Here is a 57,671-nt window from a genome sequence, read left to right as displayed (position 1 = left end):
GTCGGTGCGCAGTACAACCGTATCGCCGGTCCTAACTGCCTGTACTTTGAAACAGGACAGGGCTCCGCACTGTCAGCGGGTGCTCACTACGGTGCTGACCAGGTGACTATGGAAGCCCGTAACTACGGCCTGGCACGTCACTATGATCCGTTCATGGTGAACACCGTTGTCGGCTTTATCGGACCGGAATATCTCTATAACGACCGCCAGATCATCCGCGCCGGTCTTGAAGATCACTTCATGGGCAAACTGAGCGGTATCTCCATGGGCTGTGACTGCTGTTACACCAACCATGCGGATGCGGATCAGAACCTCAACGAAAACCTGATGATCCTGCTGGCCTCTGCGGGCTGTAACTTCATCATCGGTATGCCGCTGGGTGATGACATCATGCTCAACTACCAGACCACTGCGTTCCATGACATCGCAACTATCCGTCAGTTACTCGGCCTGCGCCCTGCGCCGGAATTCGAAGCCTGGCTGGAAAAAATGGGTCTGATGGAAAACGGGCGTCTTACCAATCGTGCCGGCGATCCGTCACTGTTCTTCTGATTTTCGGGGTAAATCACCATGGATCAAAAACAAATTAATGACATCGTACGCAGCGTGATGGCTCAGATGGGACACACGGGCGAAAACGTACAGGCGGTTGCTGCGGCAACGCAGGCTGTGCTGAATCAGGGTAATACGTCTGTTGAATCCGTTGAGTGGGATCTCGGTTCACCGGAAGCAAAACAGTGGATTGGCGTGCAGAACCCGCACCGTGCGGAAGTGTTACAGGAACTGCGTAACAGCACCGGTTCCCGTGTCTGCTCCGGCCGTGCCGGTGTGCGTCCGCGCACCCAGAGCCTGCTGCGCTTCCTGGCTGACCACTCGCGCTCCAAAGATACCGTACTGAAAGAAGTCCCGGCGGAATGGGTGAAAAAACAGAACCTGCTGGAGTTACAGTCTGAAATCACAGACAAAAACCAGTATCTGACCCGTCCGGATATGGGCCGTATTCTGAATAAAGAATCCATCGAACTGCTGAAAACCAAGTGTGTACAGGCGCCGGATGTGCAGGTCATTATCTCTGATGGTCTGTCCACCGATGCGATTACTGCAAACTACGACGAAATTCTGCCGCCGCTGATGAAAGGTCTGGAGCAGTCCGGTCTGAAAGTGGGCACACCGTTCTTCGTCCGTTACGGCCGCGTGAAAATTGAAGACCAGGCCGGTGAAGTGCTCGGCGCGAAAGTGGTTATCCTGCTGGTGGGCGAACGTCCGGGGCTGGGTCAGTCCGAAAGCCTCTCCTGCTACGCGGTGTACTCACCGACAGTGGCGGGTACAGTGGAAGCAGACCGTACCTGTATCTCGAACATTCACCGCGCAGGGACACCGCCGGTGGAAGCCGCCGCTGTTATCGTCGATTTAGCCAAACGCATGCTGGAGCAGAAAGCGTCCGGTATCAACATGAACCGTTAACGGGGAACTGAATATGCCTGCATTAGATCTTATCCGGCCGAACGTGACAGCGATGCGTCTTATCGCCAATGCACACGAAGATTTCTGCCGTGAACTGAAATTACCGAAACACATCCGCAGCCTCGGCCTTATCACCGCAGACTCCGATGATGTTGCTTACATTGCCGCTGACGAAGCCACCAAACAAGCGCTGGTGGAAGTGGTTTACGGACGTTCCCTGTATGCAGGGGCGTCAAACTCACCATCACCGACCTCCGGTGAAGTGATGATTATCCTCGGTGGCCCGAACCCGGCAGAAGTCCGCGCGGGTCTGGATTCCATGATGGCAACGATTGAGTCAGGCCCTGCTTTTCAGTGGGCGAACGACAAAGAAGATACCGCATTCCTGGCGCATCTGATCTCCCGTACCGGCTCTTACCTGTCTGATGGTGACAAAGTTAAACACGGTGATCCGATTGCCTATCTGGTGGCACCGCCGCTGGAAGCGACCTTCGGGATTGATGCCGCACTGAAAGCCGCTGACGTGCAGCTGGCCACTTATGTGCCGCCTCCGTCAGAAACCAACTACTCAGCAGCTTTCCTGACCGGCAGCCAGGCAGCATGTAAAGCAGCATGTGATGCCTTTACCGAAGCCGTTCTGGATATCGCGCGCAATCCGGTTCAGCGCGCCTGAGCAGTGCAGTCAGTCGTCAGTTCAGTCATTAACACAGGAGAAAGGTCATGATCGATTCACTGGGATTACTTGAGGTATACGGCCTGGTGTCCGGCATTGATGCGGCGGATGCGATGCTGAAATCGGCCAATGTCCGCATCCTTAACTATGAAATGGTGATCCCGGGGATGGTGACGCTTGTTGTTGAGGGCGATCTGGCGGCGTGCCGTGCGGCGGTGGATGCGGGCATTGCAGCCGCAAACCGTACCGGTAAAGTGATCGGCCATAAGGTCATCGGTCGTCCGGATGGTGATACCGAGTGGCTGGTCACCGGTTTCAGCGGTGTGCCGGTGAAGGTAAAACCGCAGTCTCCGGCACCGGCTCCGGTATCTGAACCGGCTCCGGCAGCGACGGCAGCGTCTGCCGCCGCCCCGGATGCGGATGCCATGATGATCTTTGCCGCTGAAGCCAGACACCGCCACGGCGTGACCGCCGGAGAAGCGGCCATGCATTTCAGCTGCCTGATAGAGGACAGCCGCGATGTGCTGGAAAACCTGTTTAAACAGGGCAAACTGCGCAAACGCGGCAGCCGCTACAGGGTAAAACAGGAGGGAAACCGCGATGAGTAATCTGATGCCGGGTCTGCATGAGTGCGGGCCCGAAATCATTCGTCAGCGCGTGCAGGATGCAGGGGTTGTCGGTGCGGGCGGGGCGGGTTTCCCGACCCACGTCAAACTGGCGGCACAGGCGGAAATCTATCTGGTGAATGCGGCTGAATGTGAGCCGCTTTTGCAGGTGGATCAGCAACTGGCTGTCCGTGAGGCGGATGCGATGATCCGCGGTTTGCTGTATGCGATGCGGGCCACCGGCGCGAAAGAGGGCATTATCGCCATCAAAGGCAAGCATCAGGCTGCCATTGATATCCTGAATGCCCGCGTGCCGGATTCTGTCCGTCTGCATATCCTGCCGGATGTTTATCCGGCCGGTGATGAAGTGATCACCATCTGGCTGGCGACCGGCCGCCGGGTCCCGCCTGCGGCACTGCCGCTGTCTGTCGGCGTGGTGGTCAGCAATGTGCAGACCCTGATCAATGTCGCGTATGCCGTTGAACAGGAACAGGCCGTGATACACCGTGTCCTGACGGTGAACGGCGCGGTTCATCATCCTGTTACCGTTTCCGTCCCGGTCGGCACCACACTGCGTGAAGTGCTGGCGCTGGCAGGCGGATCCACCATCAGCAACCCGGCGTATATCAACGGCGGGCCGATGATGGGCAAATTACAGACATCCCTTGATGATGCTGTGACCAAAACCACCGGCGGCTTATTAGTCCTGCCGGATGACCATATTTTAATTCAGCGCCGGACCCGTTCGGAGCGCACGGTGATCAACCAGGCGCGTACCGTATGTGAACAGTGCGGCATGTGTACCGAGCTCTGCCCGCGTCACATGATCGGCCACGAACTGCCGCCGCACCTGATTGTCCGCGCGGTGGGTTATGAGCAGATCTCCGCGCCGTCAGCCGTCGTTGCGGCACTGACCTGCTCGGAATGTGCGATTTGTGAAGCCTGGTCCTGCCCGGTGGAAATCTCACCGATGCGCCTGAATCAGATGCTGAAAGTGAAACTGCGCGAAGAAGGGATCCGCTACGAAGGTGAACTGCGCCCGGAAGATCCGATGGCTCAGCACCGCATGCTGCCGGTCAAACGCCTTGTCCGTCGTCTGGAACTGACGGAATACATGCACAAAGCGCCGATGACCGATGAGATTTATGCACCGCAGCAGGTGATTATCCCGTTACGCCAGCATATCGGTGCCCCGGCGGTACCGGTTGTCAGTGAAGGGGATAACGTCACGGCGGGCATGCTGATCGCCGCTGTCCCGGAAAAAGCACTGGGTGCGCCGGTTCACGCCAGTATCAGCGGTGTGGTTCGTCATATTGACAGCACGGCTGTCACGATAGAGAAGGAATAACTATGCACAGTGCAATTGCGATGGTGGAACTGTCCAGTATTGCCAAAGGGATGGAAGTCACCGACTTTATGCTCAAAAGTGCGGAAGTCACCCTGCTGATGGGCAAAACTGTGTGTCCCGGCAAATATGTGGTGATGGTCGGCGGTGATGTTGCCGCCGCACAGCAGGCAATGCGCTGCGGTGTGGAAAAAGGCGGCGCTCAGGTGGTGGATGAGTTTCTGCTCAGTAATATCCACCCGGATGTACTCCCGGCTATCGGCGGTGTCACCGATGTGAATGCCCGTGAAGCCGTCGGGGTAGTGGAAACCTTTAGTGTCGCGACCTGCATTGAGGCGGCGGATTTTGCCGTTAAAGCCGCCGGCGTCACGTTAATACGGCTTCATATGGCGTATGGTATCGGGGGTAAATGTTACTTTGTGATGAGCGGCGATGTCGCAGATGTCGAAACCGCCAAAAAAGCCGCATCACAAGTCGCCGCAGATAAAGGTGCGCTGGTTTACAGCATGGTCGTACCGAATCCTCATCCCGATTTCTGGCAGCAATTGGTCGCTGGTTAACATTTATGGCGGCCGTTCATTTTGGGGAAAAAATAATGATGAAAAAAATCACACCAGATTTACATCACCTTAATGATGAAGTGCCGCATGACCGCGATCTCAGCCCTATCGTGATCGAGCAGAATTTTACACAGCGTTATACGCATGATGCTTATGATCAGGCCTGTGCTATTACCGCCTGGCAGCAGCTTTATGATCAGCTGACGCCGGGCCGGTTTGAAGGGGAACTGACCGAAACCCTGTTTGACGGGCTTCAGGTGTTCCACGAATACACTAATCTGTCTCTGCGCCAGTCCTGCATGGTCTGGCCGAATGCTTTTTGGTTCGGCATTCCCGGGGAGCAGCAGAATACCGGCTATATCGGTAATCAGATGCTGTGCCGGCAGAAAATCGCAGTGCGTCCGGGTGGCAAAGAGTTTGAACTGAGTACGCCGGATGACTATCACATTCAGGGGCTGGTGATTTCTCACGATATCCTGAAAAAACACTCAGTGGTGCTGCAAAACCCGGAGCGGCTGATGAATCTGCTCAGCGAAAATCCGGCTGTGGGTGTGAACCCCTTCAAAAAAGAGGCGATCTGGCAGTATATCCGCCACGCCCTCTGGCACTCCAAAATTGAGCAGGAACGCAACCGTACCGTCAGCCGTGTCCTGAGCCACAACCTGCTGACGGCATTCCTCGGGTTACTGGAAGATGCCAGCACAGTGGCCGATGAGCACTACACTAACCGCGTGAACTACCTGAAACTGGTCTCCAAAGCCCGTGAATACCTGTTTGAGAACGCCACCGAACCGGTGACCGTGCTGGAATTGTGTAATGAGCTGTATGTCAGCCGCCGAACGCTGCAGAATGCCTTCCAGCAGGTGCTGGGGATCGGCCCGAATGCTTATCTGAAAACCATCCGCCTGAACGCGGTGCGCCGTGAACTGGTCAGCCCGTATTCAAAACAGACCACGGTCAAAGACGCAGCAATGCAGTGGGGGTTCTGGCACCTCGGGCAGTTTGCTACTGACTATCAGCGCCTGTTTAATGAGAAACCGTCGGAGACGCTGAGCCGCCGTCTGATGTGATTGTTTTTCTGCTTCCGCTTTCTGGCCTGCATCGTGTTTTCTTTCCGGCAGGTCAGAACGGCTTCTTCTGAGTTACCGTTTTAAAATTCCGCTTCTGATCTCATTTTCAGCATCTTGCTGTGAATATTCTCTGTAAGGAGAATTTAAATATCTAATTGGTTCTATATTTATTAATTGGCTATTTATAATTCTACTGAGCAACGGAGTATTCAGGTATGAAAAACCGCAACAAGATTCTGCTGTCCGCGTTGATATCTCTCTTCATGACCCCGGCGTTTGCACTTCCTTCCGTGACAGTTCTGGCTACCGGCGGCACCATTGCCGGCGGCGGTGAATCGTCGGTTTCGTCCGGTTATCAGGCCGGAAAGGTGGGCGTCGATGCGCTGATTGATGCCGTGCCGGAAGTCAAAGCACTGGCTGATATCAATGGTGAGCAGATTGTGAATATCGGCTCACAGGATATGAATGACAAGGTGTGGCTGACGCTGGCAAAAGAGATCAACCGGACCTGTGATAAAACGGACGGATTTGTCATCACGCACGGCACCGATACGCTGGAGGAAACCGCGTATTTTCTTGACCTGACAGTATCGTGCCATAAACCGGTTGTGCTGGTGGGGGCAATGCGTCCGTCCACGGCGCTGGGTGCGGACGGTCCGCTGAATCTCTATAATGCAGTAGTGCTGGCAACGGATAAATCGGCGGCCGATCGCGGCGTTCTGATGGTGATGAATGACAAGGTGATCAGCGGACGGGATGTGGTCAAAATGAATACCACGGAAGTGCAGGCGTTTGAAGCGGTGAATGCCGGCGATACCGGATTTATCCATAACGGCAAAGTGACCTATTATCAGGCTGCGCCGCCGCGTCAGGCCGGTGCGGTGTTTGATATCAGTAAACTCAGTGAACTGCCGAAAGTCGGTATTGTTTATAATTATGCCAATGCTTCAGATGCGCCGGTAAAAGCCCTGCGGGAAGAGGGAAGCGCCGGGATTGTCAGCGCCGGAGTGGGCAACGGCAATATGTATAAAGGGATTTTTGATGCGTTAGCGGCGGCATCCAAAGACGGAGTGGTGGTTGTCCGTGCCAGCCGGGTACCGACAGGTTATACAACCCGTAACGCAGAAGTGGATGATGATGCTTACGGCTTTGTGGCTTCCGGCAGGCTGAATCCGCAAAAAGCCAGGGTGTTACTGCAACTGGCGCTGACACAAACCACTGATCCGCAGAAAATTCAGTCATTCTTCGAAAAATATTAATTAAATCGTTTTCAGACCGCAGTCGCTCTTATAAGGGGCTGCGGTTTTTTATTATCGGATCGGTTTTCATGCTTTTATTGTTATGTTATAACATAACAATAAATGGATTTAAGGTAATAGTTGTCATTAATGATAATTAACAAATGAAACAAAAAAGACACAGGCGACTACAGGAATTTAAAGAAAAAGAGGCCCGGATCTGTTCGTATTCACAAAGCGGGAAAAAGAATTTTTCTCATATTTACCCATTGAATTTGTTCAGTATATTGTCTGTTTCTGAGTCAGGGTGACTCTGTCTTCACGGCATGTATTACAACAAAATAATAAAAGAGAAAGGTATGAAATCAGTTAAGTTTGCATTGGCGCCATTGTCCGCCATGGTGCTGTTATCGTTCTGTGCGCAGGCCGGAACTCAGGGGAATAATGATGACACAATTGTTGTTAAATCCTCGACCATAGAATCCACCACTGTTAATGAACTGGCAAATTACGGGAACAAATTACAGGTTATTACCCGCGAGGAAATCCAGCGTTCCGGGCCGTCATCCGATTTAAACCAGGTATTACAGCAATATGTGCCGGGGTTATATGTTTCGATGGGACAAGGGGCTTACGGCTACGGGAAATATTCCTTTATGGGAGGCCGCCCGGATGACACCTTAATTCTGATTGACGGTGTTCGTCTGAATAACCGCCTGTTCGGCGGGATCTATCTCGATACTCTGCCGCTGATTGCGATTGACCGCATCGAAGTGTTACAGGGGGCGCAGAGCCTCTCTTTCGGTACTCAGGCGATCAGCGGTGTGATTAACATTGTCACCAAAAAACCGACCTCAGAAGTGTTGTCCGGTGAATTCAGTGTCGGCGCAGATACAGATAAAGGCCGTTACGGTGAAGGGTATATCGAGAAAGCGTTTGATAACGATATCGGTAAAACCGGCCTGATGGCGTGGGTAACCCGCAGCAAATCAGACGGTTACCAGCCGTACCGCGACAGTGATTATAACGGCACGATCGGTCAGAAAAAACGTGGCTATGACGTGACATCTGTTGGTGTCCAGGTCACACAAACTATTGCGGATGCCGCACAATTACAGGGATTCTACCAGTATACGCAAGCCGATCTGGATATGGTGTCCCCGAACCATCACCGCCGGGCGATGAACAAACGTGATCACCATCTGGCGACGGTTTCCTTTGAGCATTTTCTGACTCAGGACACCAGTTACTCCATCCGTGCACATCTTAATGACTGGAATACCCGTTATGACCGCAGCCGCTATCTGGCGGACGGCTCCGTGGATATCCAGAATGACGATTCTTACTGGGGATTCCAGGACTACGGCGTTCAGGCACAGATCAAATCTTACCTGTTCGGGGATAACGAGTTTGTCGTCGGGACAGATAACCAGTGGTACAAAGGTAAAGATGAGGTCATGAAGATCGAAACGGATACCGCGAAAGCCAATGCCCTGTATTTACAGGTGCGGCCGGATATCCCTGTCTTACCGGAGCTGAAACCGAGCCTCGGCGTGCGTTATGAACGCTTTGAAGGCGGTCAGGATGCGACGGTCTGGATGGCAAGCACCAAATATGAAGTGAATGAAAAGCTCAATTTACGCGGTCAGGTGGGAACGGCATTTAAACTGCCGAACGCCGAGCAGTTATATGTCAAAGATGAAAGTAAGCAAACTATCGGTGATGCCAACCTGAAAGCGGAAACCAGTAAAAACATCGAAGCTGGTTTTGATTATCTGACGAAGTGGGAAAACGGTGGTGCATGGCAGTTCGGTGCAACGGCTTACGCCCGTGAAATCAATGATCTGATCACCACAGTGAAAGTCGGTAAATACGACAAATGGGTGAACGGTGACGGTGAAATCCGTACCAAAGGCGTGGTACTGGCGACAAAACTGAACTTTGATGAATCCTGGTATGTCTCCGGGGATATCACCCGTAACTGGCTGGATACCAAAAACGGCGCGACACTCAACGATATCCCGGAACTCTTTACCCGTGGCCGCATCGGTTATGACGCTCCGGCGAAACAGTGGGGTGCGGAACTGGCTGCCCGCTATGTGGGTGAACTGAAATCCGGCGGTGATACCTACGGCCATTACACCGTGTTTGATGCCAGCGCGTATCTGTATGTGGATCATGCGCAGCAGCATAAGCTCACGCTGCTGGTGGAAAACCTGCTTGACCGCGATTATCCGGCGGGACTGACCAGCAACGGCCCGGAAAAAGTGGACAATCTCGGTCGTCCGTTAACCGCTGAACTGCGTTACACCTACCGTTTCTGAGGACACTGAGCTATGGGAAAGAATGTCACACTGTATCTGAACACGTTGCAGAATGAGGCGTGCTTATCTGCGGATTTCTGGCTGTCACTCAGTGAGAAGGGCTTTCCCGGTGATACCGCCTGCTGTGCTGACAGCGGGGCGGTATTGCATCAGCTGAAGGAAACGGTTACACCGGATACCCGCTGTATCCTGCTGATGGTGCTGACCGATCCTGCACAACCCGCTGAAAAACTGATGTCTCTGACCTCAGCGCTGGAGCAGGAAATAGCAGCGCATTATCCGCGATTACGGGTGTTCCGGAGTTTGTGTGTACTTACCGGGGCAGATTCTGCGGCAGATGCCAAACAGGCCGGTGACGTAATAACGGAACTGGAAAAGCAGTCAAACAGCCGTGAGCCGAAAGCAGAATCGAATCCGAACTGGGAAAAAACACCGCCGTACCGTTACCACCTTTTCTTTTGTATGGGGCCGCGCTGTGTTTGTCGCGGTGCCAAATCCCTGCTGATGCAGCTGCGCCATCAGCTTGCGGTACGTAACCTGTTTGAAAATGAAAACGGTGTGCTGCTGACCCGTTCTCACTGTCAGTATCCCTGCAATCAGGGGCCGCTGGTAACGGTCTATCCGGATAATTTATGGTACCGGCTGACCACACCGGAAGAGATCCACCTGTTTGTGTCTGAACAGATAGAACAGGGAAGAGTGGTGCCGTCATTGCTGGCGGAGCATAAATAAAATGAAGATTGCCCGGTATGCTGTCAGTGTGGTCCTTTTGCTTCTGTCTGCAGGGGCTGCGGCGGGAAATAAATGCGATCCGCTGTGGGATAAACCCGCGCCGCCGCAGCATATCATTGCCATGAATCAGCACGCTGCGGATATGGTGCTGGCGCTGGATGCCGGGCCGCAGATGCTGGGCGTGAGCTATATTGATGATTCAGCCGAGGCACTGAAATCAGGGCGCTATCATGGCATTCCGGTTTTTTCAGCCAAATACCCCGCCACCGAGAAACTGATCGCCTCCGGGGCGGATTTTGTCGTGGCCGGGTTTTCCTCTGCTTTTATGGCTTCAATGGGCGGGCAGGATGATCTGCAACGTGCCGGTATCGGCAGCTATCTGATGGCATTTGCCTGTGAACGTCAGGCATACAGCGGATTTGACAGTATTAAAATGGATTTGCAGCGCCTGGGGCGGGTTCTCGGGCGGAAAAAAGAGGCGGATGCCGCTGTTGCCCGTATCGATGCCACACTGGCACAGGTAAAAGCCCTGCCGCCGCTGCCCCGGAAACCGGTGATTTTTTATCTCGACAGCCAGAGCGACACCCTGATGTCACAGGGAAAGAAAGGGTTTATGACCGAAGTCATCACCCTGGCCGGGGGCGAAAATGTGTTTATCAACATGCCGATGGCAGGCATTCATGTCTCCCCGGAAACCCTGCTGGATAAACAGCCGGACTATATCATCCTCGCCGATGCAGTCTGGTCACCGGCAGAAAAGAAAAAAGTCTGGCTGGCAAATCATCCGGCACTGTCTCACCTCGAAGCGGTTAAAAACAGGCGCTATATTGTTATCCCGTTCAGCGGCGTTTATCCCAATGTGAAAAGCCCGGATGTGCTGCTGACGATTGCGGAAGCGGTCAGAAAGTAATACGGACAGAACCCGGTGTTATTCTTCGTCCGTCTCCAGATTACGGATAAAACGATAATCAGCCGACGCCGGTTTCAGGCGGTACAGTGCCGCCGGACGGCCGCGTTCAGCCCGTTTTTCACCGGTATCAATCAGCAGATCGGCCTGCTCGAGACGGCGGCGGAATGATTTTTTCTGAATCGGCTGACCAATCAGAATTTCATGAACATGCTGCAATTCCGGCAGGGTAAAGGTGTCCGGCAGCGCAAATCCCGGCACAACGGAATAGAGGGATTTCTGGCGCAGCCGCGCTCTGGCCTGACGGATAAGGAACTGGTGATCAAATGCCAGTGTCATATTCTCTGCGTCATCCAGCGGTATCCATCTGACTGAATTAACGGTATTAATCTGTTTTTCACACGCCTGCATGGCAATCAGCGCGGTATAACAGACGGTGACTGACCAGCCGCGTTTATCGCGCTGATCATTGCCGACCGTACATAACTGCTCAATGTACGGCGGTGTCACACCGGTTTTTTCCCGCAGTTTCCGCAGTACGGTATCTTCCAGAGTCTTATCCTGTGCCTCATCCACAAAACCGCCGGGTAATCCCCATTTGCCTTTTTCCGGATGTTCCGCGCGTTCGGCCAGCAGTATATGCAGCGTTTCATTGTGATAAGTGAAAAGTACGGCATCAACGGTCACCAGGGGCGACAGAAAATCACGGCGCTGATAACCGGCGAGGTAAGTTTGTTCATCCATTTGCGTCACATCCTGAAATCGGGATAAGTCATTCTATTGTAAGGAGAGAAATCCGGATTGCAAATTAAATGTCATTCAGACACTAATTAAGCTTGACATCATTAGTGTCTGTAGGTCACTATATCGTTATTGTCATAACGACACTAATGAGGTGATGCCATGTTTAATTTAAAATTCTTTAAAGCTGACCCGTCCACATTTGTTATCCGTTCCGTGAACGGTCATGTCAAAAGCCAGGGGCAGGGCCTGAGTTTCTGGTACAACAGCGCGACCACATCGATAGCCGCCATGCCGTTAAGTGCGCAGGAAACCCCGTTTATTTTCAATTTTCAGACGGCGGATTTCCAGAGTCTCCGCGTTCAGGGACAACTCTCCTTTCAGGTCAGTGCGCCGGAAAAAACGGCCGGGGTGCTTAACTTTGTGCTCAACCGGGACGGAAAAACCTACGCGACCGACGACCCGATGAAACTGAATGACCGCATTGTCCGCGCGGCACAAACCATTATCCAGGCGGAGATCCAGTCCACGCCGCTGCGTCAGGCCTTGTTGCTCAGTCAGTCGCTGGTGGCACTGGTGCAGTCACGTCTGTCACAACAGACCGTGGTTGAAGCGCTGGGGATCACCATTCTGGATTTTTCTGTCACCGCCATTACCCCGACACCGGAAACGGCCCGCGCACTTGAGGCGGAAGCCCGGGAATCCCTGCTGAAAGAAGCCGATGATGCGATTTATGCGCGGCGCAAATCGTCTGTTGAGCAGGAACGCACGATCAAAGAGGCCGAGCTGGAGACCGATCTCTCTGTGCAGAAAAAAGAACAGCAGATAGAGGAATCCCGGCTGGAAAATGAACGTACACTGCTGCGTGAGCAGGCCGTCATGGAGCAGGAACGGCTGGCGGCAGAAATCAGCGGCGAGCAGCAGCGTCAGACGCTGGTTGCGCTCAGTGCCGATAACCAGCGGGTTCAGTCCGACGCCGATGCGTATGCGATTGAAACCAAAATGAAAGCGTACCGCGAACTGCCGGTGGAAAATCTCAAAGCGCTGGCACTGAGCCGGATGGCACCGGAACAACTGATGGCGATGGCGTTTGAGTCACTGGCTCAGAATGCCGGAAAAATTGGTGAGCTGAATATTGCGCCGGATATGTTCAGCCAGATGATGAAAAAAGGGAGCAAAGCATGAGCCGCCGGGATGAGGTACGGTTTGTTCTGGTCACACAGAAAACCCGGTTGCAGGAGTTAATCGCCCGTTTCAATACCTGGCCGCAGGCGAAGTTTTACCTGGAGCATAACGGCATCGCCGTGAGTGACTATCTTGCGGAGCATGACCGCTACCAGGCGCAGCTGACAGAGGCGAAACGCATCCTGCTGCAGGCGGGTCAGGTACAGGTTCCGGATCGCATGCTGCTGCCGGGCTATCAGTTTTCTGACCGCGATATTGTGGTGATTATCGGCCGCGACGGGCTGGTGGCGAATACTCTGAAATACCTGAACGGCCAGCCGGTGATTGCGGTTAACCCGGACCCGGAACGCTGGGACGGCATATTGCTGCCTTTTGAGCTGCCGCAGCTGGAATCAGTGGTGACGCGGACACTGAACCGGGATATGCCGTCGAAAGCCCTGAGTTTCGCACAGGCGGTCACCAATGACGGACAGAAAATGCTGGCGGTCAATGATCTGTTTATCGGGCCGAAAAGTCACACATCGGCCCGCTATATTCTCAGTCACGGCGGGCAGGCGGAAGCGCAGTCTTCCTCCGGGGTGATTGTCTCAACAGGTCTGGGTTCCACTGGCTGGCTGCAATCGGTTCTGGCCGGTGCGCTGGGGGTGACCGGCGGCAGTTCACATCCGCTGCGTGCCGGGATCGGCTGGGATGAAAAGCGGCTGCAGTTCAGTGTGCGGGAGCCTTTCCCGGGACGGACATCCGGAACCTCACTGGTTTTCGGGGCGGTCGATAATACGATGACATTACAGCTTGAATCACAGATGCCGGAAAACGGGGTTATTTTTTCTGACGGGATAGAGTCCGATTTTCTGCATTTCAATGCAGGATGTATTGTCACAATCGGTATTGCGGATATACAGGGAAGGCTGATGTATGAATAACAAACTCATGCACCACCGGGCGGCGGATAACAGAACGGGGCACACAGCGTGCCCCGTAAGGAATAAAACCACGTTTGTTTATTGATCAGATAGCCCAGCCGCCCGCATAGAAGGCGACTAACACGATGGCAATAATTACAGTGCCGGTGTTGAGTTTGCGCCACTCTTTTGCCACCAGACGACCAATCACCAGAGTGACATAGCCCAGCATAATCCCGGTGACGATATTACAGGTCAGTACGATAAAGACCGCACACACCAGCCCGGACATGGCGTCGACGGAGTCGTCGAAATCCAGTTTTGCCACATTACTCAGCATCAGCAGACCGACATACATCAGTGCCGGGGCGGTTGCATAGCCCGGGATCAGGTAAGAGAGCGGAGAGAAGAACAGGATCAGCAGGAACAGCACGCCGACGGTCACGGCAGTCAGCCCGGTTTTACCGCCTGCGGCAGTCCCCGCAGCGGATTCAATATATACCGCTGCCGGAGAGGCACCCACCGCACCGGAGATAATGGAGCTGACGGAGTCCACGGTCAGGGCTTTGCCGCCGTTGATAATCTGATTGTCTTTATCCAGCAGATTGGCTTGTCCGGCCACGGCACGGATGGTACCGGTGGCATCAAACACCGCCGTCATCACCAGTGCCAGCACACTCGGCAGAACCGCTGTTTGCAGCGCACCCATAATATCCATGCTGAATATCAGGGATTTACCGTCCGCGCCACTCAGTGACGGCATGGCGATCAGCCCCTGATAGGTGACGTTCGGGTCAACAATCAGGCCGATAACCGAAATCCCGATAATCACCAGCAGGATCCCGCCCGGCACGTGCATTTTTTCCAGGCTGACAATCACCGCCAGCCCGATCAGTGACATGGCGACTGGGAAGGAGGTAAATGCCCCCATTGCCACCGGCAGACCTTCCAGCGGGTTTTTGATCACCAGGCCGACGCCGTTGGCGGCAATCAGCAGTAAGAACAGACCGATACCAATCCCGGTGCCGTGGGCTATCCCCATCGGCAGATTTCTCAGTATCCAGTTTCGCACCCCGGTAACGGATATCAGGGTAAAAATCACACCCATCAGGAAGACCGCACCGAGTGCAACCGGAATACTGATTTGCTGCCCGAGCACCAGGCTGAATGCGGTAAAGGCGGTGAGTGAAATCGCACAGCCGATAGCCATCGGCAGGTTTGCCCACAGTCCCATCATCAGAGAACCGATACTGGCGACGAGACAGGTGGCGACAAAAATAGCCCCCGGCGGGAACCCGGCTTTGCCGAGCATGGAAGGGACGACGATGACAGAATAGACCATGGCGAGGAAAGTGGTGACCCCGGCCAGGATCTCCCGTTTGACGCTGCTGCCGCGGGCGGAGATTTGAAAGTACGCGTCCAGTGCGCCTTTTGCTGCCGCCCCGGAGTTATCCGGTGTTGTATTATCAGACATAATTGCAGACCCCGAGAATGAAATGAAAATGTGTTTTAATCACTGCATTGGTGTGCGTCAGGTCCGTTCATAGACCAGGCGTCCATCGATGTAAGTCCGGTAAATCGTGCGGTCATCACCAAGCGCAATCATCACAAACAGTTTCTCCGCCAGCGTGCGTGAGTTGTCATAACGCAACTGCTGGAGCGGGGTCGCGGTCGGTTCAAGTACCACAAAATCCGCTTCTTTGCCGGCGGCAAAGTTACCGATACAGTTATCCAGCCCTAATGAATGCGCGCCGCCGAGGGTGGCGAGATAAAACGCTTCAAAGGCGGTTAAACAGGTTTTCTGCAGCTGCATCACTTTGTAAGCTTCACTCAGTGTCTGCAGCATGTTGAAGGTCGTTCCGGCACCGACATCCGTACCAATCCCGACTTTCACTTTTTTCGCCAGCGCCTTTTTCAGGTTAAACAGGCCGCTGCCGAGATAAAGGTTTGATGTCGGACAAAATGCCACCGCCGAGCCGGTATCGTGCAGGCAGTCCCACTCTTCTTCCTCAAGGTGGATACAGTGCGCAAACACACTGCGTTCACCGGTCAGTCCATAGTGGTGATAGACATCCAGGTAGTTTTTACTGTCCGGATAGAGTTCTTTTACCCACTCAATTTCTGCTTTGTTTTCATCAAGGTGAGTGTGAACCCAGGTGTCCGGATATTCCTCGCGCAGCCGCTGACACACGGCCAGCTGTTCCGGGCTGGAGGTCGGCGCAAAACGCGGGGTGATGGCATAGAGCAGACGCCCTTTTTTATGCCAGCGTTCGATCAGCGCCTTACACTCTTCGTAGCTGCTTTCCGGCGTGTCGGTGAGGTAGTCCGGCGCGTTTCTGTCCATCATCACTTTACCGGTGATGAGGCGCATATTGAGCTGGCTTGCCGCATCAAACAGGGCATTGACCGATTCCGGGTGAACAGTACTGAAGACCAGTGCGGTTGTGGTGCCGTTACGCAGCAGTTGTTTGATAAAAAACGCCGACATTTCACGGGCGTAATCAATATCCTGATACAGTTTTTCGGTCGGGAACACATGACGGTTCAGCCATTCGAGTAACTGCTCGCCGTGAGCGCCGATCATCTCACTCTGCGGATAGTGAACGTGGGTATCAATAAAGCCCGGCACCACCAGTTTCCCGGTGTAATCGCGGACACGGACGGTTTCCGGGATCAGATGCTTCCCGTCTTCCCATTGTCCGAACCACTCTATTTTTCCGTGCCGGATTAGCATCAGGCCGTCATCAATCAGGCGGACTGCATCGGGCAGATCGTCCATCGAGGTCACTACGCGGGTGATATCCAGGAACTTCCCGCGTACCGCTTTGACGGTATGTTCAGACGACATAGCTGACTCCTCTGCTTACAAAAAGCCCTCACCGGAACCGGCGAGGGCAGGGTTGATTTAATTATATTTTGCTCAGGCCGCGCAGGATTTTTTCCGGCGTGAAGTGCCATTCACGCAGCCAGACACCGCAGGCATCATGAATTGCAGTGGCGATAGCCGGTGCTGCGCCGTTAACCGCGATTTCCGAGATGGATTTCGCGCCGTACGGGCCGACATGGTCATCACTCGGCACCAGGAACGCGCGGAAGTCACGCGGGATATCGCCGATCTTCGGTGCGCCGTAGGTTTTCAGATCGCGGGTCAGTGGTACACCTTTGGCGTCGTAGCGGATCTCTTCTGACATACTGTGGCCGATGGCACGCATGGAGGCTCCGTAAATCTGACCCAGGGCCAGATCCGGGTTCACCGGCGTACCGCAGTCGAGCAGCGCGTAGAATTTATCCAGACGGATCTCACCGGTACGGGTGTTCACCGCCACTTCGGCAAAGTTTGCCCCGTACGGGAAGGCAAAGTCCGGTGTGATATAACTGGCGTTTGCCACCAGCACACCAAACCCGGTACCGCCCTCGGCAGCATGCGCCAGATCCCCGAAGCTGATTTCACCTTTCTTACCGCGTACCACACCGGGAGCCGCAAGGGTGACATCCTCCACCGGCTCACCGATTTGCGCGGCACCGTGGAACAGGATTTTCTTGCGCAGGTTTTCAGCCGCCATTTTCGCCGCATTACCGGAGAAACAGGTGCCGGAGGAGGCATACGCCCCTTTATCGAACAGCGCGTGGTCAGTATCCCCGGAGATAACATGGATATCATCCGGGCAGCAGCACAGCACTTCGGCGGTCAGTTTTTTGACCACGGTATCCAGACCGGTACCGATATCCGCCCCGCCGGAGTGGACGATAAAGGTGCCGTCAGATTCCAGTTTGACCATACAGTTTGCCTGGTCGATATCCGGAATCCCGGATTTCTGCATGATGATGGCCACGCCGCGCCCGGTTTTCCAGTCGCCGTCCTGCTTACGCGGGGAATCCCAGTTGATAAGCTCGCGGCCTTTTTTCAGGATCGGGCCGAGGGCGCAGCTGGCAGCAGTCGGTACCGAGGTCGGCATTTTCCCTTCCCCGATAGCGCCGAGGATCTTCAGTTCCTGACCTTCATGCACGCGGTTGGTTTCAATCAGATCCAGCAGGTCGATATTCAGTTCTTTTGCCAGTTCAGCCAGGATCATGGTCAGGGCGAAGTTACCTTTCGGTGCCCCGTAACCCTGATATGCCCCGGTCGGACAGATGTTGGAGTAGTAAGTGGTTACCTGAAAATCGACGTTATCACACGGATAGAGCGGCAGTGACAGCGCCGGGCCGTTACTCGGTACCGTCAGTGAGTGGTTACCGTAAGGGCCGGTGTTCGCCAGGAATTCCATATTGATGGCGGTGATTTTCCCGTCTTTTTTCGCGCCCAGTTTGATTTTCACTTTCGCCACATGACGGCTGGTGTTCGCGATAAACTCTTCTTCACGGGTGTAGCGGAATGACACCGGACGGCCGGTAACATACGTTGCCCATGCGCAGACCTCTTCCAGCAGGATATCCTGTTTGGAGCCGAAGCCGCCGCCGACACGCTCTTTGATCACATGCACTTTGTTCTGTTTCAGGCCGAGAATACGCGCCACCTGGCGGCGTAAGTGCCACGGTACCTGAGTGGAGGCGTGGATCACCAGACGGTCGCCGTTCATGTAGGTGTAGCAGATATGCGGTTCGGTCGGGCACTGCTGAACCTGTCGGGATTCATAGGTGCGCTCGATAACGGTATCCGCTTCCGCAAAGCCTTTATCCAGATCCCCGATATGGCCGTGAACACCCGCAGCAATGTTTTTGCACGGTTTTGCACCGATCGGGAAGTTAATCTGTAAATGCTCGCCGCGATCTGCCGCGTTCTTATTCTGCTCTGCCAGGTCAGCCGGAGCACCGTTAACATAAATCACCGGCTCATCATGCACCAGCGGTGCGCCGTCAGCTTTGGCTTCATCGATAGACAGAACCGGTTTCAGCACTTCATATTCGACTTCGATTAACGACAATGCTTTCAGTGCGATAGCTTCGTTTTCTGCCACCACAGCGGCCACGCGGTCACCGACGTGACGGAGTTTTTTACCGAACATGCGGCGGTCAAGCGGAGACGGCTCCGGCGCACTCTGTCCGCCCGGGGTGTAATACACATCCGGACAGTTTTTGTGGGTGATCACATGCACCACGCCCGGCAGGGCTTCCGCTTTGCTGACATCCAGGCGGGTGATCAGCGCGTGAGCGTGCGGGCTGCGCAGCATCTTGATAACACAGGTATTGGCCGGAATGCGGTCTTCCACATAGCACGGTTTTGCCTGCACCATCACGGCAGCATCGGTTTTCGGCGTGACTTTCCCGACAACGGTCAGGTCATCGCGGAAGGCCGGAGCATTATCGGCTTTGTAGTGCGGATCTTTACGGCGTTTTACCAGCAGATCAATGACTTCATAGAATTGCTGATAACCGGCATCACGGCTGAACAGACCGGAAAGCGCATCATCAGTCTGGTCGCGATCCGGCTCCGGAATGCGTTTGATAAGATCTGTCAGGATCAGGGCAGCCGCCGGGTCGTTATAACCGGATTGGATCACACCCACATCCACCATCGCCTGCTGAACATCACTCAGTTCATTCCACTTGCCGAGTGATTCGGCGGTTTCAATCACTGCGCCTTCCAGTTGTGCGGCTATCAGCAATGATGCGTTGACAATACGGCCGTTGAATAAAATGGCATCAGAGCCTGCGAAACCATAGCCGTCATCGCTGTTACGTACAGAGTGCATACCCAGGCTGAACAGAATGTTGCGGACGTTTTCGCCCGGAATGCAATCGGGTGAATGCGGGGTGCCGTTAAGTATAAAATGGACGTTCATTTCTTATTCCTCCCCCATTTGCCGGCAATCTGTCAGCAGATCTGAAACTAAAATTCCGGTGATATAGCGTTTATATTCTTCACTGCCCAGTAAATCCGCTTTCGGCTTCACCGCCTGACTGACGGCTTTCTCCAGCGCTTCCCCGCTGAGATTTTTCGCCTCAACCTGCGGCAGACGGCTGATACCGCAACCGACACCGTCAACGGCGATCCGCTGCTCATTATTGCCGGTCAGTGCGACAGCGGCAGTGACCACAGCCCAGCCGTCAGCGGTTTCGCGGACAGTTCGGGTGGCACAGCGGCGGAACGGATCCTGTAAAATCAGATGGGTGATCAGGCGGTCATCCGGTGCGGCGAGATAGCTTTCCAGCGGGATCACATCATTACTGGCCAGCTGAACCTGAGCATCCAGCACCAGCAGCACCGGCAGCAGCGCATGCTCGCGCTGACAGGCGGCGATCTCCCCGCCGATGGTGGCCTGGTTACGGATGTGGCGTGAATAGATAAAACCGAGCGCGTCATACAGCGCACGCGGGATCAGCGGGCTTTCACGCAGCGCTTCCAGCGTGACAACCGCGCCGATGCGCAGAATACCATCCTGCCATTCGATAGACTTCAGCGGCAGCAGTGACAGTGAAATAGCGACGGTGCGGTCAGTTTTGGTCGGTACCGCATTCAGTTTACTGCCGCCTGCAAACCAGACGGCGCTTTCCTGAAAGCGTTGTTTCAGCTCAGTTGCCTGCGTTAAGGTGGCAGGGCGGAAAAATTGTTCGATCATGGGTTACCCCTACATTGCTCTTCAGACCTGCGGCAGTGCCGCAGGCCATGGTTTTTTTATTACAGTGCGTCCATCCGGGCCCACATCTTTTTCGCGGCTTTGCGTGCTTCTGCAAAGAGCGGTTCGATATCGAACGGGAACTGACGGTTTTCATACACCATCACACCATCCACCATCACGCTGTTCACACTGTTGGATCCTAAACCGAAGGCCAGATGGCCCGGCAGATTATCCCCGGTGAACGGTGTCGGTGGGGTGTAATCACAGATGGTCAGGTCAGCCTGATAGCCGGTTTCCACGCGGCCGAACTGTTTGCCGAAGTTACGCGCCAGCAAGCGGTTACCGTTCCACAGGAAGCGGGTGAAGCTGTCCGGCCACATAGAACCGCCTGCATCGCGGTGTTTAAAGAAGGCAAACTTCATTTCTTCTAACATATCGGAGCCGATACCGTCTGTGCCGAGCACCACGTTGTTGTAGTCACCCAGACGGTGGTTGTAACCGACATGGTTGTTCATATTGGAGCGGGCGTTGTGAACCAGGAAGCCATCTTTTTTATTCAGCAGCTCAATATCTGCGGAAGAAAGATACAGGCCGTGGGCGATCAGGGTTTTTTCATCAATCAGGTCAAACTCACCCAGGCGGATCAGCAGGTCCTTGCCGTATTTGTCGTGGCTGAAAGAGACGTCATAACTGTCTTCCGCCGCATGAATATGCAGGCCGCGTCCGGTTTTCTTAATCGCCTCGCGCAGCATTTTCAGACCTTCATCTGCCACGGTAAACGGTGCGTGTGCCCCGATGTGCGCTTCCACCAGATAGCGGGATTTACCGCTTTTGCGTTCGCTGTCGATAAGTTCCGCAAAGGCGATATTCTCTTCCACTCCGGCTTCCAGCTCTTTCAGGCCGCCGTTACGGTCGGTGGTTTCGTAGCAGGTCATGCCGCGCAGACCGGCTTTCAGGAAGCCGTCACGCAGGGTTTTCAGGGAACCGGCGATATAGTTTGGTGAGGCGTGATGGTCAATCACCGAGGTACAGCCGCTCTTAATCGCTTCGAGAGAGCAGATAAGGCCGCTGTAATAAAGGGATTCTTCATCCAGCGCGCGGTCGAGCCGCCACCACAGGTTTTTCAGGGTGGAGATAAAATCCGGGCTCGGCGCAATATTCGCCATGATGCCGCGTGACAGGCCGGAATAGAAATGGTTATGGGAGCAGACGATCCCCGGCATCACCAGTTTGCCGTTCATCTCTTTGACTTCCGCGCCCGGGTAACGGGAATGAAGCCCGTTACCCACAGCCGCAATTTTGTCACCCTCAATGGCGATATCGGTACCTTCGCGGATCCCCGCCGGTTCGAACTCAACAATGGTGGCATTTTTCAGAATCAGCATAATTATTTCTCCACCCGGCCTAACAGATAACGATAGTGTTTATGGACATGGCTCATGATGCGGCACATCTCTTCCAGCTCCTGAGGAACCTGACTGAATTCCCCGTCAGCACCCAGCTGTAATTTGCTGACTTTGCCATCGAGGCGGACAGTAAAGGTGCTGCCGTCAGCCAGGAAGCCCGGGTTGGTGCTGTTTTCGAAGTCTTCCGGCAGGCTGAAGATAGTGACTTTGTCTTTGTACGGCTTGCCCTGCCACGGACAGAACTGGGCACAGTTGCCGCACTCGTTACACATCGCATCCAGGTGCAGGGTCTGATAACGGTTACGGAAGCCCGGAATCGCCACTGAAATGTTGGCGCGGTTCGGGCACACATCGACACACTTCGCACAGATGTAGTTACATTCCAGGCAGCGCTCTGCTTCCTGTTTCACGAACGCCTCGCGGTCGTCGCTGTCCACCATCTGCACGGCGATAGCGCCTTTGCGGTCCGTAATATCCTGTGGATCGACATTGAGCCAGTATTTACCGTTGTAGTGAGAGAGGATATTTTCGCGCTCCAGAATGGCATCCGTCGCACGACCCGCATCACCGATAGCTGCAACGATAGAAGACGGGCCGTTCTGCACGTCACCAATCAGGAACACATTGGCGCGGGTGGTTTCACCGCTGTTGCGGTACACCGCCGGCCAGCCGTCTTCCCCCATCGGCACGCCGATTTGTGACAGCACTTCGCAATCCTGCTGTTCGCCGATAGCGGTGATTACGCTGTCGATTTTCAGGGTAACAGTCTCTTCTGTCGCCACCGGACGGCGGCGGCCTGATTCATCCGGTTCACCCAGTTTCATGGTGCGGACCAGCAGGGTACCGTCAGCATTGAACTGCTCCGGGTTGTGCAGGAACATGAATTTCACATCATCTTCAACCGCTTCTTCATACTCTTCCGGCCAGGCAGGCATTTCTGCCTGAGAACGGCGGTAGATAACGGTCACATCTTCCACACCGGCAATCCGTTTGGCGGCGCGGGCACAGTCCATCGCGGTGTTACCGGCACCGATAACCGCAACATGTTTGCCCATTTTCAGCGGCGCATTGTTGTTGTAATCATGCAGGAACGGCAGGGATTTATAGACGTTGCGGTTGTCACCGGCGAGTTTCACGCCGCTGTTTTTATCTGTCCCGATCCCGACCAGCACATAGGTGAAACCCTGCTCCAGCAGTTTATCGACGGTCAGACGCGGGTCACAGCCGTATTCAAATTTCACGCCGTGGTCGGCGACGAACTGAATATCGTGCTCAATAGTTTCACGCGGGATGCGGAAGTGCGGGATGATATTCGCCACCACACCACCGGCATTGGCTTCTTTCTCAAATACCGTCACCGGATGACCGGCACGGGCGAGGAAATACCCGGCAGCCAGACCGGCAGGACCGGCACCAATCACCGCGACCGGGTTTTTATCACCGGAACCGGCCGGTTTGTGCCAGCGGGCTTTGTACTCTTTCCAGCCTTTTTCCACCGCCACTTTTTTCAGTTCGCGGATATTCAGCGCACTTTCGTAATCCAGGCGGGTACAGTTGTACTGGCACTGGTGATCACAGATATGACCGGTGATAGCAGGCAGGGCGTTGCGCTGGTAAATCAGTTCCAGTGCATCCGCATAGCGGCCTTCGCCCAGCAGGCGGATATATTCAGGAATGTCCTGTTTGATGGCACAGGCGGTCACACACGGTGCGACATAACAGTCGGTCAGCGGCAGCGGGCCGCCCGCGTCGATTTCCTGGTCTGATTTCCAGTGTTTCTGGGTATATTCCATGCTGACGGCGCGTTCTGCCAGCGCATTCAGTTTACCCGTATCAATCTGCGTCATGCCCCACGCATCGGATTTATCCAGCTCACGCAGACACTCGGTCTGGCGCATATAACCGCCCGGTTTCAGCAGATCAGTCGCCATGGTGATAGGGCGGATACCGGATTCAAAAATATCGCGGATATTGAACTTGCTGGCACCGCCGGAGTAAGAAATCGGCAGTTTGCCGTCAAAATGACGGGAGAGCAGCGCGGCAACGTTGATGGAGAGCGGGAACAGTGCGCGGCCTGACATATACATCTCGCCGCCCGGCAGACGCCCTTTATTATTGATGGTACCGAGGGTGTTGGTCAGTTTGACCCCGAAACCGCGATCCACTTCCTTCGCCAGATCCAGCAGGCGCTGTAACATTTCCAGGGCACGATCCAGTTTCAGGTCATGAGAGAACGATTCCTCACTCAGCCCGATGTAATCAAAGCCGCAGGTATCGAGAATTTCACGGACACGCGGGAAGCCGAGCAGTGTCGGGTTCAGCTTCACATAGGTATTAATGTGCTTCTCTTCCAGCATGTAGCGGCAGATAGCCTCAATCTCATCCGGCGGGCAGCCGTGCATGGTGGAGAGGGTCACACCTTTGGATAAATCCCCCGGTACGCGGTCAGTCATGGCCAGCAGATCTGCTTTGCGAGCCTCCAGACCCAGCTCTTTCAGGAAGCCCGGGCGGGAAATAAAGGATTTCATTTCCTCACGGTATTTCGCGAAGACCGGCAACTGCGAGGAATCCATCATGGCGTGGATATACTGCTGCATACGCGGCTGTTTAATCCCTTCCAGGTTATAACCGACACTCATATTAAAGATGAAGGATTTGGCCTCGCCTTTGGTGCGCGGGTCAAAAATCGCTTCTAATAAATGAAGGGCAAACCAGGCTTTGAGGTATTCGTCGTGGGCTTTCGGCAGGGTAAATTCGGTGGACCATTCGGTGTTGAAACATTCGTCCTGAGCATCGATACACGGCTTTTCGAGCTCAAGTTCATCGAGGATCTGAACCGTTTTCACCTCGATAAAACGGCCGCCGGTCAGCCAGGAAACCACAATATTCTGAGCAAGCTGAGTATGGGGACCGGCCGCCGGGCCGATCGGCGTCTCACAGGTTTCACCGAAGACGGACATCAGAGGATGCTGATGCTCTCTGCGGTAAAACTGCCGTTCATTAATACCAAAAATGGAACGGCTCGCCTTATATTCTTCAAAGATCCGGTTCAGAAGTTCGCCGAACGGGACGGGACGCATTATATCTCCCATAAAACTCTCCTTGCTGCAATATGAGGGGGCATGCCGGTGGTGCCGGACATGCAACTGTATGCACTCACAGTTGCAACAATTACGCCAGGATTGTTTAAGGCTGCGGATTTGGCGTTCAGAGAAATAAAAAAATGTGAGACAAATCTAATCTTAATGTCAAAGTGTGAAACAGCTCGCACAGCGCCAAATGAGAATATGAATCAATAAAAAAGATCTTGATTACCATGGGATTAACATGTGAATAAGATTCTCAAAAAAAGAAAAAATGTATCACATTGATAATGGGAAAATTGCGTTAACAATTAATGTTATTAATGAGACGGAAGTAATAGTGTACAGCCGGATTACCCGCGATAATGCTGCTGATAAGCCTCCGGGGTATCGATGTCGGTAATAACCTCATCGCTCTGCATATTCAGGAAGGTGTGAGGACCGGCCTGCAGCCGTTTTTTCATGGTATTGCCCGCCGGGTGTGACAGCGCGGTGAGCAGGCATGTGCGGGAGAGCAGTACGGGGTGGCCCGGAACTTGCTTGTAACAGGGAAGGAGTGCGGCATCACCACGCTGTGCCCACAGGATCTGCCAGATTTCCGGGGTGAGAAACGGTACATCACCGTGGGTGAGAAAACAGTATTCGCTGGTCACTGCCTGTGCGGCCAGGCGCTGTGAAGAGAGCAGTCCGGTTTCATAATCCTGATTATGCAGGATCTGAATGCGTTTTACGGACCGATAACGCGCAGCCAGTTCCGCGCCGCGAAAGCCGGTCACCAGCAGGACCCGGTGACAAAAGCGCAGTGCGTTCGACAGACTGGTATCCAGCAGAGTGGCACCGCCGCTGCCCCACGGCAGCATCATTTTCCACTCACCCATCCGTGAGGAGAGCCCGGCCGCCGTCATTATGCAGTCCGTTTCCTGCGGGCAAAGCGGCTCCCGGACTGATAAATAAGATAAAGCGGTATCGGCTGAGGTCGGGTGAGACGGCATAATGGGTATAAACTCCGCTGATAAATATTGAAAGTGACTGATATTCAAAGGATTCGGTAATGACGATGACAACGGCCCTCAATACACAGATCCCTGTCCGAAGTTGCGCCACTATACCTGAACCGCTGCGCCGGTTATGTGATACACATCCGGGCGGCCATGCAATGGTGATCAGTATTGTCGGGGCGGGCGGCAAAACCAGCTGTCTGTTCTGGCTGGCACAGGCTTTTTCTCAATTAGGGAAAAAGGTGATGATCACCACCACCACCCATATGTTTCTGCCCCGCGAAGGGTTTCCGGTCATTCTCGCCTGTCATCCGGTCCGCCTGCCTGATGCGGTCACAAACAGAGGCTCATTTGCCTGTTATACCGGCTGGAACCCGCAGAATAATAAGGTGCGCGGCTTTTCTGCCGCTGATATTAACGCCCTGGCGGAACAAAATGCCGTTGATGTTATTTTAGCCGAAGCTGACGGAGCTCGCGGTTTTGGCATAAAAGCGCCGGCTGAGCATGAACCTTGCATACCTGATTACAGTGATTGTGTTATTGCTGTGACGGATGGCCGGCTTCTGGGGGCGTCCGTCGGGCCTGATAATGTTCACCGGTGGTCACATTTCTCTGCCGTTACCGGCTTAAACAGCGGTGATACGCTGGATTTGGGAGCGATAAGCCGCCTGATCCGGCATCCGCAGGGGATGTGGAAATCAGCACCACCGGACGCATTACGGATCTGGCTGATAAACCGCTTTTCTCAAAATGAGAATTTTTCGCCGGATATACTGGCAGACTGGATCCGCGGCACTCCGCTGAACGCTGTATGGTTCGGTGCCGTCAGGGAAGATCCCGCAATTACACACATATTGCAGCGACAATAATATCAATGATAAATGCAGGGATATCCATTGAGGTCTGTTTATGAAAATTTTTACCGAAGCAGCGAAGTTGGTTGAGAAGAATTGCCCGTTTGCCATGGCAGAAATTATTGAATGCTCAGGCAGTACTCCCCGCCATAGTGCGCAAATGCTGGTGCTGGGAGACGGAAAAACCATCGGTACCATCGGCGGCGGTATGGTGGAGCGCAAAGTGATTGAAGAGGCGATCGACGCACTGCATGAAGGGCGCTCCCGTATGTTCCACGGCCGGATGGCCCGCAACGGGCAGCATGCTGTCGGCTCTGACTGCGGCGGCGCGATGTCAGTGTATATCGCGGTTCATGGTGTGCGCCCGCGTCTGATCCTGCTCGGCGGAGGTCACGTTAACCGCGCCATTGCGCAGCTGGCAGCTTTTCTGAATATCGATATTCATGTGGCGGATGTGTATGCCGGCAGTCTGGAGCCCGATCTGTTCCCGCCGTCAACCCGCCTGTGGCACGCGCCTTCATTTACCGATGCCGTTAACCAGCTGGATCCGCAGCCGGAAGATTATGTGATTATCGCCACCAACAGCCAGGATCTGGAATCCCTCAACTGCCTTATCGGCAAACCGTTAAAATACCTCGGATTACTCGGCAGCCGCCGCAAAGTACAGACATTCACCAGACAATTAAGCGAATCCGGGGTATCTGATGCACAGCTCTCCCGGCTTCATGCGCCGGTTGGCTATGATATCGGTGCGGAAACACCGCATGAAATCGCGGTCAGTATTCTGGCTGAGCTGTTACAGGTCATGAATGATGCCCCGGGCGGGGCAATGAAACAGAACCCGGCAGAAGCCCGCAGAGCAAAACGGGTGGTGATCCGCGGTGCGGGTGACCTGGCAACCGGCGTGGCATTACGTCTGTATCACAGCGGTTTTGAAGTGGTGATGCTGGATGTCTGCAAACCGACTGTGATCCGCTGTACGGTCTCTTTCGCCCAGGCGCTCTATGACGGCGAAAGCTGTGTGGAAGGGGTCTGTGCCCGCTATGCTCATGATATTGATGAAGTAAACCGCTATCTGAAAGAAGGCACCATCCCGGTGCTGGCGGACGAACACGGCGAACTGTTACCGGCGCTGCACCCGGATGTGGTGGTGGATGCCATTATCGCCAAACGTAATGTTGCCGGTACCCACCGCAAGATGGCTCCCTGCACCATTGCCCTCGGGCCGGGCTTTGAGGCTGGTGTCGACTGTGATGCAGTGATTGAAACTCAGCGCGGCCATCACCTCGGACGGGTGATCACCCACGGCAGCGCGGCTCCGAATACCGGTATTCCGGGCAATATCAACGGTAAAACCACCGAACGCGTGTTACGCGCACCGCACAGCGGCATGATGACGCGCCATGTGAATATCGGCGACCTGGTACACGAAGGGGATGTGATTGCCCGTATCGGAGACACAGAAATTCTCTCGCCGATGGACGGCATGGTGCGCGGTCTGCTCAATGAAGGGCTGTGTGTGCCGGAAGGGTTTAAAATCGCTGACGTTGACCCGCGCGGCGCACTGGCGGACTTCCGTTCGGTTTCTGATAAAGCCCGCGCTATCGGCGGTGGTGTGCTGGAGGCTATCATGACACGGCTGAATAAAATGGACAGCGCACCGAAGTGCTGATCACGTATTTTCCGGGTACGGCACCGTACCCGGATTATTCAGGCACGAAACAGCATCCCGGCCACTTCCCGGATCAATTGTAAATTAAGGATCACCAGCACCACAGCGGACACCGTTCCGAGTATGATCGTCAGCCGCGAGTTAACAAACACTCCCATGATTTTTTTGCTCGAGGTCATCAGCAGCAGCGGAATCATTGAGAACGGCAGGGCGATACTCAGAAACACCTGGGTGTAAATCAGCAGACTTTCCACCACATCTTCACGATCCCCCCACAGGTAAATACAGATAATCACCGGGATCACGGCCAGACCACGGGTGATCACCCGGCGCAGCCACACCGGCAGGCGCAGATGAATAAAGCCTTCCATCACAATCTGCCCGGTCAGTGTACCGGTGATCGTGGCGTTCTGACCGGAGGCGAGCAGCGCCACCGCAAACAGTGTGGAGAGTGTGGCGCTGGCAATACCGCCGACGATGCCCGGATTCTGCAGCGCGTCATACAGCTGGGTGAAACGCCCGAGGTCAGACGGATCGTTACCGAAAAACAGCGCTGCGCCCAGCACCAGCAGCAGGCAATTGATAATAAAGGAAAACCCGAGCTGGATATTGGAATCAATCGTTGCAAAGCGGATCGCCTCGCGCAGCCCGGCTTCACTGCGGCGGTCATACTGACGGCTCTGCACAATAGAAGAGTGAAGATAGAGGTTGTGCGGCATCACCGTCGCCCCGACAATCCCCAGCCCGATCAGCAGGGCGGAATCCTGCCCGGCCAGTGTGGCGGTGAAGATTTTCTCTGACGGAATAAAGCCGCGCAATACCGCGCCCATGTCCGGATCTGATAGCATCACTTCGTAGGCAAAAATCAGGAAAATCGTTAAGATCAGGACAAACACAAAGGCTTCGATTTTGCGGAAACCGAGTTTCATCAGCACCAGCAGCAGAAATACATCCAGCACTGTCAGCAGTACACCGGCCATCAGCGGAATACCGAACAGCAGGTTCAGTGCCACCGCACTGCCGATCACCTCCGCAATTTCGGTCGCCATAATCGCCAGTTCCGTGGTGATCCACAACAGCGCAGCCAGCTTCGGCCCGACCCGCGCCCGGGTGGCCTGTGCCAGATCCTGGCCGGTGACGATCCCGAGTTTCGCGCACATTGCCTGCAACAGCATCGCAATCAGGCTGGACAGCAAAATCACCGACAGCAGCAGATAACTGTACAGCGCCCCGCCCTGAATCGAGGTGATCCAGTTACCGGGATCCATATATCCCACCGCCACCAGTGCACCCGGGCCGGAAAAGGCAAACAGTTTGCGCAGAAAACCGGACTTTGCCCCGGCAACCGGCACGGTATTATTGATTTCAGCCAGACTGAGTTGCGGTGTATTCAGCATGATAAATTTGCCTGTGATCGTAATGAGAACTATTATCACTATATCCCTTATCGTGATGCGGGATTATCACAATTGTGCGATCGTCACAGCTGGCGGATTTCGGATGAAACCGGGTACAGGGCTTCCCGTAATGCGCTACCCTCTCTGCGCAGGACCTGTGCAAAAGGAAGAGACATGAAAATCGGCAAATACACGGTTTATGCCCCGTTTCTGGCAGGATGTGATGAATCAGATCTGTATCAGCAGCTGCGCAGCGGTGACCGTATCTGGTTATTTGACCGGATAGCCCCTTCTGACGAGAATAATGAGATGGCAGACCTTATGATGGGCACGATTTTTCCGGATAGGTGTTTCCGTATGCTGCGTCTCAATGAGAATGAAAAAAGCATCAGGATCATTGAATTCAAAGGTCACCATCTCAGCGAACAACAGGCGCTGGCATGGCGCACCGCCCATCCGGCGATGTATCCGCAAAAAGCACAACAGAATTCACAGGAGCAGAAATGAAAAGAATCGCCGCGGCGCTCATTATTTTATCAGCAGCAGGATGTGCCGATGAAACTATTTATCCTGTCTATACGCCGAATTCCCTGAAAATGCATGCACAGGCTGCGATTAACCGCGATTTTCAGGCGGGTGATATGTCAGATCTCACTATCAGCAATATTAAAGAAAATCCGCCGTCCGTTACCGGTAAGCGGAATATTGATTTTACGGTATCCTCTGCCGCATCGGGCCGGGTTTATCACTGTATCCGCTCTGATTATTCTGTCCGCCGCTTCGGCACCCGCGATCTGAATCCGGAATCACCGGGGCATATGGTCTGTGAGCTGCAGAAAAAATCCTGAATTTTCCGCCGGCAATAACCGGTGCCGGATAACCGGTCATTGCCTGACATCATCCGTAATCAAATACACATATTTTACCTGTGTCAGACTCATACGCTGATATTTTGATGTATGCTGTGAGATATGATGGAAAAATTATCTGAATTATATGATTTTATTACCGCGAGCGCCGTTTTATCAGCGGTGATTCTGGTGGTTATTCTGCTGGTCACCTGGTTTCTCGGGCGGCTTATATTTCTGCGCGTGGCAAAACGTTTGTTGTCGTTATTTACCAACCTGACTGACGACAGTATGATCCACAGTATTGCCAAGAAAAGTGCGTCTGTCGTGTCTGTCACGCTGGTGCTGTATATTAATAAGATGCTGCCGACCTTTTCGGCAGAAATGAATATTCTGTTTAATACCGTATGCAGCGCATTCCTGATTATTAATCTGGCTTCACTGGTTAATGACGGGCTGGATATCTTTATCCTGCGTCATACCGGGCGTTCATCGTACCGTAACAGCTCAATAAAGGGATATATTGAGATCGCCAAAATCGGGGTGTGGATTGTTTCCTTTATCCTGATTATTGCGTTAATGACCTCGCAGTCACCGCTGATTATTATTTCCGGTTTCGGTGCCGTTGCGGCTGTTCTGATGTTTGTCTTTCAGCACACCTTATTATCCTTTGTGGCCAATATTCTGGTATCCAACGGTAAGGTGCTGAAACTGTATGACTGGATAGAATTACCCGGCAGCAATATCAGCGGAGAAGTGATTGATATTGCACTGCATACCATTACTGTCCGCAACTGGGATAATACAATTTCCCGGATCCCGACAAAAGATTTCCTGACCGAAAAATACACCAACTGGCAGCCGATGTTCTCTTCCGGCGGCCGCCGTATTAAACGCAGTTTTTATATTGATCAGTCCTCGGTGTCATTTGCCGATGAAACGTTGTTAGCGGAGCTGCGTGATCAGGAGTCGTTCCGTCAGTCTCTGGATGAAATATTGTCGGAAAATACCGGCTACGATGACGTAAAAGAGTGGATGGCCGCAAAAGGGGTCACTAATTTACAGCTGTTCCGCAAATATCTTCTTAACTGGATCAAAATGCGCGGTGATGTGCGGACGGATATGTATCTGGTGATCAGAACCATGTCGCCGACACCGGAGGGATTGCCGGTTGAAATATACTGTTTTACCCGCTCCACAACCTGGGTTGATTATGAGGAAACCCAGTCGCAGATATTTGAATATGTGAATGCGTCGGCTAAATATTTCCGGCTGGATATTTACCAGCAGCCGTCCGGTCATGACCTGGCGAATCTGCGCTACCGGGCAGTACGGTGATGCGTCCCGCCCGCTGATAACGGGCAAAAACGAAAAGTCGCTGTAAATACATCCCTGTACGCTCAGGCGCGTCATTCATGACGCGCATGCTTTTCGTTTCCTTTACCCGTTATCGCTGGCTCTGTCCTGAGTTGGTAAGTTGCACCTCAAACCCCAGAATCAGACTCTCCAGGCCGTGAAGAAAGGCCTGCTCACCATCATCACTGTCCATAATCTGCAGCGCTTCCCGCAATAACGGCGGCAGGTTTTCATCCGGTGCCGCCGGGCGATCGGTCAGAGCTGCGCTGTGCTCCTGCTGCTCCAGTACGGCACCGAGGGTAAAATGACTGACCGCCGAAATCGCATACAGCCCGTCACGCAGGGAAAAGCCGTTTTCAGTCATAAACCGTAACTGGGTTTCCACCGTATCATACTGTTTTTCATCAGGACGGGTGCCGAGATGCACTTTTGCCCCGTCACGGTAACGCAGCAGCGCACGGCGGAAACTCATCGCATTATTGCGCAGAAATGACTGCCAGGATTCCCCCGCCGCAGGCAGTGAATAATCATGATGGCGCGCCAGAATTTCCACCGCCAGCGCATCCAGCAGTGCCCGCTTATTTTTCACATGCCAGTAAAGTGTCGGCTGTTCTATTCCCAGCTTCTGTGCCAGTTTGCGGGTCGTCAGCCCGTCAATTCCCGTCTCATTCAGCAGTTCCAGTGCCGCATCAATAACCGATTCTCTGTTCAGCCGCGCCATGACATTCTCCTCTGATTTCAGATTGACACCCTATCATTGATAGGGATATATTCCAACTCTATCAATGATAGAGAATTAACGCAGGATCTGAAAAATGAATAAACCCGCTGTCATCGCGCTGGTGATTACACTGCTGGATGCGATGGGAATTGGCCTGATCATGCCTGTATTACCATCACTGCTGCGCGAATATCTCCCGGAAACGGATGTGGCAAATCATTACGGCATTCTGCTGGCGTTATATGCGGTGATGCAGGTCTGTTTTGCACCGCTGCTGGGCAGATGGTCAGATAAACTGGGGCGCAGACCGGTGCTGCTGTTATCGCTTGCGGGTGCTGCGTTTGATTACACGCTGCTGGCGCTGTCCAATGTGTTGTGGATGCTGTATCTCGGGCGGGTTATCTCCGGGATCACCGGTGCCACCGGCGCGGTTGCGGCTTCGGTAGTGGCGGACAGCACGGCGGTCAGTGAACGCACCGCCTGGTTCGGCCGCCTCGGTGCAGCTTTCGGGGCCGGGCTGATCGCCGGGCCGGCTATCGGCGGACTGGCCGGGGATATCTCGCCGCATCTGCCGTTTGTGATTGCGGCGATACTGAATACCTGCACCTTTCTGATGGTCTTTTTTATCTTTAAGCCGGCGGTACAGGCAGAAGAAAAACCGACAGCGCAGGAAGCGGAAAGCGCAGGTATCAGTTTTATCACACTGCTTAAACCGCTGGCGCTGCTGTTGTTTGTCTTTTTTACCGCGCAGCTTATCGGGCAGATCCCGGCCACCGTCTGGGTATTGTTTACAGAGAGCCGCTTTGCCTGGGACAGTACGGCTGTCGGGCTGTCACTGGCCGGACTCGGGGCGATGCACGCGCTGTTTCAGGCGGTGGTTGCCGGGGCGCTGGCAAAAAGGCTGAGTGAAAAAACCATCATTTTTGCCGGGTTTATCGCCGATGCCACCGCGTTTTTACTGATGTCAGCCATCACTTCCGGATGGATGGTGTATCCGGTGCTGATCCTGCTGGCAGGCGGCGGGATCGCACTGCCTGCATTGCAGGGAATTATCTCCGCCGGGGCATCGGCGGCAAATCAGGGTAAATTACAGGGCGTGCTGGTCAGCCTGACCAATCTGACCGGCGTGGCGGGTCCGCTGCTGTTTGCCTTTATCTTCAGTCAGACACAGCAAAGTGCGGACGGTACGGTGTGGCTGATCGGCACGGCACTGTACGGCCTGCTGCTGGCAATCTGTCTGCTGATCAGAAAACCGGCACCGGTGGCGGCCACCTGCTGACCGGCGCTATACAGGCAGCGCTGTTGTGCGGTATGGTGGACGGCATTCGTGCTTATCACCTGCCATGATAAGCCTCAGACACAGAGGAACCGTTATGAAATCACGAGCAGCAGTCGCCTTCGGGCCGGGTTTACCCCTTGAAATTGTTGAAATTGATGTGGCACCACCGAAAAAAGGTGAAGTGCTGGTGAAAATCAGTCACACCGGGGTATGCCATACCGATGCCTACACGCTTTCCGGTGATGATCCGGAAGGTCTGTTCCCGGTGGTGCTCGGCCATGAAGGTGCCGGGGTGGTGGTTGAGGTCGGCGAGGGTGTGATCAGTGTGAAACCGGGCGACCATGTGATCCCGCTGTACACCGCCGAGTGTGGTGAGTGTGATTTCTGTACCTCCGGTAAAACCAACCTCTGTGTTGCCGTCCGCGAAACCCAGGGCAAAGGCGTGATGCCGGACGGCACCAGCCGTTTCTCCTATAACGGTCAGCCGCTCTATCACTATATGGGCTGCTCAACATTCAGCGAATATACCGTTGTGGCGGAAGTATCACTGGCGAAAATCAATCCGCAGGCCAATGCGGAGCAGGTTTGTCTGCTCGGCTGCGGCGTGACTACCGGGATCGGCGCGGTACACAATACCGCGAAGGTACAGGAAGGGGATTCTGTGGCGGTATTCGGCCTCGGCGGTATCGGGCTGGCCGTGGTGCAGGGGGCGCGTCAGGCAAAAGCGGGGCGCATCTTTGCTATTGATACCAATCCGTCCAAGTTTGAGCTGGCAAAACAGTTCGGCGCCACAGACTGCATCAACCCCAATGATTATGACAAACCTGTTCAGCAGGTACTGGTCGAAATGACCAAATGGGGTGTGGATCATACCTTTGAATGTATCGGCAATGTCAATGTAATGCGGTCGGCACTGGAAAGTGCACACCGTGGCTGGGGGCAGTCAGTGATTATCGGGGTGGCGGGGGCCGGAAAAGAGATTTCGACCCGTCCGTTCCAGCTGGTGACCGGCCGGGTCTGGAAAGGTACGGCGTTCGGCGGCGTGAAAGGGCGTACCCAGTTGCCGGGAATGGTGGAAGATGCCATGAGCGGTAAAATTGAGCTGGCACCGTTCGTCACGCACACCATGGGACTGGATAAAATCAATGAAGCTTTTGATCTGATGCACGACGGCAAATCCATCCGTACCGTCATTCATTACTGATAACGTATTCAGGGAGATAATATGGAACGGATTGAACATCACGTCTGTTTCGGCGGCAGCCAGGAAGTCTGGCGTCACCACTCTGCGGTGACCGGTACGCCTATGACCTTTTCCGTGTTTCTGCCGGCGCAGGCAAAAACAGAGAAATGTCCGGTGCTGTACTGGCTTTCCGGGCTGACCTGCAACGAGCAGAATTTTATCACCAAAGCCGGGGCGCAGCGTTACGCAACGGAGCACGGTCTGGTGATTGTTGCGCCGGATACCAGTCCGCGCGGCAGTCAGGTGGCGGATGATAAAGAGTACGATCTCGGCCAGGGTGCCGGGTTTTATGTCAATGCCACACAGGAACCGTGGAAAGCACATTATCAGATGTATGATTACATTCTGGATGAGCTGCACACGCTGATAACCGGGCATTTCGGCACGTCGGAAAAACGCAGTATCTGCGGGCATTCGATGGGCGGGCACGGTGCACTGGTGCTGGCACTGCGTAATCCGGATGCATTTCTCAGCGTGTCGGCGTTTGCGCCGATTGTGTCACCGTCACAGGTACCGTGGGGCGAAAAAGCCTTCTCTGCCTATCTGGGAGAGGATAAAGCGGCGTGGGAACAGTATGATGCGGTGAAACTGATTGAATCCGGCCACCGGGTGACGGATGTGCTGGTTGATCAGGGCCTTGCGGATACCTTCTTCAGTAAACAACTGAAAACCGGTTTACTGAAATCGGCCTGTGAAATGCACAATATCCCGCACACCATCCGTGTGCATGCCGGTTATGATCACAGCTATTACTTCATTGCGAGTTTTATCGCCGATCATATCGCCTGGCATGCGGCACGTCTTAACGCATAAACCCGGTCAGCCGGGTTTTTTCTGCGACAGGTATTTTATCGGGACATGCGGCGTCAGCCAGACGCCGTTATCCGCCAGATAGAACGGATACCCGGTTTTATGCATCTCCCCGGCGGCAATGGTGAGCACCACCGGTTTGCCGTGACGGGCACCGACTGTCAGTACGGTATCTTCATCTGCACTGAGGTGGACATAGTGCCGTGATCCGGCAATCAGCCCCAGTTCACAGATATCACTGATAAACCGGATAGCCGTGCCGTGATAAAGAATATCCGGCGGTATCTGCGGCGGGTAATCTATCGCCACCTGTCCGGCGGAATGCCCTTGTGCCGCGCGGATATACATGCCGTCGGATGAGATAGTAAACCGCTTTTTATCGTTGCTTTCCACCACCTGTTCCAGCGTTCCGCGATCAAACGGCGTGCCGTGAACATCGGCCTGACGCAGCAGGACGGCAATCTCTGTCCAGCCTTCATTATCGAGGCGGATCCCGATGGCATCCGGTTTGTGTCTCAGGACATAACTCAGAAATTTGCTGATTTTATCGTATTGATTCATTTTCTTTTTACGGTTTTCACCGGTGATCCGGCGGTGACATCATGGCGGAATTATACGCGCCTGCGGCGGCAAAGGGGAGAAATGACCGCGATAACTATGCGCTGCATCAGGCTCTGACGGCGGAATAACCGCCGTCAGAACAGACGTCAAATGGTGCTGAGTTCGCGGTTGCGGGTTTCCGCACCGAGGAAAATAACCGCGAGAATGGCGATCACCACTGCGGCACTGAAGATCAGGAAAATCGTGCTGACAGCAAACTGATACTGAATCAGGTAACCGGCCAGCAGCGGCCCCAGTATCCCGCCTATCCGTCCGATGGCGGTGGCGGTTCCCGCACCGGTGGCGCGGACACTGTCCGGATACTGCTCCGGGGTGTAGGCGTAGAGTGCACCCCAGGCACCGAGGTTAAAGAATGAGAGCAGCATGCCGGCGATAACCAGCGCGGTGGCGGTTTCCGCGCAACTGAACGCATAAGCACTGATTGCTGTTCCGGCGAGGTAAGTGACCAGCACGAATTTGCGGCCGTAACGTTCAATCAGCCAGGCGGCACTGAAATAGCCGGGCAACTGGGCGAGTGTCATGATCAGCACATACTGGAAGCTTTTTATCAGGCTGAATCCCTTGAGGATCGCCACGCCCGGCAGCCAGAGAAAAATACCGTAATAGGAAAACACCACACAGAACCACAGGATCCACAGCATCAGGGTGGCACGGCGGTACTGCGGCGACCAGATCAGCGCCATCGATTGTGCAATGGTGAGTTTCGGGCGCTCCTGCGCGGTATAGCGGGATACCGGCTCCGGCAGTTTTGCCCGCAGCCACAGGGCATACAGCGCAGGCAGGGCGCTGAGCAGCATCGCCGTGCGCCAGCCGTAATCCGGGATAACATAATAGGCAATCAGTGCCGCAATCAGCCAGCCCACAGCCCAGAAGCTTTCCAGCAGCACGACCACACGTCCGCGTTCGTGAGGAGCCACGCTCTCACTGACCAGCGTGGAGGCCACCGGCAGTTCCCCGCCAAGCCCCATACCGATGAAAAAGCGCAGCACCAGCACCACAGCGAGCGAACCGGCGACAGCAGTCAGTCCGGATCCCAGACTGAACAGCAGCAGGGTGAGAATAAACACCGGTTTGCGGCCTTTTCTGTCTGCCATCAGACCGAAAACAAAGGCACCGACTGCCATCCCGGCGGCATTGAGACTGCCGATCCAGCCGAGCTGTGCGGCACTCAGCCCCCAGTCTGCCTGTAAGGCAGCCAGCAGAAACGCCAGCAGCCCGACATCCATGGCATCAAATGTCCAGCCCATCCCGGCTATCCATAACAGCTTGTTGCGTGAAGTGGCAGGCGCTGCCGTGTGTGTCCGGAGTGTCGTCATGGTTGCGACCTTTTTTATCCGTCAGAAGAAAGTGTGTTTAGTATACTAAACAATAAGCGTGCAAATGTTAATCATAAAATACCGTTTTAAAGAGACAGTAACATATAAAGAGCCCGGTAAACGGCGGACAGCCGCGCTTTTAGGGTTATTCCGTTATCTTCGTTACCGCAGCTGTTTTACTATGGTGTGTTATGGTGCACACAGCGGCCTGCCGGTATACGGTGCCGGAATCGTGATGATAATAATCAGGGAGTTAAGTAATGGCATTAACCTTTGGCGTTAAAAGTACCCTGCTGATCGCCGGTATGGCGGTAACAGCGGCGGCGGCGGGCAAACCGAATGTAATTGTTCAGGATGTAAAACTTAACAAAGCCACGATTTTCCTGCGCGGGGCAGAGCTGAGTAACAGCACAACACTGAATCTGCCTGCCGGTGACAGTGATGTGATCCTGACTAATGTAGCCGGAAATATTAATCCGGGCAGCTTATCCGTTATGCTGAATAATGATGATGTCATCATTCAGTCCGTCAATCTGCGCAGCGAAATTGAAAAGCCGGTGTATTCAGATGAAATCAATGCCATGAAGGCGCAGATTGAGGAGCAGGATCTGGCGATTCAGCAACTGAATATGCAGACGGAAGTGAATAATGAGCAACTGGGTCTGCTGCGGGATCAGGATTTCTTCGGCACCGGCGGAGCACCGCTGACACAGGAGCAATCCGTGCAGAAGTTGGATTTTATCCGCACTCAGATGGCAAAAATCTATGCGGAGCAGCTGGAATACTCCCGGCAAATCAAAGAAAAAACCGAAGCACTGGCACTGCTGAAAGCGCAGTATGAAGAGAAAATCACACAGTTTAAGGAGCGCCGCACGCAGCTGGTGCTGAATGTGTCCGCGAAAAAAGCGGTGACAGCGGAACTGGATATCGACTATATCACGCCGGATGCGGCCTGGGCTCCGTCCTATGATATCCGCAGCGCCGGTATGGATAAGCCGGTGACGCTGACCTACAAAGCGGATGTGATCCAGAACACCGGTATCGACTGGGATCAGGTGGAACTGGTGCTGTCATCCGCCGACCCGGTACAGAGTATTGCCCCGCCGCAACTTTATCCGCAGTATCTGTCACTGATCAATGAGTATGCGGTGATGGGTGAAATGGCGCCTGCCCCGGTAGTCATAATGGCGGAGGACAAAGATTACAGCCGTAACCGCTCAGTGAAAAAAGCCCCTGCCGGCGGGATCTCGTCGTTTGTTACCGCAGAGAGTAACGGTATCAGCCTGACATACAGCATTGATAAACCGTATTCCCTGCCATCAGTTCCGGAATCCCGTTCCCTGACCATCAAACAGACGGCGCTGGACGGAAAATACCGTTATATCACACGACCTAAGATGGACGAACATGTGTATTTACAGGCGGTTGTGGAAAACGCACCGGCGCTGAATCTGCTCAGCGGTAAGGCGAATATCTATTTTGATAACCGTTATATCGGGCAGACCTATCTCGATTCCGGCCTGATCACTAATGAGCTGGAACTGCCGTTCGGCATGAATAAAGATATTCAGGTCAGCCGTAAGGTGGACAGCAAGCTGACAAAACAGCCGGGTATTCTTGGCTCTGCGGTTGAACAGAGCGAAGGCTATATGATTACCTTATCCTCTTTTGCCAAAGCGCCGCTGGTGGTGACGGTTTATGACCAGATCCCGGTCAGTCAGGACAGCAATATCCTGGTGAAAGATGTCAAAACCGGAGAAGGGAACGTTAATAAACAGAGCGGTGAAGTGGAATGGAAAGTAGAACTGAAGCCGCAGCAGGTAATGGAACTGCCGCTGAGTTACACACTGAAATATCCGAAAGAAAAACCTGTCAGCGGTTTATAAAAAATAAAGAAAATAAAGAGGCCGGTTTCCGGCCTCTTTATTTTTCCGCAAATTAATATTTAATCCGCCGGGCTTCCTGACGGCCATCCTGTTTGGTCTGACGTTTTTCCTGACGGCAGTCATGATTACTTTTATTATCATCACGGATACAGTCACGTTTGGTATCGCGGGACTTGTCACGGGTATCCTGGCGCACATCCCGCGCCTGCTGACGTTCCCTGGATTGCTGAGTGGCATTCGCCGTACTGATAGTACAGAGTGAGGCAAAGAGCGTAACAATAAGTGCGGTTTTTAATCCGGTTTTCATACATTATTTCCTGTTTTTTTATGAAAAAGGCAATAGCAGTCCGTTGCTGTTATTAAAAACAACAAGAGCATGGTTTTATATTTTTCCGGTACGGACAGCGCGGCGTTATTAAAATAACGGATGGAATAATGCTATTAAAAGCGGATTGTCATAGCAAGATAAAATATCCGGAACGCACATATGGCAATGTTTACGGGATATTGATGCGGCGGGGAAATAATAACGGCCGGGAAGCCCGGCCGTTATATCAAAAAAGGAAGATTAATCGCCGATAACAGTACCGGTTTTACCCTCAATACCATCTTTGGCTTTATTCAGTAAAGTAATCAGTGCTTTGCGGCCTTTTTTGCTGCGGCTGAAAGAGAGCGCTGCTTCCACTTTCGGTAACATGGAACCCGGTGCAAAATGTTTCTCATCGATATAACGCTGTGCATCTGCAGATGTCAGTTTGTCCAGCCACTGCTCGTTTGGTTTGCCGAAGTTGATGGCAATTTTTTCCACGGCGGTCAGGATAATCAGCATATCCGCATCGATCATCTCCGCCAGTTTGGCGCTCGCCCAGTCTTTGTCGATAACCGCATTGGCACCGTGCAGTTTGTTACCGTCACGGATCACCGGAATACCGCCGCCGCCGACAGTGATCACCAGCTGATCAGCATCCAGCATGGCTTTGACGGTTTCTTTTTCAATAATATCAACCGGTTTTGGTGATGACACCACGCGGCGGTAACCACGGCCCGCATCTTCGCGCATCTCAAACCCTTTCTTGCTCAGAGCTTCCGCTTCTTCTTTGCTGTAGAACGCGCCGATAGGTTTGGTCGGGTTTTTAAATGACGGATCCGCCGCATCGACTTCCACCTGTGTCACGATGGTGGCAACCGGCTTATTGATCCCCCGGTTCAGCAGCTCTTCACGCAGTGCATTCTGCAAATCGTAACCGATATATCCCTGGCTCAGTGCCACACAGACTGACATCGGCAGAACCGGCGATTTGGCTTCGGTTTTGCTGGCCGCCTCAAATGCGCCGGTTATCATCCCCACCTGCGGGCCGTTGCCGTGTGTGACCACAACGCGGTATCCCTGAGCAATCAGGTCGGCAATCACGACAGAGGTGGTTCTGACGGCAACCATCTGTCCCGGAAGATCATTTCCCAGTGCGTTGCCGCCCAGTGCTAATACGATTGTTTTTTTCATCCTTTTTTACCCGTAATGAATTAGTTGAAACGATAATCGGAAAAAATTAATAACACCGGTGCGGAGCCTTAAACGGACGGCGTTTCAGGAAACGGCCGCGGCCGGGTTCAGCAGTAAATTCGCCGTCACGGTAAACAATATCACCGTGCGACAGTGTGCAGCGGATTGCGCCCTGTACCGTCATGCCTTCGTACGGGCTGTAGTCCGCGTTATCATGCAGATCCGCATGGCGGATAGTGGTTTCCTGCGCCGGGTCGATAATGGTGATATCACCGTCTGCGCCCGGGCGGATCACGCCTTTTTCCGGCCAGATACCAAACAGTTTTGCCGGCATCGCACTGGTAAGGGAAACAAAGTGTTCCGGTGAAATCCGTCCCTGCATCACGCCTGCGGAAAACAACAGTAACATACGGTTCTCAACCCCCGGCAGGCCGTTCGGACAGCGGGTGAAATTCCCGCCGGACAGCGCCAGGCGCTGCTGATACGGGAAGGTGCAGTGGTCAGTGGCGACCACATCAATCGCGCCGTCATCAATACCCAGCCACAGAGCATCGGCTTCCCGGCGGTTACGCAGCGGCGGGCTGAGAATAAATTTCAGACCATCATCACGCTCATAACAGCGCTCATCAAGGAACAGATACTGCGGACAGGTTTCTATCCAGACCGGCTGATGGCGGGCTTTCGCCATCTTCAGGTAATCGAGACCCAATCCGTTGGAAAGATGAACGATATAGAGCGGGGCATTGCCGCAGATATGCGCCAGATTAATCATCCGGCCTATCGCTTCAGCCTCACATTCCGCGGGGCGGCTCAAGGCATGGAAAATCGGCGAGGTCTGTCCTTTCTTCACAAACTCTGCTTTGCGCTGCGCTATCACCGCATCATTTTCCGGATGCACGGTGGTCAGCGCCCCGGCGTGGTTAAGCTGTTGCAGGGCACGTAAAATATCCGGATCATCCAGCTTGTACTGATAGGTCAGATAGAGTTTGAAGCTGCTGATCCCGTCCGCCACCATCAGCGGAATTTCATTTAAAATATCGTCGTTGATATGCTGGATCACGCCGTGAAAACTGTAATCGATAACGGCGCGTCCTTTGGCGTAGCGGTGATAATTCTCAAGCTGGTGGTGCAGTGAACAACCCGCCGGACCAAATCCCATATGATCGATAATGGTGGTGGTACCGCCGCAGGCTGCCGCACGCGTGCCGGTGTAAAAATCATCACAGCTGCGGGCAAGGCCGACATCAATATTAAAATGGGTATGAACATCAATACCGCCGGGAAAAACATAACATCCCTGTGCATCAATAACGCGGTCATCTGTCTCCGGTGCAATGTCCGGTGCAACCTGTGAGATCAGGCCGTTTTCAATCAGAACATCCTGCCGGTATTGTCCGTCCGCATTGACAACGGTGCCGTTGATAATCAGTGTGCGCATAGGGGGTACTCCTGAAAAAGCCCCGCACATCAGTACGGGGCCGGTAAGACAAGATTATTTTTTCAGTTCAGCCATGTAGCTTAACGGAATGGCCGCATACATTGCCGCACAGGTCACCAGGTGATCTTTCCAGGTTTTTTCGTTTGGTGCGTGAGCTTCAGGCTCTTTGCCCGGACCAAAACCGATAACCGGAATGCCGTGACGACCCATGATAGAAACACCGTTGGTGGAGAAAGTCCACTTATCAACAACCGGCTCTTTGTTGAACAGGCCGCGGTAAGCGCGATCCAGTGTCTTCACGGTGAAGTGATCTTCTTCCACTTTCCAGGTCGGGAAGTAGCACTCTGTCGGATAGACCAGACCGGTCCAGGAGGCACGCTCATAGGTGTACATAGAAACCACGCCTTTCGCGGCTTTGACAGCCGGTAATGCGCGGATTTCGTCCAGTGCGCCTTCCCAGGTTTCGCCCCAGGTCAGACGGCGGTCGATAGAGACTGCGCAGCTGTCAGCAACCGCACAGCGGCTTGGTGAGGTGTAGAAAATTTCAGAAACAGTCAGTGTGCCCTGGCCGAGGAAATCGTCGTGTGCCAGACGTTTTGACAGTTCCTGTAACTCGCCCAGAATCGGCCCCATTTTGAAGATTGCGTTATCGCCGCGCTCCGGTGCGGAGCCGTGGCAGCTGATCCCCGGAACATCAATGCGGATTTCCATACGGCCGCGCTGGCCGCGGTAAATCTGGCAGTCAGTCGGTTCGGTACTGACCACGAATTCCGGTCTGATTTTGTCCTGCTCGATGATGTACTGCCAGCACAGACCATCACAGTCTTCTTCCTGAACAGTCCCGGTCACCAGCAGAGTGTACTGATCTTCCAGACCTAAATCTTTGATGATTTTTCCCGCATAGACCATAGACGCCATGCCGCCTTCCTGGTCAGAGGTACCGCGTCCGCCGATGATTTCGTCGTTTTCCATACCTTCGTACGGGTCGAATTCCCAGTTTTTGATGTTACCGATACCCACGGTATCGATATGCGCATCCATGGCGATCAGGTGCGGACCGTGACCGATATAGCCCAGAATGTTCCCCATCGGGTCGATATCCACTTTATCAAAGCCGACTTTTTCCATCTCTTCTTTGATGCGGTGAATCACGCGTTTTTCGTCGCAGCTTTCGCTGGGAATTGCCACCATATCGCGCAGAAAACGGGTCATATCTTTTTTATAGTGTTCAGCTTTTTTGACAATTTCATCAAACGGGATTTGCTTAGCCATATTTCAATACTCCAATTAGTTAATATTTCTGCGCCGGGTTTTTACCTTCCCAGACAACTTCACGGTAATGTTTGGTATCGGTGTCACCTTCGGTGTTGATCACGAGGATGACGGAATCACTGTTCAGGCCGAGTTTTGCCATCAGTTCCGCACGTTCCGGATGATAGTTAACCGCTGCCAGCACGCCGAGACCGACCGCACCGGATTCACCGGAAATCACACGATTGTCTCCGCCGTACGGGTTGCCGAGGACACGCATGCCGAGGGCGGCCACCGCATCTTCACAGGAAATAAACTGTGTCGCGCAGTTACGCATCAGATCCCAGCCGATAGGGTTCGGCTCGCCGCAGGCCAGACCCGCCATGATGGTGGCCATATCGCCGCCGACATTGACGATTTCGCCTTTCAGGCTGGAACGGTAGAGACAGTCAGCCAGATCCGGCTCGACAATAATGGAATGCAGATCTTTTGCCCCGAACTCATCGACCAGATAGCCCAGCACACCGCCGGCCATCGCACCCACACCGGCCTGTAACAGCACATGGGTCGGACGCTGAATTTTCATCTCTTTCATCTGAGCAACGGCTTCGGCAGCCAGCGTGGTGTAGCCCTGCATAATCCAGGTCGGGATCTTGGTGTAGCCTTCGCAGGCGGTATCCTGGACCACGATCCAGCCGTGTTTTTTGGCATTTTCCATGGTGAGACGGACGGTATCGTCGTAGTTCATATCTGTGACGATACACTCCGCCCCGAGGCCGGTAATGTGATTCACACGTTCCTGTGCGGAGCCTTTCGGCATGTACACCACCGCTTTCTGACCGAGTGCGCGTGCCGCCCAGGCCACACCGCGGCCGTGGTTGCCGTCAGTAGTGGTGGCGAACGTCATTTTTTCAGTCAGGGTGCTTTTGAGTTTCTCGAAAGAGAAATCGTTAATATCCATGTTGTACTTTTCGCACAACAGGTGGGCGATAGCATAAGAGCCGCCCAGAATTTTGAATGCATTCAGATCAAAACGCTGTGACTCATCTTTCACCAGGATATTACGCACACCGAACAGGGCGGCGAGATCTTTCATGTCATACAGTGGTGTCGGATGGTAACCCGTAATTTTCTCATGAAACTTCAGCGCTTTATGTGCTTCTTCACGGGAAAAAAGCGGGGAGTGTTTGCCGTTGAAATAACGGTTATCTGAAATATCTAACTTCAGTGAGAAGACAGACATAGAGCCTCACCTCATATCATCGGGAAAAGAACCCGGCCGGTGACGGCCGGGATCCGGATTTATAAAATACGTTTACGTGCGTTTTTCAGCAGTTGCTCAAGAACCGGGGCAGGCTGCGGGAATTTGCGGGCCAGAATCATGGCGGAGATGATATACGGCTTCCAGCTGGCTTCTTTGTAAGTGGCGATACGGTATTTCTCGAATACAGCCTCTTCCACTTCCCCTTCCTTACAGGAAACACCGGTGATATCCGCAGGCAGACAGTGCATGTACAGCGCTTCACCGTCTTTGGTCAGCTTCATCATCTCTTCAGTACAATGCCAGTCTTTGTGGTTGGCATTCTGAGCCAGGCAGCGCTGCTCAAGGGCTTTCAGGCCGTCATGGTCATTGGCGCGCAGCAGTTCGGTACGCTGTTCCATGACTTTGTAAGGTGCCCAGGATTTCGGATACACGATATCCGCATCTTTGAACGCTTCTTCCATCGATGTAACCTGCTTAAAGCTGCCGCCGGACTGTTTGGCGTTATTTTTCGCCACATCGATAACGTCAGGGATCAGGTCATAACCTTCCGGATGTGCCAGCGTCACGTCCATACCGTAGCGGGTCATCAGACCGATGATGCCCTGCGGTACAGACAGTGGTTTACCGTAGCTTGGTGAATACGCCCAGGTCATGGCGATTTTTTTGCCTTTCAGGTTTTCCAGTGAACCGAAATGCTCACGTAGCCAGGCCAGGTCAGCCATAGATTGTGTCGGGTGGTCGATATCACACTGCAGGTTAACCAGCGCAGGACGCTGCGGCAGAACGCCTTCCTCAAAACCTTCATCCAGTGCCGCACCCACTTCACGCATATAGGCGTTACCGGCACCGAGGTACATATCGTCACGGATACCGATGGCATCCGCACAGAATGAAATCATGTTGGCCGTTTCACGCACGGTTTCGCCGTGAGCAATCTGAGACTTACCTTCGTCGAGGTCCTGCTGGGCCAGGCCGAGCATATTCAGTGCAGAAGCATAAGAGAAACGGGTACGGGTGGAGTTGTCACGGAAAACAGAGATGCCAAGGCCATTTGTGAATACGTTGGTTGCGATGTTATCGGCACGCAGCCCTTTCAGTGCGGCTGCAATATCAAGCACCATCGTCAGTTCATCCTGACTCTGTTCCCAGGTAAGTAAAAAATCCTTTTGATGAAGATTCGATTTCAGTCTGGCGATATCTTTCAATAATTCATTAACGTTTTTCATCTTTAAATCCTATGTGAAATGGCCGGTGACAATTGAATATGCAGTGAGAAGAAGGCATTTCTGCATGTGTACTGTGACTATTAACAATAAGCATGCCAAATCAGCCGGAATGATCTGCCGGGGGTGAAATGCAGGGCGGATTCGGGAGGGTGATCACAATTATCAGGGGCTGGAGGCTGGATTATGTGTGACAAATGCGAATAAAAGTTATTTTCAGCAAGGGTGAAAAGTCACCGGGATCAGACCGGTGAGAGGGCGGAACCGCCGGAAGCGGGGCCAGAATGATAAACACCCCGGCGGATTTATCATATTGATAAAATAGAGTGACGGAGATTCCAGTTTCATTATCAAATCTGAAGAAAAGTGTGATTTTTGTACATACGTTTGAGTTTCGGTGATAAAGATCTGGCAATCTTGTGCTATCAACGGGTGATAATTCAGCTCGTTGATAAATAACTATAATAAAATCATGAATTTGTCGCGTTATGAACTTTCTTTTAGATATGTCGTTTTAAGAGCATAGGAAGTCGTAAGCATGATCACTGAAAAATCACCATCTGTGCTGATGCAGATACAGCCGACGATTGTTCACTTCAGCAAAATGCTCGCCAGTGTGTTACAGCTTGATGTTGAAATCGTTGATGACAAACTGACAAGGATTGCCGGAACAGGGCTGTTTAACCAGCACCTCGGACATCGTCTGACCAATAATTCCCAGTTGCTCCGCTATGTACTGGATACCAAAAAAGAAAAGATAGTCACGCACTCCTGTTTTGATCCGCTCTGCCTCAATTGCGCGGATAAAGATAACTGTAAGGAGAAAGCGTTTATCGGTACACCGATCATCTTTCAGGATCGCTGTATCGGGGTTATCAGCCTGGTGGCTGTCACCTCTGAACAGCAGGAGCGGATCCGGGATAACATCCATGACTTCTCGGATTATGTGCAGCATATTTCCAATATTTTTGTGGCTAAGCTGCTGGATGAACAGGAAGGCCGTAATGCCGCACAGAAGGTATTACTGAGCCTGATAGAGTTTATGGATCAGGGCGTTCTGATCCTGGATGAGGCAAACCACCTGAAATTTGCCAATCCGCATGCTCTTAAGATCCTCAATGTCCCGCATGAAAAGATTTCCGGCAAAACCATTGCCATCCGTCCGCTGACCTATTTCAAGAGTCTGAACCGCGGGCATTTACAGCATATTGTCTCCTGGGAAGGGGAGAGTAATATTATTATCGGGCAGCTCCATGTGGTTAACGGCTGTCAGATGTTCCTGATGGCGTTCCATCAGTCTCACGCGGCGATTGATATGAATGAAGTGCGCCGTGATGAGAACGGATTACTGATTGAACACCTGGTCGGGGAATCCGAACCTATCCGTCAGCTGAAACACCTGATTTCCCGCGTGGCACCGAGCCCGTCGAGTATTCTCGTCACCGGCGAGAGCGGCACCGGTAAAGAAGTGGTGGCGCGGGCTATCCATAAGCTGAGTAACCGCAGTGAAAAACCGTTTATTGCCATCAACTGTGCAGCGATACCGGAGCAGTTACTGGAAAGTGAATTGTTCGGTTATGTGAAAGGCGCGTTCACCGGTGCGTCCGCCAACGGAAAACAGGGGCTGATTCAGGCGGCGGATAAAGGCACGCTGTTCCTGGATGAAATCGGCGATATGCCGCTGATTGTTCAGGCGAAATTATTGCGTGCGATAGAATCACGCGAAGTGCAGCCGATTGGCTCAAGCCGGACCATCCCGGTCGATATCCGGATTGTGTCCGCGACCAACCAGAATCTGGAACAGTTTGTCAGTGAAGGCAAATTCCGCGAGGATCTCTATTACCGCCTCAATGTTATCCCGATTGCCCTGCCGCCGCTGCGTGAGCGTCACGGCGACGTGGATCTGCTGGTGCACCATTTCCTCAATGTGCATACCAAACGTCTTGGTCTGGTGTATCCGGGCATTTCGGATGAGGTGATGGCGGTCATTAATGCATGGCCGTGGCCGGGCAACCTGCGTGAGCTGAGTAACCTGGTGGAATATCTGGTCAACGTAGTACCGCCGGGTGAGGTGATTGATATCTCACTGCTGCCGCCGAACTTTGCCAGACATGCGGCGCAGATGATAAGCGGTACTGCCGCACCGGTTCAGAACAGCGGGGATATCCACCGCAGCGAAATTACCATTCCGGTCAGAAGCGTACCTGCGGCAGCAGCGGATGAGGATCCGGCACTGCACGGGGAAACCATGCTGGAAGAGATGGAAAAACAGATGATCCGCGAAGCACTGCAGCGCTATGACAACAAGCGTCAGGCGGCAGAGGAGCTGGGGATCGGCATCGCCACACTGTACCGGAAGATTAAGAAGTATGAGTTAGCCGCCGGGTAGCCATAAGCGGAAGAAAAAGAAGATGTGTGCCAAAGCCGCACGGATGTCATCCATCCCTGCGGCTTTTTTGTATCAGATAACCGTCATGATCTGGTCTTCCGGCAGCCGGGATTTCGGCAGAACAGCATTATAGTCATCTTCACTGCGGTAACCGAGCGATACGACCGCCACCGGTGCCAGTCCTTTGGCGGATAAACCGAATTCCGTATCCAGGATATTAAAATCCATTCCTTCCATCGGAACAGCATCAACACCCAGTGCGGACGCACCCAGCAGCAATGTCCCCATGTTCAGGAAAACCTGTTTTGCCGCCCAGTGCGGCAGATCACCGAGTGTCTCTTTATGGAGATTAACAAAGAAAGTCCGGCCGCCGTTGTTCATCGCTTTGTGCTCCGGCGTGGCGTAACGGCCATCTTTGTCTTCCTGTTCCAGCACGCTGTTCATGTAGGCTTCATCAACATCTGTTTTTGCGCACAGCAGCACAACATGAGAGGCATCGGTGATTTTGGCGGTATTAAATTCAAAGCCCGGGCGGGTGGATGCGGCGATCCGGTTTTTCCCTTCCTCGCTGGCCGCAATAATAAAATGCCATGGCTGGATATTGACGCTGGACGGGCTGTAGCGCAGCAATGTTTTGATACTGTTCATCACCTCATCACTGATTTTTTTCGCCGGATCAAAGGATTTGGTGGAATAACGCTGCATTACAGCCTGAGTGATGGTCATGATGACGTCCTTATAAGGTAATTTACATTCACCGGCGCAATGATAAACTATGATATGTTTTTAACAAGTACGTACATTTTTGGTATATAGGTACAAAATGGATACTGTCAGAAAGACGCGTTATGAATCGTATGCCTACGAAGCCTGTCCGGTTGAGGCAACACTGGAAATGATGGGCGGGAAGGGCAAGGGAATGATCCTTTACCATCTGATAAGCGGCATCAAACGCTTTAACGAGCTGAAACGGCTTCTGATATTTATTACTCCGCGTATGCTGACAAAACAGTTACGGGAGCTTGAGATGGCGGGGCTTATCCACCGCAAGGTCTATGCGGAGGTGCCGCCGAAAGTGGAATACAGCCTGACGGATGCCGGGCAGTCGCTGGTGCCGATCTTACTGATGCTGAAAAGCTGGGGGGAAGAACATGCCCTGCCGGTACTTTTACAGCAGCAGACACCGCAACCCTGACGCCGGGCGCGGTATCTGTTTTCTGCGGTTTACTGATTACGCTGGAGTTTATCCGTTGCATTGGCAACCATCTGATAACCGGTGCAGCGGCACAGGTTACCGGCCAGGCCGTGGCGGATCTGACGGATAGTGAGCGTCTGCCCTTTGTGTTTTTCCAGCAGGGCGGTGGTCATCATAATCAGGCCGGGGGTGCAGAATCCGCACTGTACCGCGCCGCTGTCCGCATAAGCCTGCTGTACCGCAGACGGTTTACCGTGCTTCATCTCACCTTCGGCGGTGCGGATCTGCTTACCGTCCGCCCAGACCGCCAGATAGAGGCAGGTATCCACCGCGATACCGTCGATAAGTACCGTGCAGGCACCGCACTCGCCGACAGAACAACCGTGTTTGACACTGATAAGTCCCTGCTCACGCAGGACATCGGACAGCCGTGCTGCCGGTGACACCGTCAGTTCCCGTACCTGTCCGTTGAGTGTGCAGCTGATGGTTTTCCATTCTTTGATATTCATGCGATTTTTTCTCCCAGACGTTCAGCCGCCGCGCGGATCACCCGCTCGCTCAGGACGCGGATCAGGTGTAAACGGAACTCTTTCTCTGCCCGCCATGACGTGCGCGGTGCCACATCCTGTTCAATAGCCTGACTGACGGCTTTCAGGGTATCTGCGGTGACCGGTTTTCCGATCGCAGCCGCTTCCGCGTGTTCACAGCGGACCGGTGTCGGTGCGGCAACCCCGAAGGCGAGGCGCAGTTCCTCAAAACGTCCTTCTCTGATATCACACAGTGCCGCGCAGTTAATGGTGGCGATATCCATCGCGCCGCGCATGGCATATTTGTAAGCAGCGGAGCCTTTACCGCGGTAATTCTCCGGTGAGAAATGGAACGCGATCAGCAATTCACCCGGTTCAAAGGCCACTTTACCCGGACCGGTATGGAAGCCTCGCAGTGGTCTGCGGCGGATGCCGTCCGGGGTGGCTATCTCCAGCTCTGCCTGATAAATCAGGGACGGACAGGCGGAGTCGCCGCTGGTGGCGCCGTTACAGATATTGCCGCCGTAAGTGGCAACGTTGCGGATCTGCGGTCCGGCAATGGTGGCTGCCGCTTCACTCAGTGCGGGCAGGCACTTGTTGATCACCGGGCTGTCAATCAGTTCGGAGAAGGTGGTCGCGGAGCCGATACGGATATGTCCCGCATCATCACAGCTGATCCCGCGCAGCTCCGGCAAATCATGGATATCCACAATACGGCGGAAGCGTTCATTAAGGTGATGAAGCTGGATCAGCACATCTGTTCCGCCCGCCAGCAATCTGGCCTGCGGATCCGCCGTCAGCAGTGAGACGGCATGTGCGACACTCTCCGCGCGGTGATAAGTTTCAAAATCATACATGGCAGTTACCCCCTGATAAGCCCGGCATTAACAAATTCCCGGTACAGCCGTTTTGGTGTCAGCGGGATAGTATTGACAGAAATACCCGTCGCCATACGCACGGCGTTACGGATAGCGGCAGCCGGCGCAATAATCGGCGGCTCACCCAGGGACTTATGGCCGTAAGCAGACTGCGGCTCGTAGGTTTCGACAAACCCGCACTCCAGATCCGGCAGATCAACCATGGTCGGCATTTTGTAGTCGAGCAGATTCGGGTTATGAACAACCCCGGATTTCTCGTTGATCAGCATCTCTTCAAACAGCGCCCAGCCGATCCCCATCCCCATCCCGCCGTGGACCTGGCCTTCTGCCAGCTGCGGGTTCAGGATCCGGCCGGAATCGTGCATATTGATGATCCGGTTAATGGTCACCTGGCACATCGGAATATCCACGGTGACATCCACAAAAGTACAGCCGAAGGCCGGCGGGTTAGTCTGTGTTTTATGAGAGGATTCAGCAGAGAGCTGGCCGCCGATCTCCTGATGATAAAAACTGTGCATTGCCACTTCCGAGACGGTGGTAACAACCACGTCCGGCTGCGCCTCAAGCACGACATTGCCGTCGAGAATGGTCATATTAAACGCGGCCTGGTGTGTCATCAGCGAAGCGTGATCGAGGATTTTCTGCCGCAGTGACAGTGCCGCTTCTTTCAGCGCCGGTGCGGTGACATAACTCTGCCGTGACGCGAACGCGCCCGGGTCAAACGGCGTGATATCCGTATCCTGGGTGGAGATCATCTGAATGGTACTGACCGGTACGCCGAGGGTTTCCGCCACCATCTGCGAGAACACGGTATCCGAGCCCTGGCCGATTTCTGTCGCGCCGACCTGCACATTGATATTACCGTCCTGGTTCATCAGCAGACGGGCACTGGCGATTTCCACGCCGACCGGATAGGTATTGGATGAATAGCTGAAACAGGCCACACCGACACCCCGGCGGATATCCCCGCGTGTTGCCAGCGCCTCTGCTTTGCGCTCATCCCAGCCAAACAGTTCTTTGCCGCGCTTCAGGCACTCAATCAGCCCTGCACTGTAAATGGTTTTCTTATTGACCGGGTTGCAGTCACCGGACCGTGCCGCATTGCGCAGACGAATATCCACCGGGTCAATATTCAGCTGTGCGGCGGCATCATCCATCAGGCATTCAAGAGCGAACGTGACCTGTGGTGCCCCGTAGCCGCGCATTGCGCCCGCTGACGGATAGTTGGTATAGACGGTGGCGGCGGAATAGCCGTAATCGCAGCGCGGATACAGGTACGGGATTTTATTCCCGCCCGCTGCTGCGATGGAGTGCCCGTGAGAGGCATAGCCGCCGGTATTGGACAGAACATCAAGATGATAACCGTTCAGTGTGCCGTCGGCAGTCAGCCCCATCTCCGCATCAATATGGAAGGCGTGACGGGTGCGCGAGGCAAAGAAACACTCTTCGCGGCTCAGCTCCACTTTCACCGGAATACCGCCGAGTTTCAGGGTCAGCCAGGCGGCCATCGGCTCTTCCAGCACGTCCTGTTTATTACCGAAACCACCGCCGATATACGGCTTAATCACACGGATATGCGACCACGGCATATCCAGCGCCTGGCCTATCACACGGCGTACAATGTGCGGGATCTGGGTACTCGACACCACGGAAATCTTATTATCCGCTTCCTGCCAGGCGTAGCAGGTGACGCCTTCCATATGGCAGTGCTGGACCACCGGGGTATCAAAATGGCCGCGGAACTGAAACGGCGACTGACTGACTGTCGCTCTGGCGCTTTCCGCATTGATTGCGGTACGTTTCAGCAGGTTGCCGCAGCTGTGGATTTGCGGGGCATCTGCGGCCAGTGCCGCTTCCGGTGAAGTGATAACCGGTAGTTCGTCATAAGTGACGCTGATGAGCGCCGCCGCTTTTTCGGCGGTCAGTTCATCACGGGCAACCACAATCGCCACACCGTCGCCGTGGTGGCGCACATGGCGGTTCAGCAGCAGGCGGTCTGCCACGTCGCGTTTGGCCGGTTCCAGAGACCAGGCGTGACCGGCAGTGGCGAACGGGATCTGCGGCACATCGTCACAGGTGAATACCGCGACCACACCCGGCATGGCGAGCGCCTGTGACGCATCAACGGATGTTACCATCCCGTGGGCAATGGAACTGCGGACGTATTTGGCGTAGTGCATACCCGGCATCGGCAGATCATCCGTGTAGCGCGCCCGCCCTGATGTTTTACTCAGGGCATCAACGCGCAGGTAAGGCGTACCCAGCGCGCGTTTTCCGACTGCTTCAGACATTATTATTTCTCCGGCTTCAGGAAAAAGTAAGCATGCATAAAAACAAGCAATAAATACGCCAGCAGAGAGAAAAACAGCAATTTATCGGGGGATTTGTGACTGAGGTAAAAAAAATAAGGGTGTCCGGCAGGAAACAGCGGATTTTCCTGTCCTGCTTTCTCTCATATTGAGAGAAAAATGTGTCTGTATTGATAATCGCGGAGTACCGCAGAAGCAGAATGATAATTTATAGTTTGATAGCGTTACTAATCATATAATGTGTAATAAACCTGATAAATTCTGTTGCTTTTAAATTATAAGAAGATAATAGATTACTAAGAAAATAATGATAATGAACGGCCTGAAAAAAGGACCTGAATCCCGGTCGCATAATTGAAAAAAAGAGAATCCATAACGGAATTATTCCTTTATACTGCCGTGAATCATCCGGGATAACAGCGGGTTATGTATTTGTTCTGTATCTGTCATTTTATTTTCATATTTACAGAATGGTTGTCTGCGGCGGTTAATCGATTTTATTCGCGAATAAGATATAATGCCGCCTCAGGTACAGCTGTGCTTATATTCTTTTTATGACAGACAGATACCGGGTGATACTTATTTTTAAGACTTGTTACAAACTGTCCGGCAAATATCCCGGTACCGTTTTGTAAGGTAAACTGACTAATTTATGTTCTCGGCCTGTAAAAACAGACCGGCAGAGCAGAATAATAACGAAGCCAAATCGTTGACGCTGACAAGCGTGAAAATTCAGATTGTGCGGCTGCAGTAAGGTGTTCGGATAACAAAAAACGAATAGTTCAGACTCGCCCGCGACGTAGTGTATGTTACATAAGCCTGAGTTGTGACACGTCAGAGTTTATTTTCCACGGCTCTGGCTATACAATTGGTGCCTATTTTTGCACAACGCAGCAGTGGCCAAATTATTACTCTAAGGTGAAACTATGTTATCCAAGACAGCACTGAACAAAATGGCGGGGATACTCCTGTTGGGAGGCGTTGTAACCCTGTCCGGCTGTTCATTAACGACACCCTCTGCGCCGAAGCCTGCGGCACAACCGGTTCAGCCGGCGGAGCAGGAGCCGGTGAGAACGACTGCACCTTTGCCAAGACCTGAATTGCAGCAACCCTCCGGACAGATTTCGCCTGAGCTGAGTATGTGTGTTAAAGAACTCGACTCGCTCAAAACTATCTCTCCGAAAGATTACAGTCAGATGGTCGCCGGTTTCAGCGAAATCAGCCAGATCAACAGACTGTATCGTCAGCTCGAAAGAACCGCCAGCCCGGATACGCTTAAATTACTGAAGATGTCGATTGAAGCGAAAACCAAAGTGATGTGTGCACAGGTTCGTTATTATTCTGTTCTGTCTATTGAGAATACCCTGGAGAAGGTTAACGGGTTATGAGACTGAACATCAGGTTGTGTATTACTGTTGCATTGTTTGCGGCAGTGCAACCGGCAACTGCATCTGAATTTAATCAGGTTATTGAAGATTTTGACCGTTATATTCAGACTGAAAAAGCATCAGGCAATTTTCCGGTATCAGTACAGCAACCTGACCGGTCTCCCGCAAAACGGGTTACACCGCCGGTAAATACGGCGGGTCAGGCCACTCAGTCACAGCGTCAGGGCACACGTAAAGCTGCCCGCACAGGTAAACGCACTGTTTCGTCCGCGCAGGAAAGCCGGACACAAACTGCTGCCGCACAGAAAACGGACACAACAACCCCGGGGATCTCCGTACCGGCACAATGTGAAAATATTGTGGTCAGGGAACCGGTTGTTGTGACAAATCCTGTTCCGATCGGATACCCGCAGTGGTCTCCGGCGTATCTGGTCCGTGACAGCCAGAAATGGGGCGGAAACCACCGGGGATTTGTGTTCTCACCTGTTCCTTCCCGCATGACCTCCTCACTGACTCTCACACCGGAAGTCCTGTTTACCATTTTGGGTGAACCTTTCCGTTCAATGACGTATTTCTCTGATCTGCCGCTGACGGTTGCCCGTGTGCTGAAACCGGAAACCTGGTTTACGCCGTCGGATCCGCAGAAACAGCTGCGCCTCACCCGCCTGAAATTACAGGATGTGAAGCGTGAACTTGCGTCACTGAACGAAAAGTACCGGAATGTTCAGCGTGATTATGAACAGGCGCTCGCGGCTATTGCGAAAAAAGAAACAGAGCTGAAAAACCTGACTCTGGCAAATAATGAGTTACAGGCTGCGGCAAAAGGCGATAACGCCAAACTGACCGCAGAGCTGGAACAGAACCGCAAAACGATTGATTCACTCAATCAGCAGATAAGTGAAAACCTGGCGCGTTTTGGTCAGGCGGAAAGTCAGGTCACGACCCTGACAGCCGAAAAAGCCGATCTTGAAAAACAGATTGCGGCACTGAATAAAGAAAAAGCGCTGGCAGATAAAAACCTGGCGTTGCTGGAAAGCAAAAATGCCGATATGGCAAAAATCACGCAGAAGCTGACAGAGCTGGAAAAACAGCTGGCTCAGCGGGATGCGGAAAAACAGCAGCTGAGTGACAAAATCCTCGCACTGACCGGTGAAAACAGCAAACAGAGTGATGCGCTGAAAAAAGACCTGACAGCGCTGGCGGCAGAAAAAGCCGCACTGGAAAAACAGATTACCGGGCTGAAATCCGATAATGCACAGGCGGAAAAAAATCTTGCGCTGTTGCAGGATAAAAATGCCGGTATGGCAAAAATTACGCAGAAGCTGACCGAACTGGAAAAACAATTACAGGCTCAGGATGCGGAAAAACAACGCCTGACAGCAAAACTGCAATCTCAGGAAACTGAAAACGGCAAACAGTCAGCCGATCTGGAAAAACGGATCACTGCGCTGACTGCGGATAAATCCGCGCTTGAAAAACAGGTTGCACAGCTGAATTCAGAGAAAAACCGGGCTGACGAGAACCTCGCGCTGCTCGGCAGTAAAAATGCCGATCTCGCAAAAATTACGCAACAGCTGACGGCAACAGAAAGTAAGCTGAAACAAAGTGATACCGAAAAACTGGCACTGACCGCACAACTGGCGGAGCAGGGCAGTAAAAGTGCGAAACAGAGTGAAGCGCTGAAAAAATCCCTCGACGGACTGACGGCAGAAAAAGCGGCACTGGAAAAACAGATCACTGCACTGACCGCAGATAAAAGCAGCGCCTCAGCCAAAAATACTGAACTGCTGAATGCGAAAACAGCGGAAATGCAGAAAACCGCCGCACAGGTTGCTGAGCTGGAAAAACAGCTGAAAGCAAGTACGGCGGAAAAACAGCGTATCGCGCTTGAATTACTGCAGAAAACCACCGATAACCAGCAGCAGAATGCGCAGCTGCAAAAAGATCTGACCGCACTGACTGCAGATAAAGCAGCGCTGACCGGGCAAATCACCCGGCTGACCGAAGAGCAGGCACTGGCTGAAAAAAATATCGCGCAGCTGAGCAGTAAAAATGCCGATATGACAAAAATGGTTCAGCAACTGAATACGCTGGAACAGCAACTGAAACAGCGTGATACAGAAAAACAGGCACTGGCGGCACAGATTGCAGCCGGTAATGCTGACAATGATAAACAGAGTGCCCAACTGAAAAAAGAGCTCGCCTCCCTGGCAGCCGATAAAACCGCGCTGGAAAAACAGATTGTACAGCTGACGGCAGATAAAGCGCAGTCAGAGAAAAATGCGGCGCTGCTGAGTGACAAAAATGCTGATCTGGCGAAAGTCACCCGCAACCTGAGCGATACTGAGCAGAAGCTGAAAAACGCGGAAACAGAAAAGCAGAAGCTTGCGGAACAGTTGGCCGGTCAGAACAAAGACGCGGCAGCACAGAGTGACAAGCTGAAAAAAGAGCTCGCCTCCCTGGCAGCCGATAAAACCGCGCTGGAAAAACAGATTGTACAGCTGACGGCAGATAA

Annotated in this window: 48 protein-coding genes (1 of these 48 cut by a window edge); 26 read left to right on the top strand and 22 right to left on the bottom strand. The window is 53.4% G+C overall.

Annotated features, from left to right (window positions below):
- The 11 genes from AB7038_RS14415 to AB7038_RS14365 form a co-directional block, all read left to right on the top strand.
- Positions 1-552, top strand: partial view of an ethanolamine ammonia-lyase subunit EutB gene (locus AB7038_RS14415; protein WP_004236092.1) — the 3' portion only. 810 nt of this gene lie to the left of the window's left edge; the window shows 552 of its 1,362 coding nt (coding positions 811-1,362); the start codon falls outside the window, past its left edge; the stop codon is at positions 550-552.
- Positions 553-570: 18 nt separating this feature from the next.
- A complete protein-coding gene (gene eutC / locus AB7038_RS14410; protein ID WP_004236091.1) occupies positions 571-1,464 on the top strand; it encodes an ethanolamine ammonia-lyase subunit EutC in 894 nt (297 codons plus the stop codon).
- Positions 1,465-1,477: 13 nt separating this feature from the next.
- Positions 1,478-2,137 (top strand): ethanolamine utilization microcompartment protein EutL, encoded by a 660-nt coding sequence (gene eutL / locus AB7038_RS14405; RefSeq protein WP_368890091.1) that lies wholly within the window; start codon positions 1,478-1,480, stop codon positions 2,135-2,137.
- A gap of 47 nt (positions 2,138-2,184) precedes the next feature.
- Positions 2,185-2,745: a BMC domain-containing protein gene (locus tag AB7038_RS14400; protein ID WP_368890092.1), complete on the top strand. Its 561-nt coding sequence runs from the start codon at positions 2,185-2,187 to the stop codon at positions 2,743-2,745.
- On the top strand, positions 2,738-4,090 hold the full coding sequence (locus AB7038_RS14395) for a 4Fe-4S dicluster domain-containing protein (protein ID WP_004238993.1): 1,353 nt from the start codon (positions 2,738-2,740) through the stop codon (positions 4,088-4,090). Before AB7038_RS14400 ends, AB7038_RS14395 begins: the two co-directional genes overlap by 8 nt.
- A 2-nt stretch (positions 4,091-4,092) precedes the next feature.
- Entirely contained in the window at positions 4,093-4,647 is a 555-nt protein-coding gene (locus tag AB7038_RS14390) for a BMC domain-containing protein (RefSeq protein ID WP_004236084.1), read from the top strand.
- A gap of 35 nt (positions 4,648-4,682) precedes the next feature.
- Positions 4,683-5,717 (top strand): HTH-type transcriptional regulator EutR, encoded by a 1,035-nt coding sequence (gene eutR, locus AB7038_RS14385; protein ID WP_015422472.1) that lies wholly within the window; start codon positions 4,683-4,685, stop codon positions 5,715-5,717.
- A 215-nt stretch (positions 5,718-5,932) separates the two neighbouring features.
- On the top strand, positions 5,933-6,976 hold the full coding sequence (gene ansB, locus AB7038_RS14380; RefSeq protein WP_368890093.1) for an L-asparaginase 2: 1,044 nt from the start codon (positions 5,933-5,935) through the stop codon (positions 6,974-6,976).
- 338 nt (positions 6,977-7,314) lie between these two features.
- Complete coding sequence (locus AB7038_RS14375) at positions 7,315-9,279, top strand: TonB-dependent receptor plug domain-containing protein (protein ID WP_369453552.1); 1,965 nt, start codon at positions 7,315-7,317, stop codon at positions 9,277-9,279.
- Between the two features lie 12 nt (positions 9,280-9,291).
- Positions 9,292-10,011: a (2Fe-2S) ferredoxin domain-containing protein gene (locus AB7038_RS14370; protein WP_369453551.1), complete on the top strand. Its 720-nt coding sequence runs from the start codon at positions 9,292-9,294 to the stop codon at positions 10,009-10,011.
- A gap of 1 nt (position 10,012) precedes the next feature.
- The gene (locus AB7038_RS14365) at positions 10,013-10,921 is read left to right on the top strand and encodes an ABC transporter substrate-binding protein (RefSeq protein WP_369453550.1); all 909 of its coding nucleotides are present in this window, start codon (positions 10,013-10,015) and stop codon (positions 10,919-10,921) included.
- An 18-nt stretch (positions 10,922-10,939) separates the two neighbouring features.
- Here the strand turns inward: AB7038_RS14365 and AB7038_RS14360 are convergent, their stop codons facing one another.
- Complete coding sequence (locus tag AB7038_RS14360) at positions 10,940-11,662, bottom strand: NUDIX hydrolase (RefSeq protein WP_368890097.1); 723 nt, start codon at positions 11,660-11,662, stop codon at positions 10,940-10,942.
- Positions 11,663-11,821: 159 nt separating this feature from the next.
- On the opposite strand from AB7038_RS14360, the gene AB7038_RS14355 reads away from it, so the two are divergent.
- Both AB7038_RS14355 and AB7038_RS14350 read left to right on the top strand, forming a co-directional pair.
- The gene (locus tag AB7038_RS14355) at positions 11,822-12,844 is read left to right on the top strand and encodes an SPFH domain-containing protein (RefSeq protein WP_369453549.1); all 1,023 of its coding nucleotides are present in this window, start codon (positions 11,822-11,824) and stop codon (positions 12,842-12,844) included.
- On the top strand, positions 12,841-13,767 hold the full coding sequence (locus AB7038_RS14350; RefSeq protein WP_369453548.1) for a sugar kinase: 927 nt from the start codon (positions 12,841-12,843) through the stop codon (positions 13,765-13,767). Before AB7038_RS14355 ends, AB7038_RS14350 begins: the two co-directional genes overlap by 4 nt.
- A gap of 85 nt (positions 13,768-13,852) precedes the next feature.
- Here the strand turns inward: AB7038_RS14350 and AB7038_RS14345 are convergent, their stop codons facing one another.
- The 7 genes from AB7038_RS14345 to AB7038_RS14315 form a co-directional block, all read right to left on the bottom strand.
- Positions 13,853-15,220: an NCS2 family permease gene (locus tag AB7038_RS14345; protein WP_072872271.1), complete on the bottom strand. Its 1,368-nt coding sequence runs from the start codon at positions 15,218-15,220 to the stop codon at positions 13,853-13,855.
- Positions 15,221-15,277: 57 nt separating this feature from the next.
- Complete coding sequence (gene guaD, locus AB7038_RS14340) at positions 15,278-16,594, bottom strand: guanine deaminase (RefSeq protein ID WP_004236071.1); 1,317 nt, start codon at positions 16,592-16,594, stop codon at positions 15,278-15,280.
- 61 nt (positions 16,595-16,655) lie between these two features.
- Positions 16,656-19,526, bottom strand: coding sequence for a molybdopterin-dependent oxidoreductase Mo/Fe-S-binding subunit (locus AB7038_RS14335; protein ID WP_369453547.1), 2,871 nt, complete (start codon positions 19,524-19,526; stop codon positions 16,656-16,658).
- A gap of 3 nt (positions 19,527-19,529) precedes the next feature.
- Positions 19,530-20,303: a molybdopterin-dependent oxidoreductase FAD-binding subunit gene (ygfM, locus tag AB7038_RS14330; RefSeq protein WP_368890101.1), complete on the bottom strand. Its 774-nt coding sequence runs from the start codon at positions 20,301-20,303 to the stop codon at positions 19,530-19,532.
- Positions 20,304-20,362: 59 nt separating this feature from the next.
- Positions 20,363-21,688 (bottom strand): putative aminohydrolase SsnA, encoded by a 1,326-nt coding sequence (gene ssnA, locus AB7038_RS14325; protein WP_369453546.1) that lies wholly within the window; start codon positions 21,686-21,688, stop codon positions 20,363-20,365.
- A gap of 2 nt (positions 21,689-21,690) precedes the next feature.
- Positions 21,691-24,801 carry a putative selenate reductase subunit YgfK gene (gene ygfK / locus AB7038_RS14320; RefSeq protein ID WP_369453545.1) on the bottom strand — a complete coding sequence of 1,037 codons (3,111 nt, stop codon included), beginning with the start codon at positions 24,799-24,801 and terminating at the stop codon, positions 21,691-21,693.
- Between the two features lie 344 nt (positions 24,802-25,145).
- On the bottom strand, positions 25,146-25,697 hold the full coding sequence (locus tag AB7038_RS14315; RefSeq protein WP_369453544.1) for an NTP transferase domain-containing protein: 552 nt from the start codon (positions 25,695-25,697) through the stop codon (positions 25,146-25,148).
- Positions 25,698-25,843: 146 nt separating this feature from the next.
- Between AB7038_RS14315 and yqeC the strand changes: the two genes are divergently transcribed.
- On the top strand, positions 25,844-26,659 hold the full coding sequence (gene yqeC / locus AB7038_RS14310) for a selenium cofactor biosynthesis protein YqeC (RefSeq protein WP_072872266.1): 816 nt from the start codon (positions 25,844-25,846) through the stop codon (positions 26,657-26,659).
- A gap of 40 nt (positions 26,660-26,699) precedes the next feature.
- Positions 26,700-28,316: a selenium-dependent molybdenum cofactor biosynthesis protein YqeB gene (gene yqeB, locus AB7038_RS14305; RefSeq protein WP_368890106.1), complete on the top strand. Its 1,617-nt coding sequence runs from the start codon at positions 26,700-26,702 to the stop codon at positions 28,314-28,316.
- Between the two features lie 38 nt (positions 28,317-28,354).
- On the opposite strand, the gene AB7038_RS14300 is transcribed toward yqeB, so the two are convergent.
- On the bottom strand, positions 28,355-29,713 hold the full coding sequence (locus tag AB7038_RS14300) for an Nramp family divalent metal transporter (RefSeq protein ID WP_072872264.1): 1,359 nt from the start codon (positions 29,711-29,713) through the stop codon (positions 28,355-28,357).
- A 174-nt stretch (positions 29,714-29,887) separates the two neighbouring features.
- Here AB7038_RS14300 and AB7038_RS14295 point away from each other — a divergent pair, with 174 nt between their 5' ends.
- The 3 genes from AB7038_RS14295 to AB7038_RS14285 all read left to right on the top strand — a co-directional run bounded on the left by AB7038_RS14295 (position 29,888) and on the right by AB7038_RS14285 (position 31,899).
- Entirely contained in the window at positions 29,888-30,220 is a 333-nt protein-coding gene (locus tag AB7038_RS14295) for a toxin-activating lysine-acyltransferase (RefSeq protein ID WP_369453543.1), read from the top strand.
- The gene (locus tag AB7038_RS14290) at positions 30,217-30,561 is read left to right on the top strand and encodes a hypothetical protein (RefSeq protein WP_369453542.1); all 345 of its coding nucleotides are present in this window, start codon (positions 30,217-30,219) and stop codon (positions 30,559-30,561) included. The genes AB7038_RS14295 and AB7038_RS14290 overlap by 4 nt, the downstream gene beginning before the upstream one ends.
- 126 nt (positions 30,562-30,687) lie before the next feature.
- A complete protein-coding gene (locus tag AB7038_RS14285; RefSeq protein WP_368890137.1) occupies positions 30,688-31,899 on the top strand; it encodes a mechanosensitive ion channel family protein in 1,212 nt (403 codons plus the stop codon).
- A gap of 109 nt (positions 31,900-32,008) precedes the next feature.
- Here AB7038_RS14285 and tetR(D) read toward each other — a convergent pair whose 3' ends face one another.
- The gene (gene tetR(D) / locus AB7038_RS14280; RefSeq protein WP_369453541.1) at positions 32,009-32,638 is read right to left on the bottom strand and encodes a tetracycline resistance transcriptional repressor TetR(D); all 630 of its coding nucleotides are present in this window, start codon (positions 32,636-32,638) and stop codon (positions 32,009-32,011) included.
- 94 nt (positions 32,639-32,732) lie between these two features.
- Between tetR(D) and tet(D) the strand changes: the two genes are divergently transcribed.
- From tet(D) to fghA, 3 genes are all read left to right on the top strand, one after another.
- Positions 32,733-33,917: a tetracycline efflux MFS transporter Tet(D) gene (gene tet(D) / locus AB7038_RS14275; RefSeq protein ID WP_369453540.1), complete on the top strand. Its 1,185-nt coding sequence runs from the start codon at positions 32,733-32,735 to the stop codon at positions 33,915-33,917.
- Between the two features lie 94 nt (positions 33,918-34,011).
- Positions 34,012-35,121: an S-(hydroxymethyl)glutathione dehydrogenase/class III alcohol dehydrogenase gene (locus tag AB7038_RS14270; RefSeq protein WP_369453539.1), complete on the top strand. Its 1,110-nt coding sequence runs from the start codon at positions 34,012-34,014 to the stop codon at positions 35,119-35,121.
- A gap of 21 nt (positions 35,122-35,142) precedes the next feature.
- Positions 35,143-35,973 carry an S-formylglutathione hydrolase gene (gene fghA, locus AB7038_RS14265; RefSeq protein WP_369453538.1) on the top strand — a complete coding sequence of 277 codons (831 nt, stop codon included), beginning with the start codon at positions 35,143-35,145 and terminating at the stop codon, positions 35,971-35,973.
- 6 nt (positions 35,974-35,979) lie between these two features.
- Here the strand turns inward: fghA and AB7038_RS14260 are convergent, their stop codons facing one another.
- Together AB7038_RS14260 and AB7038_RS14255 are read right to left on the bottom strand one after the other, a co-directional pair.
- Positions 35,980-36,531: an RNA 2'-phosphotransferase gene (locus AB7038_RS14260; protein WP_369453537.1), complete on the bottom strand. Its 552-nt coding sequence runs from the start codon at positions 36,529-36,531 to the stop codon at positions 35,980-35,982.
- A gap of 146 nt (positions 36,532-36,677) precedes the next feature.
- On the bottom strand, positions 36,678-37,907 hold the full coding sequence (locus AB7038_RS14255) for an MFS transporter (RefSeq protein WP_369453536.1): 1,230 nt from the start codon (positions 37,905-37,907) through the stop codon (positions 36,678-36,680).
- Between the two features lie 260 nt (positions 37,908-38,167).
- Here AB7038_RS14255 and AB7038_RS14250 point away from each other — a divergent pair, with 260 nt between their 5' ends.
- On the top strand, positions 38,168-39,793 hold the full coding sequence (locus AB7038_RS14250) for a mucoidy inhibitor MuiA family protein (protein WP_369453535.1): 1,626 nt from the start codon (positions 38,168-38,170) through the stop codon (positions 39,791-39,793).
- 52 nt (positions 39,794-39,845) lie between these two features.
- Here the strand turns inward: AB7038_RS14250 and AB7038_RS14245 are convergent, their stop codons facing one another.
- The 6 genes from AB7038_RS14245 to ygeW all read right to left on the bottom strand — a co-directional run bounded on the left by AB7038_RS14245 (position 39,846) and on the right by ygeW (position 46,473).
- Positions 39,846-40,100, bottom strand: coding sequence for a hypothetical protein (locus tag AB7038_RS14245; RefSeq protein ID WP_072872254.1), 255 nt, complete (start codon positions 40,098-40,100; stop codon positions 39,846-39,848).
- 261 nt (positions 40,101-40,361) lie between these two features.
- A complete protein-coding gene (arcC, locus tag AB7038_RS14240) occupies positions 40,362-41,294 on the bottom strand; it encodes a carbamate kinase (RefSeq protein WP_072872253.1) in 933 nt (310 codons plus the stop codon).
- Positions 41,295-41,340: 46 nt separating this feature from the next.
- Complete coding sequence (hydA, locus tag AB7038_RS14235; protein WP_349419174.1) at positions 41,341-42,732, bottom strand: dihydropyrimidinase; 1,392 nt, start codon at positions 42,730-42,732, stop codon at positions 41,341-41,343.
- 54 nt (positions 42,733-42,786) lie between these two features.
- Entirely contained in the window at positions 42,787-44,004 is a 1,218-nt protein-coding gene (locus tag AB7038_RS14230) for a YgeY family selenium metabolism-linked hydrolase (protein WP_046892061.1), read from the bottom strand.
- Between the two features lie 19 nt (positions 44,005-44,023).
- On the bottom strand, positions 44,024-45,226 hold the full coding sequence (dpaL, locus tag AB7038_RS14225) for a diaminopropionate ammonia-lyase (protein WP_072872251.1): 1,203 nt from the start codon (positions 45,224-45,226) through the stop codon (positions 44,024-44,026).
- Between the two features lie 59 nt (positions 45,227-45,285).
- Positions 45,286-46,473: a knotted carbamoyltransferase YgeW gene (gene ygeW, locus AB7038_RS14220; protein WP_349466434.1), complete on the bottom strand. Its 1,188-nt coding sequence runs from the start codon at positions 46,471-46,473 to the stop codon at positions 45,286-45,288.
- Positions 46,474-47,008: 535 nt separating this feature from the next.
- On the opposite strand from ygeW, the gene AB7038_RS14215 reads away from it, so the two are divergent.
- Complete coding sequence (locus tag AB7038_RS14215; RefSeq protein WP_368890117.1) at positions 47,009-48,859, top strand: sigma 54-interacting transcriptional regulator; 1,851 nt, start codon at positions 47,009-47,011, stop codon at positions 48,857-48,859.
- A gap of 72 nt (positions 48,860-48,931) precedes the next feature.
- Here the strand turns inward: AB7038_RS14215 and nfsB are convergent, their stop codons facing one another.
- Positions 48,932-49,585, bottom strand: coding sequence for an oxygen-insensitive NAD(P)H nitroreductase (nfsB, locus tag AB7038_RS14210; protein ID WP_369453534.1), 654 nt, complete (start codon positions 49,583-49,585; stop codon positions 48,932-48,934).
- 97 nt (positions 49,586-49,682) lie between these two features.
- On the opposite strand from nfsB, the gene AB7038_RS14205 reads away from it, so the two are divergent.
- Entirely contained in the window at positions 49,683-50,054 is a 372-nt protein-coding gene (locus tag AB7038_RS14205; protein ID WP_072872248.1) for a winged helix-turn-helix transcriptional regulator, read from the top strand.
- 29 nt (positions 50,055-50,083) lie between these two features.
- On the opposite strand, the gene xdhC is transcribed toward AB7038_RS14205, so the two are convergent.
- Genes xdhC through xdhA form a run of 3 tightly spaced genes read right to left on the bottom strand, consistent with a single transcriptional unit; the run spans position 50,084 to position 53,750 of the window.
- Positions 50,084-50,563 (bottom strand): xanthine dehydrogenase iron sulfur-binding subunit XdhC, encoded by a 480-nt coding sequence (gene xdhC, locus AB7038_RS14200; protein ID WP_025154266.1) that lies wholly within the window; start codon positions 50,561-50,563, stop codon positions 50,084-50,086.
- Positions 50,560-51,438 carry a xanthine dehydrogenase FAD-binding subunit XdhB gene (xdhB, locus tag AB7038_RS14195; RefSeq protein ID WP_072872247.1) on the bottom strand — a complete coding sequence of 293 codons (879 nt, stop codon included), beginning with the start codon at positions 51,436-51,438 and terminating at the stop codon, positions 50,560-50,562. The genes xdhC and xdhB overlap by 4 nt, the downstream gene beginning before the upstream one ends.
- Positions 51,439-51,443: 5 nt before the next feature.
- The gene (xdhA, locus tag AB7038_RS14190; RefSeq protein WP_369453533.1) at positions 51,444-53,750 is read right to left on the bottom strand and encodes a xanthine dehydrogenase molybdenum-binding subunit XdhA; all 2,307 of its coding nucleotides are present in this window, start codon (positions 53,748-53,750) and stop codon (positions 51,444-51,446) included.
- A 944-nt stretch (positions 53,751-54,694) separates the two neighbouring features.
- On the opposite strand from xdhA, the gene AB7038_RS14185 reads away from it, so the two are divergent.
- Both AB7038_RS14185 and AB7038_RS14180 read left to right on the top strand, forming a co-directional pair.
- Complete coding sequence (locus tag AB7038_RS14185) at positions 54,695-55,156, top strand: hypothetical protein (protein WP_004236040.1); 462 nt, start codon at positions 54,695-54,697, stop codon at positions 55,154-55,156.
- The coding region (locus AB7038_RS14180) for a hypothetical protein (protein ID WP_369453532.1) at positions 55,153-57,671 on the top strand (2,519 nt) is incomplete at its 3' end. The genes AB7038_RS14185 and AB7038_RS14180, both read left to right, overlap by 4 nt.

This window comes from Morganella morganii (assembly GCF_041099235.1).
Lineage (GTDB): Bacteria > Pseudomonadota > Gammaproteobacteria > Enterobacterales > Enterobacteriaceae > Morganella > Morganella morganii_E.
This window is presented reverse-complemented; position numbering and strand designations above follow the sequence as displayed.

What these genes read in the sequence shown, in the direction of transcription:
- eutC (WP_004236091.1), top strand. Translation starts at nt 571, where the DNA reads ATGGATCAAAAACAAATTAATGACATCGTACGCAGCGTGATGGCTCAG.
- eutL (WP_368890091.1), top strand. Translation starts at nt 1,478, where the DNA reads ATGCCTGCATTAGATCTTATCCGGCCGAACGTGACAGCGATGCGTCTT.
- AB7038_RS14400 (WP_368890092.1), top strand. Translation starts at nt 2,185, where the DNA reads ATGATCGATTCACTGGGATTACTTGAGGTATACGGCCTGGTGTCCGGC.
- AB7038_RS14395 (WP_004238993.1), top strand. Translation starts at nt 2,738, where the DNA reads ATGAGTAATCTGATGCCGGGTCTGCATGAGTGCGGGCCCGAAATCATT.
- AB7038_RS14390 (WP_004236084.1), top strand. Translation starts at nt 4,093, where the DNA reads ATGCACAGTGCAATTGCGATGGTGGAACTGTCCAGTATTGCCAAAGGG.
- eutR (WP_015422472.1), top strand. Translation starts at nt 4,683, where the DNA reads ATGATGAAAAAAATCACACCAGATTTACATCACCTTAATGATGAAGTG.
- ansB (WP_368890093.1), top strand. Translation starts at nt 5,933, where the DNA reads ATGAAAAACCGCAACAAGATTCTGCTGTCCGCGTTGATATCTCTCTTC.
- AB7038_RS14375 (WP_369453552.1), top strand. Translation starts at nt 7,315, where the DNA reads ATGAAATCAGTTAAGTTTGCATTGGCGCCATTGTCCGCCATGGTGCTG.
- AB7038_RS14370 (WP_369453551.1), top strand. Translation starts at nt 9,292, where the DNA reads ATGGGAAAGAATGTCACACTGTATCTGAACACGTTGCAGAATGAGGCG.
- AB7038_RS14365 (WP_369453550.1), top strand. Translation starts at nt 10,013, where the DNA reads ATGAAGATTGCCCGGTATGCTGTCAGTGTGGTCCTTTTGCTTCTGTCT.
- AB7038_RS14360 (WP_368890097.1), bottom strand. Translation starts at nt 11,662, where the DNA reads ATGGATGAACAAACTTACCTCGCCGGTTATCAGCGCCGTGATTTTCTG.
- AB7038_RS14355 (WP_369453549.1), top strand. Translation starts at nt 11,822, where the DNA reads ATGTTTAATTTAAAATTCTTTAAAGCTGACCCGTCCACATTTGTTATC.
- AB7038_RS14350 (WP_369453548.1), top strand. Translation starts at nt 12,841, where the DNA reads ATGAGCCGCCGGGATGAGGTACGGTTTGTTCTGGTCACACAGAAAACC.
- AB7038_RS14345 (WP_072872271.1), bottom strand. Translation starts at nt 15,220, where the DNA reads ATGTCTGATAATACAACACCGGATAACTCCGGGGCGGCAGCAAAAGGC.
- guaD (WP_004236071.1), bottom strand. Translation starts at nt 16,594, where the DNA reads ATGTCGTCTGAACATACCGTCAAAGCGGTACGCGGGAAGTTCCTGGAT.
- AB7038_RS14335 (WP_369453547.1), bottom strand. Translation starts at nt 19,526, where the DNA reads ATGAACGTCCATTTTATACTTAACGGCACCCCGCATTCACCCGATTGC.
- ygfM (WP_368890101.1), bottom strand. Translation starts at nt 20,303, where the DNA reads ATGATCGAACAATTTTTCCGCCCTGCCACCTTAACGCAGGCAACTGAG.
- ssnA (WP_369453546.1), bottom strand. Translation starts at nt 21,688, where the DNA reads ATGCTGATTCTGAAAAATGCCACCATTGTTGAGTTCGAACCGGCGGGG.
- ygfK (WP_369453545.1), bottom strand. Translation starts at nt 24,801, where the DNA reads ATGGGAGATATAATGCGTCCCGTCCCGTTCGGCGAACTTCTGAACCGG.
- AB7038_RS14315 (WP_369453544.1), bottom strand. Translation starts at nt 25,697, where the DNA reads ATGACGGCGGCCGGGCTCTCCTCACGGATGGGTGAGTGGAAAATGATG.
- yqeC (WP_072872266.1), top strand. Translation starts at nt 25,844, where the DNA reads ATGACGATGACAACGGCCCTCAATACACAGATCCCTGTCCGAAGTTGC.
- yqeB (WP_368890106.1), top strand. Translation starts at nt 26,700, where the DNA reads ATGAAAATTTTTACCGAAGCAGCGAAGTTGGTTGAGAAGAATTGCCCG.
- AB7038_RS14300 (WP_072872264.1), bottom strand. Translation starts at nt 29,713, where the DNA reads ATGCTGAATACACCGCAACTCAGTCTGGCTGAAATCAATAATACCGTG.
- AB7038_RS14295 (WP_369453543.1), top strand. Translation starts at nt 29,888, where the DNA reads ATGAAAATCGGCAAATACACGGTTTATGCCCCGTTTCTGGCAGGATGT.
- AB7038_RS14290 (WP_369453542.1), top strand. Translation starts at nt 30,217, where the DNA reads ATGAAAAGAATCGCCGCGGCGCTCATTATTTTATCAGCAGCAGGATGT.
- AB7038_RS14285 (WP_368890137.1), top strand. Translation starts at nt 30,688, where the DNA reads ATGGAAAAATTATCTGAATTATATGATTTTATTACCGCGAGCGCCGTT.
- AB7038_RS14270 (WP_369453539.1), top strand. Translation starts at nt 34,012, where the DNA reads ATGAAATCACGAGCAGCAGTCGCCTTCGGGCCGGGTTTACCCCTTGAA.
- fghA (WP_369453538.1), top strand. Translation starts at nt 35,143, where the DNA reads ATGGAACGGATTGAACATCACGTCTGTTTCGGCGGCAGCCAGGAAGTC.
- AB7038_RS14260 (WP_369453537.1), bottom strand. Translation starts at nt 36,531, where the DNA reads ATGAATCAATACGATAAAATCAGCAAATTTCTGAGTTATGTCCTGAGA.
- AB7038_RS14255 (WP_369453536.1), bottom strand. Translation starts at nt 37,907, where the DNA reads ATGACGACACTCCGGACACACACGGCAGCGCCTGCCACTTCACGCAAC.
- AB7038_RS14250 (WP_369453535.1), top strand. Translation starts at nt 38,168, where the DNA reads ATGGCATTAACCTTTGGCGTTAAAAGTACCCTGCTGATCGCCGGTATG.
- AB7038_RS14245 (WP_072872254.1), bottom strand. Translation starts at nt 40,100, where the DNA reads ATGAAAACCGGATTAAAAACCGCACTTATTGTTACGCTCTTTGCCTCA.
- arcC (WP_072872253.1), bottom strand. Translation starts at nt 41,294, where the DNA reads ATGAAAAAAACAATCGTATTAGCACTGGGCGGCAACGCACTGGGAAAT.
- hydA (WP_349419174.1), bottom strand. Translation starts at nt 42,732, where the DNA reads ATGCGCACACTGATTATCAACGGCACCGTTGTCAATGCGGACGGACAA.
- AB7038_RS14230 (WP_046892061.1), bottom strand. Translation starts at nt 44,004, where the DNA reads ATGGCTAAGCAAATCCCGTTTGATGAAATTGTCAAAAAAGCTGAACAC.
- dpaL (WP_072872251.1), bottom strand. Translation starts at nt 45,226, where the DNA reads ATGTCTGTCTTCTCACTGAAGTTAGATATTTCAGATAACCGTTATTTC.
- ygeW (WP_349466434.1), bottom strand. Translation starts at nt 46,473, where the DNA reads ATGAAAAACGTTAATGAATTATTGAAAGATATCGCCAGACTGAAATCG.
- AB7038_RS14215 (WP_368890117.1), top strand. Translation starts at nt 47,009, where the DNA reads ATGATCACTGAAAAATCACCATCTGTGCTGATGCAGATACAGCCGACG.
- nfsB (WP_369453534.1), bottom strand. Translation starts at nt 49,585, where the DNA reads ATGACCATCACTCAGGCTGTAATGCAGCGTTATTCCACCAAATCCTTT.
- AB7038_RS14205 (WP_072872248.1), top strand. Translation starts at nt 49,683, where the DNA reads ATGGATACTGTCAGAAAGACGCGTTATGAATCGTATGCCTACGAAGCC.
- xdhC (WP_025154266.1), bottom strand. Translation starts at nt 50,563, where the DNA reads ATGAATATCAAAGAATGGAAAACCATCAGCTGCACACTCAACGGACAG.
- xdhB (WP_072872247.1), bottom strand. Translation starts at nt 51,438, where the DNA reads ATGTATGATTTTGAAACTTATCACCGCGCGGAGAGTGTCGCACATGCC.
- xdhA (WP_369453533.1), bottom strand. Translation starts at nt 53,750, where the DNA reads ATGTCTGAAGCAGTCGGAAAACGCGCGCTGGGTACGCCTTACCTGCGC.
- AB7038_RS14185 (WP_004236040.1), top strand. Translation starts at nt 54,695, where the DNA reads ATGTTATCCAAGACAGCACTGAACAAAATGGCGGGGATACTCCTGTTG.